We start from the raw sequence: 51,101 nt of genomic DNA, 5'->3' as shown, positions 1-51,101 counted from the left end.
TTATATCAACTACTACAACAAAGACAGGATCAGGCTTAATTTAAATGGAATGAGCCCGGTACAATACCGAGCTCATCACACTAATCGTTAATTCTTAAACTCGTCCAACTTTTGGGGTGCAGTCTATATCAGGGCATTTTTATTTATAAACAGTTTCTTGTAATCTAATTAAAACCTCAGTTTTTTAAACCACCCTAGTGTAACGATGAATCATTTTAACTGCTAACAGCTAACAGCTAACAGCCACTCAAAACGGTTTCTGGTCATCATCGTCTTCATCAAAATCGTAGTCTTCGTCACCCGGTCCCGAAAACATGCTGCTGACCAGATCCTGAAACTTCATTCCCTGATCCAGTGACTGTTTTCCAATTAGCGAAAATTCGGCCATTCCGTGCAGAGCAAATTCCATCATAAACAATTTTTCTTCCTGGCTGGAATAGGCGCTCAGCATGTCTACGAAATCATCCAGTCCGTCGATGGTTTTCAAGCGCGCCATGTATTCACGGTCGGCCATATCTCCCGGCATTTCCATCTCATTACCTGATCCGAACCATTCAATTACCTTGGCATACGGATTGATCTTGCTTTTCTTGCTTTTTTCAGGATCGGGGAAAAAACTCAGGAACTGTGTTCGGATTGCTTTACCGATCAGGTTCTGCGCTACAATGACCGGGCCTTCAACTTCGCCTTCGTACACAAGCTCCACTTTTCCGCAAATGGCAGAAACAACGCCGTAAAGATCAGAAATACGAACATAGGTGGATGTCTCGCCATTGATCAGCGCCCTTCTTTCGGCAGTACTTAAAAGACTTTCATAGGCAGAAATCGTCAGACGTGCAGAAACCCCGCTTTTGCTGTCAACATACTCGCTTTCACGCGCTTCAAAAGCAATTTGCTCGATAAGCGTTTTGGCAAGTTCATTTACAACAACAAGGCCTTTCTGCTCCGTTTTAACCACAGCTTCCTGTTCTGTGATTTTTTTGCCGGTTTCAATGGTTTTCGGATAATGCGTTACAATCTGGCTTTCAATCCGGTCTTTTAAAGGGGTTACAATACTTCCACGGTTGGTATAATCTTCCGGATTGGCTGTAAACACAAACTGAATGTCCAAAGGAAGCCTTAATTTAAAACCACGGATCTGAATATCACCTTCCTGAAGAATGTTGAACAACGCAACCTGAATGCGCGCCTGAAGATCGGGAAGTTCGTTAATGACGAAAATACCGCGGTGGGAGCGGGGTATCAGCCCGAAATGTATAACCCTTTCATCCGAGTATGGCAATTTTAACGTTGCCGCCTTGATCGGGTCCACATCGCCGATAAGATCCGCAACGGAAACGTCCGGCGTTGCCAGTTTTTCTGTATAGCGTTCATCGCGGTGAAGCCAGGAAATCGGCGTATTGTCACCTTGTTCCTCAATCAGGTCTTTTGAATTTCTGGATAAAGGCTCCAAAGGATCGTCATGCAGTTCAGAATCCTGAATGTACGGAATGTATTCATCCAGAAGATTGACCATCATCCTTGCGATACGGGTTTTTGCCTGTCCGCGAAGACCCAGAAAGTTGATGTTGTGCATGGACAAAATCGCACGTTCCACATCAGGGACTACGGTTTCTTCATAACCCCATATTCCCGGGAAAATATTCTCTTTGTTCCTGATCCTGGTAATGAGGTTGTCACGAAGTTCCTGTTTAATGGAACGGGACTGATAACCTGCTCTTTTGAGTTCGCCGAGCGTATGAATGCCCAATCGTTCAGAACTGGTAAGCTGTAAGTAATTCATGTATTTTGGGCTGGATTAACGCGCGTACGCAACTGAACGCATTTCCCGGATTACGGTAATTTTAATTTGTCCGGGATACTGCATCTCTTTTTCAATCTTTTGTGAAATATCAAATGAAAGCATTCCTGCTTTTTCATCCGAAACATTGTCGGCATCAATAATGACGCGCAGCTCTCTTCCGGCCTGGATTGCATAACATTTCTCTACACCTTCAAAAGATAATGCCATGTTTTCAAGATCGCGCAGACGCTGGATATAAGATTCCATCATTTCACGCCGAGCACCCGGGCGTGAGCCTGAAATGGCATCGCAAACCTGAATGATCGGAGAAAGAATGCTGGTCATCTCGATTTCATCATGGTGCGCACCGATAGCATTGCATACTTCCGGATTTTCCTTGTACTTCTTGGCAAGTTCCATTCCCAGGATTGCATGCGGCAGATCGGATTCTTCCGGCCACACTTTGCCGATATCATGTAACAGACCTGCTCTTTTGGCCAATTTAGTGTTCAGGCCCAGTTCGGATGCCATTGTGGCGCAGAGTTTTGCAACTTCCCGCGAGTGTTGTAAAAGATTTTGCCCGTAAGAAGAACGGAAACGCATGCGGCCAATCATTTTGACAAGTTCAGGATGCAATCCGTGTATTCCCATTTCAATTACTGTACGCTCACCGATTTCCACAATTTCATCGTCAATGTTTTTGCGGGTTTTGGCGACCACTTCCTCAATGCGCGCAGGGTGAATCCTGCCGTCCTGCACAAGGCGGTGCAGTGAAAGTCTTGCAATTTCCCTGCGTACCGGATCAAAACCTGAAATGACAATGGCTTCGGGCGTGTCGTCCACAATGATTTCAACACCGGTTGCTGCTTCCAGCGCCCGTATATTTCTTCCTTCCCTTCCGATGATCTTGCCTTTGATATCATCATTTTCAATATTGAATACTGAAACACAGTTTTCGATCGCATGTTCAGCGGCGGTACGCTGAATGGTTTCAATGACAATTTTCTTGGCTTCTTTGGTCGCAGTCAGACGGGCTTCTTCCATGGCACTTTTCACGTAAGAGCCGGCTCTTGTGTCGGCCTCCGCTTTCAGTGCATCGATCAGTTGGTCACGTGCCTGTTCGGCAGTCAGGTTCGCTATTTTTTCAAGTTGTGCAACTTGCTGCTGTAAGGATTTTTCTGCCTCTTCCCGGCGTTTTACGGCCGTTTCCAATTGTTGGTTCAGATTGGTTTTAAGTGCTTCCAGTTCGTTCTCGCGGCGTTTGTTTTGTTCAATCGTCTGGTTAAGGCTTTGCTCGCGCTGTTTCAGCTTTTGTTCGTTCGACTGGAGAATTCCACGTTTTTTATTTGCATCCTCTTCAAATTCCGATTTCAGGCGAAGATATTTTTCCTTTGCTTCCAGAATCCTGTCTTTTTTTATGTTTTCGGCAGCACTTTCAGCATTTCTGATGATTTCGGCGGCGCGTTCCTGGGCTTCTTTTTCTTTCTGGTCAAAAGACTTCTGAAATATGTATTTGCCTGCGAAAATACCCACGCCGATAGCAATTATATCGGACAGGAGAACGATGAAAATTTGAGAATTTGACATTTCAAGTAATGGTTATATAGTTGGTTTTACCGACTAAACCTGCGTTAAAATGCCGAACGTTAAAGGTTGAAGAATATAAGAATCGTTTAAATTAAAGGTTTTCGCTGCTGAGTTTAGCTTTCTATAGCGCTGCTTATTGTTTCATCGAGCTTTTCCACTCTGCTCCTGAATGCCATGATCAAATCATTCAGCTGCTCCTGATTTCTCTGCAATGCCACAAGGCACTCAATGGAAGTCAGAGCAATTGCTTCGATGTCGCCGTATACTTTTCCTTTTAATTTATGTTGTTCCACGCGATGTAAGAATACCTCATAGCCATCCCGGTAATATTTCTCCTGATCTGCCGGAACACTCAGTTTGAAACCTCTGTCCAAGAGTTTTATAAAGACAGAAACGTCGGGATTAAGTATGTTGCTTTTTTTCATAAGGTATCTTCAAGCAGTGCAATGCACTTATCGATCTCTTGTATATATTTATCAACTGAATCTTTCAGTTCAGCAATTCCGCTTGTTGGCGTCAGTTTACTAGTGACAATTTTAGCGAAACTTTTAGACTTATTAAAGTCTTTTTCCAAAGTAGTGTATTTTTTCTTTATTTCTTTTGCTTCTTCCTTTAGTTTGTTATTTGATTCTCTGAGGTCTGCATTTTCACGCTGTAATTCTGATAATGACCAACTTAGTTTTTCTTTTGTGTTGATCAGGATCTCGAGCTTTTTCTCAAGGTCGGCTAATTTATGCTCAATGATACGTGAATCGATTCTTTCCATTTTTCACCTAAAAAAATTCCCACAAACCAACTCAAACCAATTATTTTCTGATTACCGCCTCGAATTCCCTTTCATAAGCTGCAATCAGGCGCTGCATGGATTTATCGATCACCTTATCCGTTAAAGTCTGCGTCTCATCCTGTAAAATAAAGCTGATGGAATAAGATTTTTTGCCTTCCAGATTGGCTCCTTCATAAACATCAAATGCATTTACAGAACGCAGCAACTGCTTTTCCGTTCTGAATGCAATCTGGCGCAGTTCTTCAAACGTTATTTTTTTGTTCACCACAACGGACAAGTCCCTGCGTACTTCCGGGAATTTGGAAACTTCCTTGTACTGTACCGCCGCATCGTACTGCCGCAGCATGTATTCCCAGTCAAAATCTGCAAAGAAAACGCCTGCTTTCACATCCAGTTTTTTGGCAACTGCCGTCTGCAGCAATCCAAATGTTACAACCGGTTTTTTGTTGAAAAGAAGCGTAAGGCCGTATTTGAAAATGCTGGTATCCGCATGCTGCTTTTCAACTTCCCGGATTTTCATAGCTGAAAGAACCTGGTTCACAAATGCCGCCAGATCATGAAAAACGGTTTCACGGGATTTTTCAAACCAGCTTTCCTGCTGGATATTTCCGGTAACAAAAACGGAAAGACGTTCTTTTTCCACATACTTTTCATTCAGCAAATGATAGGTTTTACCGAATTCAAACAATTTCAGGTCACGCTGGCGGCGGTTGCTGTTATAGGCAATGACTTCCAGTCCGGAAAAAAGCAGCGTCTGGCGCATCACCGAAAGGTCCTCGCTCAGATAATTCAGGATTTTCACCGGACTTCCAACAAGTGCATCGCCGAGTGACGCCTGATATTCCGGTTTGGTCAGCGAATTATTGATCATTTCGTTGAACCCGTTTGCGGCAAGCAGTTCGGAAACACGCAGTTTCAGTTTCTCCGGATCATTAACCGGGAAATCTGAAATGTAATCCGAGCTCAGCGATTCGGACAATTCCACTTGCCCGAATCCGTAAATGCGCAAAATTTCCTCAATTACGTCCGCTTCTCTTTGTACGTCAACGCGGTACGGCGGTACAATGGCCGTAAAAGAAGTTTCAGTTTCATTTTCCGTTACAATATCCAGGCTGTTCAGGATATTCTTTATCAGGCTTTTGTCCAGCGATTTTCCAATAAGCCGGTCAATATGCCGATAGCTCATCGGAACGCGGAAATCCTGAACCGGCTCCGGATAAATGTCTGTGATTTCGGAAGAAACCGTTCCACCCGCTATTTCCTGAATCAGCAACGCAGCCCTTTTCAGCGCATATAATGGCATATTCGGATCCGTTCCGCGCTCGAAACGGAATGAAGAATCGGTTTTCAATGAAAAGCGCTGCGCTGTTTTCCGGACCCAGATTGGTGAAAAATAGGCGGATTCCAGAAAAATGGAAGTTGTCTCATTGGAAACGCCGGAAGTAAGGCCGCCGAATACGCCTGCAATGCACATCGGTTCCGGGTTTCCGTTGGTGCCTTCATGGCAGATCATCAAATCCGAATCGGAGATTTTTCTTTCAATTCCGTCCAGCGTTACAAACGGCGTTCCTGCCGGAACTGTCGTTACAATGACTTTTTTGCCTGTTATTTTCTCAGCATCAAACGCATGCATCGGTTGGCCCAGTTCGTGGCATACGTAATTAGTAATGTCCACAATGTTGTTGATCGAACGGATTCCAATCGTTTGCAGCCGTTGTTTCAGCCATTCCGGCGAATCGCCGACTTTTATTCCGGAAATAGTCAGTCCCGTATATCTTGGGCATGCTTCGTGGTTCCGGACTTCTACTTGTACCGGAAGATCTTTATTATTTACCGAAAACCCGTCAACCGAAGGCAAACTGATCGGCTGGTTCAGAACAGCTTTCAGGTCACGCGCTACACCAAAATGCGATGCGGCGTCGGCACGGTTGGGCGTAAGTCCGATTTCAATCAGATAATCTGAAGAAACGCCAAAATATTCGCTGGCCGGCGTGCCGTTCGGCAAAGTGGTGTCCAGTACCAGAATTCCGTCGTGGGAAGTGCCAAGTCCAAGTTCGTCTTCCGCGCAAATCATTCCTTCCGACAATGCACCTCTGATTTTTGATTTTTTCAGAACCAGAGGCTGTTCGCTGCCGGTCGGATACAGCACTGCCCCGACTTTCGCCACAACTACTTTCTGTCCCGCAGCAACATTCGGCGCACCGCATACAATGGAAAGCGGGTTTTCTTCGCCGACGTCCACGGTTGTATTGCTGAGACGGTCTGCTTCCGGGTGTTTTTCGCAAGTCAGGACTTCGCCAATCACAACGCCCTGCAAGCCGCCTTTTATGGATTCAATTTCTTCTATACTTTCAACTTCCAGCCCGGTTCCTGTGAGTAATCTGCCGGTTTCTTCCGGCGTTTCTGTAATATCAATCAGTTCCTTAAGCCACTTGTAAGAGATCTTCATGCGGATACTTTAAAAAAATAAGTTGAAAGGCTGCGACATTCTGCCGGCAGCCTTTATTGCAAAATTAATAATTTAAGTCTGAACAGCACTTTGCAAGACGCAATACTGTATACTTTTCCATCAGCTTCACTCCTTGCAAACAATTACTCATGTGCGGAAGTTTCCGTCACTTCGCCCGCGTATATGGCAGCTGTAAGTGTATTTTCGGCCGGAGGAACCGGGCATGCATAAGTCGGCTGATACACACAGTAAGGATTATATGCTTTGTTGAAATCCAGCACAATTACATTGTTTTTGATTTCAGAAACGGGATAATCGAGGTACCGGCCGCCGCCGTAGGTTTCTTTTCCGGTGGTTTCATCCCTGAAAAGTACGGAAATGACGCTTTCATTTTTAAGCAGCAAAAGCTTTTGCGCACGACCGTCGATCGTGAAATTGGCATAACCGTACTTCTCGTATTTTTCCGTAGTGCCGTCCGTATACTTGATTACCAGTTCCTTGTCTTCCGACGTGTACGGAGAAATATTGGCCTTTATACGGTATTTAAGGTTTGGCTTGAAATAATGTAACCCGTGAAAGCTTTCCTTGTCTGCAATCGGAGAATCGTCCGAAGTTTTAAACTGTTCATCCTTGGCCGTGCGTTCTTCCAGGATTTTGGCATTGTACTGTTCCGGGTTTGCGGCAATCAGGTCGTCATTTCCGGATTTTGTGAAATTTTCAATTATAAAATAGGCAAGAACAGCGAAAAACATCGCGATTGTGCTGTATCGGATCACTTTATTTTTGAACATATCAAAGTCTTATTTGTAAACGGTTTGCAAACTTACACCCGAAAGGCAGCTTTGAAAAAGTATAAGATGTTTATTTACTTTTTTGTGATAATTTTGAAACTTCGCAGCCGGCCTGTTTGCGTTGTTGATCTAAATATACCTAAATTGACCAGGCAAATAAATAAACATAATACTTGACCCATCATATGTCTTACACTAAGCGAGTACTCATTGCCGAAGACAGTTCCGTTATTCAAAATCTGGCAAGGAAGATTCTGGAATTTCAACATTATGAAATTACTTCCGTGAAAAATGGAGAACAAGTTTTGCAACTCCTTGAAAAAGAAGATTTTGATATTGTTTTGCTGGATATCAATATGCCTGTGATGGATGGAATGGAGTGTGCAAGAAGCATCCGCAAGCTGCCTAACGAGAAAAAGGCCAAAACGCCGATCGTAGCAATAACGGGCAATGCAAAAAATTACTCGGAAGAAGATTTCAAAGAAGCAGGATTTGACGATGCGCTTATGAAACCTTTAAACTTTGACCGTCTGGTTGAAGTAGTGGCGCATTTGACAGAATAAATCGGATGAGGATTACATTTTTAGGAACCGGCACATCGCAGGGAATACCCGTTATTGCCTGCGACTGTGTCGTTTGCCGTTCTGCCGATCCGCACGACAAGCGTTTAAGGACTTCCGTTTGGGTACAAACCCAGGGCAAATCGTTTGTCATTGATACCGGCCCTGATTTCCGCCAGCAAATGCTCCGGGCCAATGTACGCGAACTTGATGCAGCTATTTTCACCCATCAGCATAAAGATCACACCGCCGGGCTGGATGATATCCGTGCTTTCAACCACCGCCAGCAAAGTGATATTCCGCTGTACGGAAGGCAGGAAGTCCTGAACCAGATCCGCAGTGAATTTTTTTATGCGTTCTCGGAAACCCGTTATCCCGGCGTTCCGCATTTTGAACTTCATCCGATTATAAACGAGCCTTTTGAAGTAAGCGGCGTAAAGTTCATTCCCATCGAAGTCATGCATTACATGCTGCCTGTATTCGGATTCCGGATCGGTGATTTTACTTACATTACCGACGCCAATTACATTTCGGAAAAAGAGCAGGAAAAGATCAAAGGTTCAAAAGTGCTTGTGCTGGATACTTTGCAGAAAGAACCGCACATTTCGCATTTCACCCTTTCCCAGGCACTCGAACTGATTAAAAAACTGGATATTCCGCAGGCTTATCTCGTCCATATGAGTCACAGACTGGGTTTGCATGCGGTTATCAATACCGAACTTCCGCCCAATGTAAGCCTGGCTTATGACGGACTGGTTCTGGACCTTTAAGCCTGCGGAATCCACACGGTTTTCTTAACTGTAACGGTCATTCCGCCATGGATATGCCGTGTTGGAGTAACCCCGCAATTCCCAGAACCCAAGCTTGTTTGAGGATAAAAATTCAATTCTTTTGATCCATTTACTTCCTTTCCACGCGTAAAGCTGCGGCGTAATCATCCGTACTGGCCCGCCGTGATCTTTTTCCAAAGGTTTATGATCGGCCGTATGAACAAGCAGTACATCTTCTTTCAAAGCTTCTTCAAGCGAAAGGTTTGTTGTATATTGATCATAACCGTGACAAAGTACATGCGTTGCAGTCGGCTTCGGCATTACAAGTGCGGCAATATCGGCAAGTTTTACGCCAACCCACGGAACATCCATTCTTGACCAGGTTGTAACGCAGTGAAAGTCACTTACATCTTCGGTTTGCGGCAGACTCATAAAATCATCCCAGTTCAGCGTAACCGGCGATTCCACTTCACCATCCACAACAAGTTTCCATTGCTGATGTGAAATGTCGGGTTTGAAACCAAGATCAAGCACGGGCCATTTGACGGTTCTGGTTTGCCCTGCCGGCAGCTTGGGCATTCCGTGCCGGTTTATTTCTCCCGATCCCATTGGTCTTGAATCTGAAACAGAAGGTGTACCGGCCATTTTTTCCTGAAAACGTGCTTTCAGTTTCATTCTGGCTTCTATAATCTTGTCCAGTTTGTTGTTTTCTTCCATTGAATCATTCAGTTATAATGTAAACCGGCATCTTTTTGGCCATTTGAAAAGTTGTTGCTGTCTCAGCCTTCACTGATCCATTGCATCATCAATGCCGTAAGATAGCCGCCGTAAGTTCCGATTGCATAGCCTAATATAGCAAGTAAAACGCCTACTGTCGCCAGTGACGGATGAAAAGCTGCCGCCACAACGGACGCCGACGCCGAGCCGCCGACGTTGGCCTGACTGCCGACAGCCAGAAAGAAAAACGGAATTTTAAGCCATCTGCAGACAATGATCAGAATAGCCGCATGAATGCAGATCCAAAGCAAACCGATTGCGAACAAACCCGGATTGCCGGCAACGGCGCCAAGATCCATCTGCATTCCGATCGTTGCAATGAGTACATACAAAAACACCGATCCGAGTTTGGACGCGCCCATATATTCCAGTTTCCGGACCGGCGTAACCGAAAGCACAATCCCGATGAAAGTAGCAATGGTTATGACCCAGAAAAAAGAAGAAGTGAGGCTGTATTTTTCCAGTGAAGGATAATTTTCTTTCAGAAACGGAGTGATTATTTCCGCCAGGGCATGTGCAAGTCCCGTTGCGCCAAAGCCTGCTGCGGCCAGAAATATATAGTCGCGAACCGCCGGATTTTGTTCATTTGCCTTGTTTTGTACGTCAAGATGATTCTTTACGTCTTCAATTTGTCTGCTGTCAGCACCCAGCCACGTGTCTACACGTGCGGCAATTCCGGCTCCGTAGATCAAAAAAGCCATCCATAGTTCAGCGATCAGTACATCCACGGCCACCATTTGTGAAAACAACCGGTCGCTCGGCTTGAAAACTTCCCTCAGCGCAGTCTGATTCGCACCTCCGCCGATCCAGCTCCCGGCAATCGTAGCCAGCCCGCGCCATACGGCATCCGGCCCTTCGCCGGCGACCGTAGCCGGACTTGCCAATCCGACAATCCAGAGCGCCAGTGGCCCGCCGATCATAATTCCTGCCGTTCCGACGAGCATGGCCGTCAGCGCTTTCGGTCCGAGTTTCCCCAATGAACGCCAGTCCATGCCGATGGTGAACAGCACAAGGCATGCAGGCAGAAAATACTTTGAAACCACAGAATAAAGCTGCGAAGTACTGCCGTTGATGATACCAAAAGAATTGAGCAGACCGGGAATAAAGTAACAAAGCAGCAGCGGCGGAACAAGCGTGTAGAATCGTTTCCAGACCTTTCCCGGAAGTGATGCAGTATAAAAAATCAGGGCAAGCACCAGCATCAGCAATCCAAGTACTACGGCATCGTTTGTGATCATTATTCAATTTCGGGATAAGGTTTCGGCAAACGGTAAAAATAGCGTTGTTTTTATTTATATTCGTTTACAAATACGATGTGTTCGCCTGCCGAAAATACAAAATACGCTTTTTTGTTATACTACATATTGTTGATCAGACATTTCTATTCATTCATAAACGCTAACGATGGCAGCATATAATTTATCGGTCAATGGAAAAAAAGTGAAGGTTGATGTGGAGCCCGACATGCCTTTGCTTTGGGTTGTTCGGGATTTTGCAGGACTGAAAGGGACTAAATTCGGTTGTGGAATGGCCTTATGCGGTGCCTGTACGGTTCACGTCAACGGCCAGCCGGCACGCTCTTGCCAGACGCCGGTTTCCAGTATTGGTAAAAATGATAAAATCACAACCATAGAAGGAATCGGTGACGGAAAGCTGAGTATTATCCAGAAAGCATGGATTGAAGAGCAGGTTCCGCAGTGCGGTTATTGCCAGTCGGGACAAATTATGTCGGCAGTTGCGCTGCTTAAATCAAATGCCAGCCCGACCGATGCCGATATTGACTCTGCCATGAGCGGAAACCTTTGCCGTTGCGGCACTTACGACCGCATCCGCAAGGCCATTCACCGGGCCGCAGCCGAAATGAAAGTTTCAGAAGCCGGAATCGGGAAAATGTAATATAAAAGATTTATCGTTGAACCTTAGCGACGCAAGACATTGAAAAATATACAGACATCACGCCGCGATTTTCTCAAAGCTTCCGGTTTAACAACGTTCGGGCTTGCATTGGGAATTTCGGGTTTTACAAAGGATGCTTCTCTCAAAAAGATTACACCGGCAGTTCTGAAGCTGGAAATCAACCCGTTTATCATTATTGATACGGCCGGAAATATTACCCTTGTCAATCCGCGTCCGGATATGGGACAAGGCTCGACGCAGGCCGTTCCTTCCTTGCTGGCAGAGGAACTGGAAGTAAATCTGGAAAAAGTTCTGATTATTCAGAGCGACGGAAAAGAAAAATACGGAAGCCAGGTTTCCGGAGGCAGCAGTTCGGTAAGGGAATTGTGGCTGCCGATCAGGAAAGCAGGAGCCGCAGCCCGCGAAATGCTGACAGTTACCGCAGCCAAAAGATGGAATGTGCCGGTAACAGAATGCCATGCAGAAGACGGAGCCGTATTTCATAAAGCAAGCGGCAAAAGCCTGACTTACGGCGAACTGGCCGATGATGCTTCCAAACTGGAAATTCCTTCCGATCCGAAACTGAAAGATCCGAAAGATTTCAAAATTATCGGCAAATACAACAAACGGCTCGATGTACCCGACCGGGTGACCGGAAAAGCGGTTTATGGAATTGATGTGGATGTGCCCGGAATGGTTTATGCAAGCATTGTGCATTCGCCAGCAATCCATGGTAAAATCGTTTCCATTGATGACTCGGAAGCAAAGAAAATCAAGGACGTTTTACAGGTTATCAAAACCGAAAGGACTATGCCGCACCGTACTTCCGAAGCAGTTGCCGTCATCGCAACAAACTGGTGGGCAGCCGTAAAAGGCAAGAAAGCACTCGTTGTAAAATGGGATAACGGAAATTTCGAAAAAACAGTGGATACGGCTGGCTACTTTGCTGAAACGTACGAAGCCGCGAAGAAGCAGGGTATAAATTACGAAGAAAAAGGAGATTTTACGGCAAAGTATGCTGCTGCAAAGGAAAAGCTGGAAACACAATACGAAACACCGTTTCTGGCGCATGCACCCATTGAACCTGAAAACGCCGTAGCGCATGTAAAAGACGATGGCTCCGTTGAAATCTGGGCGCCCGTTCAGGGGCCAGACTGGACAATCCGGGATGTTTGTGCTTACATGAAAATAAAACCGGAGCAGGTAAAAGTGAACGTTACTTTACTCGGAGGCGCTTTCGGCCGCAAAGCATACCACGATTTTGTGCTGGAAGCCTGCCATATTTCAAAAGAGATCAAAAAACCTGTAAAGGTGATCTGGACGCGTGAAGATGATATTACGCAAGGTCCGTACCGCCCGGGTATGCTGAGCCATATGCAGGGTTTTGTGGAGGACGGTAAAATAACAGGATATCATCATCATGCAATCGGCGAATCCATTCTTGGTCAGGTATTTAAAGGCCTGAAAGAAGATGAAGCGGATTCCTGGATCGGTGAAGAAATCAGTACGGGCAACACCAAATACCATTTTGCTGCGGCTTCCAAAGTAAGCTGGACGCACGTAAAAACGGATATTCCGATTGTTTGGTGGCGCTCGGTTTATGCCTCCAATTTTGGCTGGGGACAGGAATGTTTTATTGATGAACTGGCGCATCTTGCCAAAAAAGACCCGCTGAAAGCCCGCCTAGAAATACTTCCCGACGAGCGCTTCAGGAAAGTACTCGAAACTTTGGCTGAAAAAGCAGGCTGGGATGAAAAACTGGCGAAAGGTACCGGAAAAGGACTGGCTGTATTTAAGTCATTCAACAGTATTTCAGCGTGTTGTATAACGGTATCCAGAAAAGATCAGGGTGTCAAAATAGACAAAGTGGTTTCTGTTATTGATTGTGGCTATTATGTAAATCCGGACAACGTAAAGGCGCAGACCGAGGGCAACATTGTGATGGGGCTTACTGCTGCAATCAAGGACGGGATTACATTCACAAATGGTGCCTGCAACCAAAGCAATTATCATCAGTACAACATCATGCGGCTGAATGAAATGCCAGCCATTGAAATTCATATTGTCGATAGCGGGTCCGCTCCGGGCGGAGTAGGGGAACCGGGACTGCCGCCGGTTGCACCGGCTCTGGGCAATGCAGTATTTGCTGCAACCGGCAAGCGTATGCGTAAACTGCCGTTTGATATTGCCAATCTTGGCTAAACAGATTCTTGTTAAATAAAATTGAAATACACTATAAAAAAAGCCATGCTCCTTAACAAAAGCATGGCTTTTCACATTTCACATTTAACTTTTTACACGTTTACAAAGCACCATCCAACTGCGCACGGTGAATAGCCGTCTGTCCGATTTTGTGGCCGGCCTCCAATCCTGCTTCACAATCGAAACGGTAATGAATAAGTCCGTAAATGCGGGAAACAGATGCTTCCATCGCCATTTGATTGAGCTTTTCTTTTTCTTCCGGAAAAATATAGGATAACAACTCGGCGGCAGCTCCTGAAAATGTAGAATGACCGGAAGTATAAGAAGGAAAGTTCGGCAATCCGACAGAAGTTTTGATCTTCTTGTTCATCTGGTTCGGACGCGGATAATAGTAATAATACTTGGCGTCCCAGCAGCAAATTCCTGCATCCTGCAAGGTGGTTCCCAGCAAGGCAAGCGTCCTTGCGGTTCTTATTTCGCTGTAACTGTTTTTATGACACAAATCGGCTGCACGGCGGTGCCAGTGACCCGGAGGCGTGTAGCTTCCAACGCCATCCGACCAGAAATTTGCAATCCGCGCCTGTTCTCTTGTCTGCTTTTTGGCAATTTGCAGCAGTTCGTCAATGTTTTGCTGATACTCGGCACTTCCTATTGCAGGCGGCGGCGAAGGACGCATTTCTGCCACTGCCGCTTTATCGAAATTCCAGGGCGTTACAAATCCGTAGGTCGGCAGCATAGGCGGACGAGCCGGAACTTCCTGGCTGACCCAAGTTTCAGTTGTACCAATGCTTTTTGCATTGGCGATCATTTCAGCCGTTTTTGACTGATTGTTTGCCGTGCTCATGCCATCCGTTTTGGCTCTTGCCATAACTTTTGCACCTACCGCTTTACCCAGTTCCACACCGGCGGCAATATCGCTTTCAACGTTCATTCCGGCCCATAAACGACTTTTTTTATGCTGCGCCAGTTTTTCTTCCAGAAACGGCACTTCGCCCGGAAACATTGCTTTCAATACCAGAAAGGAAGCTTCGGCCACAACTGCGTCCTCGGAAGGATAAGAAGGCAAATCGGTAAGAGGCAGTAATGTTTTTATGCTTTCATCGGTTTTGGCCGGCGCTTTCCGGTTGAATTTGAACTTGTATTTCCAGGCCGAAATCAATGCATCGTACTGCGCTACGCTCAGATAAGCCAGTGCACGCGCCGTGTAAGGCGGATTGGCAAACGGAAACTTCGGGTCGGCAAGTGGGTTGGCGGGATCCGGAAGTGGATATTTTCCGTCTTTATCGGAGGCAGGAGGCGTATTGTAGCGGGCAGCAAGTTCACGTCCGATTTCATTCCAGCGGAAAACAGCGCCGGCACCCCAGTAGTTTACAAGTTCTCTTTGCTGCGGCGTAATGGCGGCTGTTGTTTCTTTCAGCTTTGAAATTTCGGCTTTGTATTCATCGGAAGTGGCAGCTTTTGGTTCGGCAACCATGATTTCTTCCGAAGATGCAAGAACAAATGGCTTCCAGTTTCCTGCATTTTCATCCAGGCCGGAAGGTGTGTTGATGGATGCAACGGGTTCATTGACATTCTTGCTGCATGACAGGATAAATGCGGTGATCAGTACAAAAAACAGGTATTTACTATTTCCCAGAAAGGATATGATGTTATTTTTCATTGTATGTAGCAATTTTTAATTTTTAGCAGCCTTTATATACCGGAACTGATAAAGTACGCCAACTGAATAGGAGGTACTCTGGCCCACATTGCTGCCACTCAGCACATGCGCAACCCTTGCATTTAACCCAAAATTGTGAGGCTGGTATTTGGCATAAAATCCCAGAGAAGTTGATTTCATGTTGTTGGTTGGAAATGGCATATCATTGCGGCGGATGTTGTCACCGCCATCGCATGCGCCATACTCAACGTAAGTTTCAGCCTGAATTCCGCGTTTCAGATAGCCAAGCCGTGCAGCTGCATCATAGGCGTTCGGTACAGAAACCTGATGCACATTGTAAAGATGTTTGTCAGCCTGATAAGAATCTCTGTCTATATGAATATTGCTCCGAAAAATGTAGCTTCCGGATGCAGTCAGGTAAATGCCGCTTCTGTGCTTGTAACTCGCAAGTAACCGGGCCGTTGCTGTTTTGCACTGCATTCCGATGGACATAGGCATGAATTCGGCAACATAATTTCCGACCGGAATCGAGGCGCCTGCAATGGCATGCATCGAAAATCCTGATTTGTTAATAAATCTGTATTTCAGCCAGCCGGAAGCATCCTGAAAACCGCGCTGCCAACGCAGGTTTCCTGCGCTCGTCTGCGTCCATACATACGGAAGTGCAACAATGGCATTCAGGTTTTTGGTTACGCCTACGGCCAGCATGGCCATGGTACTTTGTGTTGTATGTGTGCCGATATTCAGGTTTTCACGTAAAAGGGAGTTTTCCCAGTATTTATTCCACGAGCTGTTATTGTAGGATACAGCCAGACAAGCTGTGTTTTTTGACATGTAAATCGCGTCGTTAGGCATCTGTGCAAATGCAGATTGCTTGAATGACAGCATAAGCAGGAACAGCAGCAGCGAAAACTGCTTCAGATTCAGTAAATGTTTTTGCATTGAATGATGGAATTGTAAGGCCAGCATATGTCTACCGGATTGATAATCCATTATCAACTGGTTTAAATAGCAGGCAGAATGATATAATAAGCTTAAATGCTGTTTTTTAATTAAAACGGCGAAAAAGGAGAATCAGCAAAATTCGGGAGGCGGTGTCGGCAGGCGTATGTCTATCGAAGCATATACCCTTTTTACCGGTAAATTGTTGAATTCTGATCGCTGATCTGAAAAGCAGGTTTTAGGAATATCAAACTCGAAGGTGCTCGGGACGTAGTTTTTCAGCAGGTTACCAAGCAGCTTTATGGCTTTACTATAAGGATTATTCGGGAAATCGGTCTCAGGATTGCTCAGCATTTCCATGGCATTGGCCAGTTCAAAAAAATGATCGCGGGCGGCCTGATTGGATTTGAGCGTTACATACAGCGTATCATTTTCATGCAGAATGTGCGTCGGGTTATAAAAATTCCCATCCTGCCGTACAAGTCCTTCAATGTTATCGGAAATCTCTACATTATCCGAATAAGGCAAAGACGGAAGATACATTTTCATCACTTTCCAATCTTCTTTTCCATCGGTAAGTGAAGCAACTTTAAAATCCTTTTCAAAGAAAAGCACAGCAAAAGTCAGCCCGAACGTATTGTAGAGCAGCAGAGCCAATAAACCTATCGGTGCTATTTTTTTCAATGGAATGAGGATTTGTTCCAAATTTAATAAAAATAGTTTCAATAATCCAAGTAGCTTTTAAATTACTGTTTATCAACATTTGGTCACATAATATAGTCACCGCCGGTTAATAATTTTACCCGTATAAAGGGATTGAAAAAGCCTCCTTTTGAAAAGTTTAACCAGGCATTTTTTTAATTTGCACGTACAAATTTTATTAACTTACCGGCATAAACGAACTACTTATGAAGCGGTCTGCAATTAATCCGATGCCAGTTTTTTTTGACCGGTATATCAATCGGGTCGAGGACATGGATTTGTTTGAAGCATTTGAAAAATATACACCGGACCAAGTTTATTCCGATAAGCAGAAACTGGCTGCTCTTGGAGACCGGGTATATGCTGAAGATAAATGGACTGTAAAGGATATTTTACAGCACGTAATTGATAATGAAAGAATCATGGCTTACAGGGCATTGCGTTTTTCCAGAAATGACAAGACTGAATTGCCGGGTTACGATGAAGCAGTGCTGGGAGCAAATACAATAGCTGCGCTGCGTTCGATTGATGATCTGATGGAGGAATTTAACGATGTGCGAAAGTCTACAATTACGCTCTTCAGAAATATGAATGATACCATGCTGCTGAATTCAGGGAGAGCCAACAAAACCGAGATTTCACCACTTGCGCTCGGCTTTGTCATCATTGGCCATCCTGTTCATCATATGAATGTTATTTCTGAACGTTACTTTCCTTTGCTTTAAATACTTGTAAGCTGATTGAGTGCATCTTCCACATTTGTTACCGGCAGCTGGCAGGTTTTATCATAGCAAACATAAATAGCCGTCTGGGAATTGATCTCGGTCCTGCTTTGCAATAAGGGCAAGTCGGAAGTTCTGGCAGTGCCCATTACGATTTTATTGGGAATGAAAAATCGGTCAAAGTCCTTGCGAATGGCCTCGACATTTGCCCCGACAATGGCTATTTCAGCTGTTGGCGTAGTCCGCATGCAGTAAAGTGCTGCCCAGTTTGTAACCCATTGCACGTCGGACATCATGATCTTTTCCATTTTGGACAGCATCGTGTCGGAAATTTTCAGGTAGTCATTGTTATCCAGCATTTTTCCAAGTACATAAAGATTATGCGCCATAATGGAATTGGAAGCAGGAACGACATTATCAAACAGCTCCTTTTTTCTTGCGATCAGCGATTCCCCGGAAGCGTCTGTAAAATGAAAGAATCCTTCCTCCTGATCGTAAAAGTTGGTTATGGTATAATCTGCAAGTTGCTGTGCCTGCTCAATCCAGGTTTCATCGAAGGAAATCTGATACAATGCAAGATATCCTTCAATAATAGCGGCATAATCTTCCAGAAAACCGGTTATGGTTGCATGGCCGTTTTTATAACTATGCCGTATTTGACCTTCTTTTGTCATTTTGGTCAGGATAAACTGCCCGGCGGACAATGCCAGATTTCGGATGTGCTCGTCGCCCAAAGCACGGTAACAATCTGACAAGCCTTTGATCAGCAAGCCATTCCATGAAGCAAGAATTTTATCATCCAGGCCGGGCCTGACCCTTTTGGCTCGTTCGGCGAAAAGCTTTTTTAAAGCATTTTTATAACGGTCTTCAAAATCCGGCAAATTAATTCCCAAAGCTTTGGCCTCAATTTCGGCGGGTTGTGTAAGGTGCAGATGATTATGGCCTTCTTCCCAGTTTCCGTTTGCCGAAATATTGTAAATCCTTGAAAACCATTCAAAATCCCCGCCCAGAATTTGGCTCAGTTCATTTTGTGTCCAGATGTAAAATTTTCCTTCAACACCTTCGCTGTCAGCATCGAGCGCGGAATAAAATCCGCCTTCGTCACTGCGCATTTCATTTTCCAGCCACTGGATTGTCTGCGATATTCTGTCGGCATACAACGGGTTTCTGGTGAGTGAATAAGCCTCTGCGTAAATGCTTAACAATTGTCCGTTATCATAAAGCATTTTTTCAAAATGCGGTATAAACCATTTACCGTCAACCGAATAGCGGGCCCAGCCGCCGCCAACATGATCGTAAATACCGCCCAGTGCAATTCTGTTCAGCGACAGTTCTATATGGGCAAGTGCTTCCGGATTCTGGCTGATATCGTAATAACGAAGCAGAAATTTATAAATGGAAGGCATCGGAAATTTGGGCGCACGGTCCATTCCGCCTCTTTGCGTATCAAAATTCCTCTGAAGATGTTCAAACATCGAATCTGCACCGGTCCTGTTGTAATCCTTGTTTCCGGCAGCTAATCCATATTTTTCAGTGTCAGAAACAACCATATTGTGCACAAATCCTTCTGCTGATTCGGCCAGTTCATCATAATGGTTTGTAAAAGCATCATGAATGCTTTTCAGAAGCTGCACCCAGTTTTGAGGCGGCAGATAGGTTACACCATAAAACGGTTTGGTGTCCGGCAGTAAAAAAACATTCAGCGGCCAGCCTCCGCGTACACCCATTGCCTGCACGGCATCCATGTATACGGCATCCACATCGGGCCGCTCTTCACGGTCTACTTTGATGCAGACGAAATAGTCGTTCATTACATTGGCAATCGGTTCTTTTTCAAAGCATTCACGTTCCATGACATGGCACCAGTGACAGGCAGAGTAGCCAATACTGACCAGAATCGGTTTGTTTTCAGTTCTGGCTTTGGTTAAAGCCTCTTCGCCCCACGGAAACCAGTCTACTGGATTATGGGCATGCTGAAGTAAATACGGGCTGGTTTGCTGGCTGAGACGATTCATAAGCTTAACAAGAAAATACTATTGATGAACAATTACCTTTTTGATAATTGTTTTGGTATGACTTGTGAAGCGGGCAAAATATATGCCAGAGGAAAGTTTCGGCAGATTTATAACGTCTTTTGTCTGTCCGTTTACAGCTTTAAGGTTTTTTTGCAAAACAGTTTGTCCGTTTTTATTCAGCAATGAAAAGTAAACGTCGGTAACACCGTTGATTCCGGTAAGCACAACATTCAGCTCATACTGGACCGGATTTGCATAAACATTGACATCAGACAAAAATGGCTCGGTTCCATTTACAGTGTCATTCAGGTCAAATTTGCAGAGAAAAACCTGTTTTCCTTTCAGGCTGATGGTTTTATACCAGTTTTTATAATAAACCGTAATTTCCGTTTGTTCATTGTCGGCGGCATACGGGTTCTGTGCTGCAATCAGAATATTGTTTTCTTTTACAACGCCGCGCCAAACCGGATTCTGCAGTTCCATATGATCACGTGCGGATTGCGGAATGACAAGTTCATAGTCTCCTTCAAACATATCTTTAAACGCCGATAACCTGTAAAGTCCGTAGATAAAGTGTTCATACGGAGCATAATTTTCCTGACGCGTTCCTGGAAAAAACGGGTTTTCCCAAAGCCAAAGCCCTTTCGCGCCGGAAAAAAACGGAAAGATTGCAGTTGCCTCAGCCATGAATGACGAAATAAACGGAGTATCCGGATCATAACTGTCGTGTACCCGCATCCATACAAAAGGAATTACAGGCTTGTCACTCCACGCCCTGTTGGCCTCTATGTTAAACAAAAGATAAGACAAGTAATCTTTGCCGATCGGATGGTCATAACCGTAATAATAATAGGGCGAAGGTGTCAGAAAATCCAGCGCATTGTAAAAACTGCCGCCGATTTTGCCGGCATCATCCTGCGCAAGATAATGCGTTCTTGCAAGATTGGTGGTCCAGTCCTGCCAGCTGTTGGAAGTAATATTCAGCCATGTATTCCGGACAGGCACATCGCTGTAACTGGAAACCTGCACATTCGGAAACTTCATTTTCAGCCGTTTTATGGATTCCGAATACCACCAACGCATGTCTTTTTTGTAGGTAAAAAGAAAATCGGCGTCGGAAAGGCTGCGGTATTGCTGAGGAATCTGGTTATTGGTTTTCAGTGCCAGAATGTCCCGGTCTTCCCGCTGCATGCGCTCAATATCCAGACATACAATATCCGCATCCGGAACAGTTGCGGCATAATGATCCCAGTAATTCCGGTACGCGGCCGTATCATTTCCCCAGGGACTTCGCAGCACATTGTCTGCCCATGGCTGGTTACCGCTGGAAGTAGCCACGCCGTACCAAATCATTGCCCGGTTTGCGGGATTCAAAGATCCGGGTTCATTTCCGCTGTATGTTGCCAGATGACTGAAACCATGTTTTAACGGTTGTGACTGTGTATCGCCAAATCTTGGAGCGTTATAAATGATCTTGAACGGCAGGGAAAACTCCGGGAATTTTGACCACTCAATTTGATTGTTGCTGCTGACCGGCGTTAGTACAAATCCGGTTTCACAATCCTGTGCAAACAACGTGCATGGATATTTCATCAGCATGATAAAAAAAGCTGCAAAAGTGCTGACACGCATCTTCCTAAAATGGATCATAAGAATTGACCGGACAAATTCGTTACTTTGCAACATACGTTACCGGAGTTTTTCTGAAAACTTCAATTTTCGGAGTACATAAATACCGGTAACGGAATAAACATTGCATTGAAACATAAATTAAACTGATATGAGACGATTGCTCCTTTTTACACCACTATTTTTAACAATGTTTTTGCTGGGATGCAGTAAAGATAACGAGAAGAACGAAACGCCTGATCTTACAGAAAAGGATAAAATACTTATCAATTATCCATGGCGAATGAAAACAGTTACAGACCTTTCCGGGAATGACATTTCATTTAACCAACTGAACACGCAGACAAGAGCAATCAAGGAAGTAATGGACATTCAGTTTTTACAAAATAATGTTACAAAAGCCATTGATCAGGGTTCAAAGCAAGTGATCAATGGAGGAACCTGGTATCTGATCAATGATAATAAAACGCTGGATATCAAGATTTCAGGCTTTTCAGGTGCATTCGGAGTCGAGGAATTGACCAGCAGCAAGCTAAGATTAAAAAGTGTAATGCCGGTAAACGGTGTGGATCAGGAAACGATTATGGTTTTTGAGCCGGTAATAAAATAACAGAAACGGTATTTTTGCAAATTGTTTAGCAAGCGGCGGATTAAATCTGCCGCTTTTCTTATTTTGTATGAAATTTGCTCTGATGAAGAAAAACGATCCTCTGATAATAAATGCCTGGTGTATGTATGACTGGGCCAATTCTGTTCATGCACTTGTTATTGTCTCCAGTATTTTTCCTGTTTATTTCAGCGCTACTGCATTAAGCGCATCCGGAACGCCGGACATCAGCTTCTTCGGAAACCAGATCAAAAGTTCAGTGCTTTTTTCCTATACCGTTTCCGCTGCCTTTCTGATCACGGCACTTTTGATTCCTTTATGCACCGGCATTGCGGATTATACCGGTAAGAAGAAGCGGTTTATGCAGTTTTTCTGCTATCTGGGCGCGGTCAGCTGCATGCTTTTGTATTTTTTTACAAAGGAAACACTGATTCCGTCCGTTTTCCTGTTTGGACTGAGTCTGGTCGGATGGAGCGGGAGTATTGTATTTTACGATTCTTACCTTCCGGAAATCGCAACAGAAGATAACTTTGACCGTTACAGTGCCCGCGGATTTTCACTAGGTTATCTTGGAAGTGTTTTGCTGCTGTTATTTAATCTTAGTATGGTTCTTGCGCCTGACTTTTACGGCATAACCCAGAAATCGCTTCCTGCAAGGATTTCCTTTTTCACCGTCGGACTCTGGTGGATACTTTTTGCGCAGATTCCCTTCCGTTATTTACCTTCCGGCAGTTCTGGAAATCGTAATGCTGACAATCCGGTATTCAATGGTTTTAAGGAACTCAGAAAAGTATTTTTTCAGGTAAAGCATCAGCTTTATCTTTCTAAGTTTTTAAGCGCATTTTTTATTTATACAATGGGACTGAGAACCGTTATGTACGTGGCAACCATTTTCGGAGCAACAGAATTGAAACTGCCTTCACAAAGCCTGATCATCACTGTTTTACTCATTCAGATTGTTGGAATTATCGGGTCGTTTGCTTTTGCATGGCTTTCCGGCAAAATCGGGAACATCCATGCATTGATGATCGGCGTTGCCATCTGGATTGGCATTTGCACGGCGGCTTATTACACTACGGAAGCTGTTGAATTCTACTTTGTAGCCTGTGCAGTCGGGATGGTGATGGGCGGTATTCAATCGCTTTCACGTTCTACTTATTCCAAACTGATCCCGGAAAATACGCCGGATACTGCTTCTTATTTCAGTTTTTACGATGTTACCGAAAAGCTGGCCATTGTAATCGGGACATTTATTTACGGAACGGTGGAGCAACTTACCGGAAGCATGCGGAACAGTATTTTGGCTTTGCTGGTCATCTTTATTATCGGGCTGATTTTACTTTATCGCATTCCTTCCCGAAAAGTTTACCGCTTAGAATTGGAGCGTAATAAAAATTGATTTAATATTGAGAAATTAAAAAGGAGGTTAGCTCAGCTGGTTCAGAGCGCCGCCTTGACAGGGCGGAGGTCAGCGGTTCGAACCCGCTACTTCCTACGGATTTATCAGAGCAATTGAATGAAAACAGCCTGCTACCAATTTGGTGCAGGCTGTTTTTGTATTATTTAAAAAGAAGATTCTTCTTCTGTACTATTCTTAAAGCGTTCTTTTTACTTCACGAAGTTCAAAGCTTTCAATAATGTCACCCACTTCGATGTCATTGTAATTCTTGATGCTCAAACCACATTCGTAACCGTTTCTTACTTCCTGAACATCATCTTTGTAACGTTTCAGCGAGTCGATTTCACCGGTAAACAACACGATACCGTCACGAATCACACGGATTTTGTTATTGCGTTTTACATAACCGTCTGTTACATAGCAACCTGCAATGGTACCAATCCGGCTGATTTTGAATACTTCACGAATTTCGATGTTACCCGTAATAATTTCCTCGATTGTCGGAGCAAGCATACCCGTCATGGCATCTTTGATTTCCTCAATGGCGTTGTAAATAACCGAGTAATGGCGTATTTCGATCTGATCCTGTTCTGCCATTTTCTTGGCATTGGACGAAGGACGCACCTGGAAACCAACAATAATCGCATCGGAAGCAATCGCAAGGTTTACATCAGATTCAGAAATCTGACCAACTGCCTTGTGAATGATGTTAACCTGAACTTCCGAAGTTGAAAGCTGCAGCAAGGAATCCGAAAGTGCTTCAACCGATCCGTCCACGTCACCTTTGACAATCAGGTTCAACTCGCGGAAACTTCCGATTGCTTTACGACGGCCAATTTCTTCCAGCGTAATATGCTTGCGGGTACGAATTGACTGCTCTCTTTGAATCTGTTCACGTTTTGTTGCAATGTCTCTTGCATCGCGTTCATTTTCGAAGACGTTGAAGCGATCACCGGCTTGCGGAGCTCCGCTAAGCCCAAGCAACTGAACCGGCATGGATGGACCGGCCGTTTTCAGCCTTCTTCCAAGATAATCCGTCATTGCTTTTACTTTACCGAAATGCGCGCCGGCCAGAACTACATCTCCTACTTTCAATGTTCCGGTCTGAACAAGAATCGTAGTAACATATCCGCGACCTTTATCGAGAGAAGCTTCAACAACCGTTCCGATCGCACGGCGGTTCGGATTGGCTTTCAGTTCAAGCAATTCGGCTTCTAACAATACTTTTTCCAGAAGTTCATCAATACCCATTCCGGATTTGGAAGAAATTTCCTGAGTCTGGTATTTACCGCCCCATTCTTCCACCAGAAGGTTCATATTGGCAAGTTCTTCACGGATCTTTTCGGTATTTGCGCCCGGCTTGTCTACTTTACTGAATGCAAAAACGATAGGAACGCCTGCAACCTGCGCGTGATTGATGGCTTCACGTGTTTGCGGCATCACGCTGTCGTCTGCTGCAATCACGATAATAACAACGTCGGTAACTTTGGCACCACGCGCCCTCATGGCCGTAAATGCTTCGTGACCGGGCGTATCCAGGAATGTTACCTGTTTTCCGGTTTTGGTTTTAACGCTATATGCACCGATGTGCTGCGTAATTCCACCGGCTTCACCGCTGGCAACGTTTTCCTGACGGATATAATCCAGAAGGGATGTTTTACCATGATCGACGTGACCCATGATGGTAACAATCGGTGCACGTTCCTGCAAGCTCTCTTCATCATCTACTTCCTCCTGAACATCATTCTGGACTTCTTCCTCAGCAGAAATAAATGCAACTTCAAAGCCGAATTCATCTGCAATAAAGGTAATTGCTTCTGCATCGAGACGCTGGTTGATGGAAACAAACATGCCCATGCTCATACAAACTGAAATTACTTCCTGAACGGTAACGTCCATTAACGAAGCAAGGTCATTTGCAGAAACGAATTCAGTTACGCGCAATACTTTTGTTTCTTCCGAGCCCAGTCCGTTCGGATCATTCTGGTCGCCACGGTCACGGCGGCGGGGGCCTTTTCCACGAGCTGTACTTTTGGTATTTCCACCACCCATACGGGCCATTGTAGCCTTGATGTTATCAGAAACTTCTTTGTCGGAAACCTCGTCTCTTTTTCCGCCCCGGCGATTGTTGTTACTGTTATTATTGCCGTTACCACCAGCAGGACGGTTTGTCCCGGTTTTTGGTGCAGCATTTCCTGCATTACCGGCAGCAGGAGTCGTAGTTGCGGTTCCGGTATTTGTATTGTTGTTATTTGTTCTGTTACCTGTTCCTGTTCTGTTGGAAGCAGGCGGAACATTGGCTTCTTTGGGTCTGCCGGCAGTATTTGCATTGGCTTCCGGCGTAGCTGCTGCTGCAGTTGCTGCCGGGCGATTTTGACTTTCACTGCCTACTGTTGCTCCGTCGCGGATTCTTTTTCTTTTTCGGCGGCGTTTTTTATCTGCGGCTGTATCGCTGCTGGACGCAACAGGGTCTTTTTTCTTTGCTTTATCGGCTGGAAGCTCGATTTTACCGACAACCCTTAATCCGCGTAACTGTTCGCCCCGGGCTTCAATCAGTTCCCCTTCCGCAGGAACTTCGTTCACAACAGGAGTTTCAGTTACGGCAGCTACTTTCGGCTCTTCCTTAATTGCGGCTGGTGCTTCTGCAACCGGCGCTGGTTCCGCAGCAATAACCTGTTCTGCAACCGGCGCAGTCGGCAATACAGGGACAACTTCTTCCACAACAGCGGGTTCTATTCCTGGCAATGCTATCTTAGGTTGTTCTATAACTGGTTCCGGCGCTTTTTCAGCAACAGGCTCAACTTTCGGCTCAGGCAGTTTTTGTTCAGCAGGCGCTGCAACTTCTGCTTTTACCTCTTCTTTTGGTTCAACCGGAGCCGGAGCCGCTTCTTTATTTTCTGTAACAGGTTCCGGAGCGGCTGCTTTTACAACTTCCGGTATGATTTCTTCTGCTTTTTTCGGCTCTTCCGCTGCAACAGGCTTTGGTGCTGGTTCCGGTTGTGGTGCTGGTGCTGGTCTTTTGGCATTCAAATCGATTTTCCCAACAACCTTGATTCCGGGCAGACGATTTTCAAATGCAGGCTGTGCCGGTGCCTTTTCTTCAACAAGCGGTTTCTCTTCGGCTTCTTTCAACGTAGTGTTCCTGAAATACAGGATTTCGTCCACGTCACTTTTGACCTTGTTCTCTTTAACTTCTGCCGGAGCTTCCACCGGAGCAGGTTTAAAGGAAAGAGATGATTTCAGATCATCAGATTTAAAATCTTTTGCAAGAAATTCAATCTGATCGGAGTTTATTTTTGTATTTGGATTACTTTCCACCTTATACCCTTTGGCAGACAGATGATCCACGATCGTAGTAATTCCTACGTTCAGGATCCGTGCCACTTGGCTAAGGCGCATCATTTTATCTTCTGCCATATTAGCAATTAGTAGAAAAAGTTTTGCATTGTGGCAAAATCAGCTGCAAGCATAATTTTGCCGGTTGTTACTATTCAAATTCTTTTCGAAGAATATCCAGAATTTCTTCCACGGTTGCTTCCTCGAGGTCGGTTCTTCTGACAAGTTCTTCTTTATTAAGGGCAAGAACACTTTTGGCGGTATCAAGGCCTATTTTGTGCAGTTCACTGATAATCCATTCGTCAATTTCATCCGAGAATTCAGTCAGATCGACGTCTTCATCATTATGCTCTTCAATATCCCGGAAAACATCAATTTCCATTCCGACCAGTTTGCCTGCAAGTTTGATGTTCTGTCCGCCTTTACCGATTGCAAGGGAAACCTGATCCGGTTTAAGGAATACCGAAACACGCTTTGCATCACGGTCAATCTGCATGGAACTTACTTTTGCCGGGCTCAATGCTCTGCTGATCAGCAATTCAAGGTTGTCGGTATAATTAATGACATCAATGTTTTCGTTGCCAAGCTCACGTACAATCGAGTGAATCCTTGAACCTTTCATTCCTACACAAGCTCCCACCGGATCAATGCGGTCGTCATAGGATTCTACGGCAACTTTGGCACGTTCCCCTGGTTCACGAACAACACGTCGTACCGAAATAATTCCATCGTATATTTCAGGAATCTCAATTTCAAACAATCTTTCAAGAAAAACCGGTGAAGTTCTTGACAAAGTTATCTTCGGAGATCCGTTGTTCATCTCCACTTTATGGATTACAGATTTGACTGACTCGCCCTTGCGGAAACGGTCTTTGGAAATCTGCTCGGTACGAGGAAGCGAAAGTTCATTGCCTTCGGAATCCACAATAATGACTTCATGCCTCAGCGTCTGATAAACTTCGCCGGTAATCATTTCTCCGACCTGATCCTTGTATTTCTCGAACATGATTTCTTTTTCCATGTCCTTTATTTTCTGGATCAGCGTCTGACGTGCGGTCTGAACAAGCCTGCGGCCGAATTCAACCAGTTTAACTTCTTCTGCAACTTCTTCGCCTACTTCAAAATCACTTTGTATCCTTCTTGCTTCGGAAAGAGGAATTTTGTTGTAATCCCAGATGTCTTCTGAATTGTCGTCCACAATTTCGCGTGTACGCCACATTTCCAGATCACCGCTTTCAGGGTTTATAATAACATCAAAGTTATCGTCTGTTCCGTATTTTTTACGAATCATGGTACGAAATACTTCTTCCAAAACGCTGATCATGGTAGGACGATCAATGTTTTTTGAGGTGGCGAACTCCGCAAATGACTCAATTAATATTCCGCTATCCATTGTTATGTTATAGAATATTTGCTGATACTAAGTTATACATATTATATAATTCATTACAAATCAGATGTGATCTGAGGTGTACTTATTTGAAAGAAATCTCAATTAACGCTTTTGAAATATCTTCCAGCGAAATTCTGCGTATCAATTCACTTTCATCTGCAGGAACCTTCGACTTCTTTTTCGGCTGGGGCAACTGCAGCAAAATGCTTGCATCATCGGATTCCAGCAACGTTCCCGATATGGTTTCACCCTGTTTCAGCGCAACCTTCAGGTTTCTTCCAATATTCTTTTTATACTGGCGTGGTAAAACAAGAGGCTGGTCCAATCCCGGCGAAGAAACTTCAAGTGTATAGGCTTCTGCAAAAAAATCCTGTTCTTCCAGTTGCTTTGCCAGTCTTCTGCTGATGGAGGTACACTGCTGAATGGTAATACCTTCGTCACTGTCAGCAAGAATCGTTATTTTTTGACTTACCTTGGAAGGTTTGATAATTATATCAACAAGAAAACAATTGCCTTCATCCAAAAGGGGCGCAAGCATTGCTTCTAACTGCTCTTTTATTGTCATGTATGGCTTACTGCAAATAAAAAAGGGGATTTAAGACCCCCTCAATCAATTGATCAAAATAGAATTATTTGCAAAGATAAAAATATTTTATCATTTGTACAAGTTAAGATACTTACCCCAAATCCATATCCTTCACCTATTTTTGTGAAAAAATCAATTTGGATTTAATGAAAGGGATAATAAGATTCTTGTGGTTTTTGTATAAATGTTTTGCCTTTTATACGCTTGTTATTTACATTCTGATTTTATGGATTCCTTTTGGCGGCTGGCTCGCCGGATTTATGATGATGTCTTTTCCGGTTGTGATTATTGTTCACATGGTCAGTCTTCCGGTATGGCTCATTGCCGATGCCAGAAAAGCATTTTTACCGCTGACCATGCTGCTTGCAGGCGGTATTTTTCTTCCGCGGACCTATGCATTCGGCAGCAAAAACAGCGATTCTGCTGAAAATGAAAAGACTTTTAAAGTAATGAACTACAATACACACGTTTTTCAGCGTGACTCGGATATCAAATTACCTTATGTAAAAAGACACATCCGGGAAATGAAGGCGTGGGTAAGCAACAGTCAGGCGGATATTCTGTGCATGCCTGAATATTACGACAACAGCTCGAATCTGTTCAGTGTCAACGATGCGCTGCGCAAGAAAGGCTATCAGTATTATGTGTTTTACAATAAAACACGCAAGCAGCAGAACAAAGCGTATTCAGGCCTTGCCGTTTTTTCCAAATTCCCGATTATTGCCAGCCGGGATACCATTTTTGAATCGCAGAACGGTATGATCCAGGCAGATATTAAAATAAAATCGGATACGGTCAGGATCATTGCCTTACATCTTTATTCAATGACGCTTCAGCTTGGCAATCTGGTTAGCCAAAAGGAAATGGAAGGAGTGAAGAAAGAAAGCAAAACTACTTTGCGGCAAATGAAGCGTGGTTTTACGCGACGCTCCATGGAAGTCAGGGTGCTAGAATCCTGGGTAAAAGCTTCACCTTATCCCATTATTGTCTGCGGTGATTTTAATGAAGTTCCGTATGGATATGTTTACGGACGTATGCGCAAGCTGCTGAACAACAGTTTTGAAGAAAAAGGAAACGGATTCGGTTTTACATACAATCATCTTCCTTATTTCATCCGGATTGATCATCAGTTTTACAGTTCCGGCAATTTGCGGCTGACAGATTTTATCACTTATAATAAAATCAAGCACTCTGACCATTATCCGGTTATGGGTGAATATGCCATTGTCAAGAAATAAAAAAGAACAGTTGAGCTTATTGTTTGATGCCCATGCTGTCCAGTTCCTGCATGGTGACGGTAGGAGGGAAGATGCCGTTTTCAAGTTTTTGCTCCACAAGTCGTGCGGTTTTCAAAGCATGTTCTTCTGTGGAAAAGCTAATGTTTCCGGCCATTCCCGGAATGTACGGTTGCTCAATAATTGTTGTAGTATCCTGATAAATCCGGTAGCCCCAGCCCGTTCCATTCTTGAATGATTTGACACTAAAATGCTGAAAGCCTTCGCACTCAGCACTTTTATCTTTTTTCCCGTTACAGGATGTAAAAATAAAAGTGATGAATGCGAAGGCTAACAAACCTGCAATCAGAACGTTTCTAAATTTTCTGATCACTGATTATCATCGTCGTTTACGGCAGCAGTCGGATCAAATGCCCAGAAGTCGTCCAGTCCGTTTGAACCTGTTGCACTTCCTGTTCCGAAATAACCAATGTTGCCAATAGAGAACCCGGCGGCAAATCCTCTTTGTCCGCCTTCAAAAGATGCAACTTCTGTCCATAAATTAGAACCTGGTGTATATTCCCATACATCCTGTTTACCGTTTCCGCCAATTATATAAGCTTTCTCGTTAATAACTAGTGCAAGGCCATGCGATCTTGTCGGGAAGTTATCATCATTATGTTCCGTTCTTGACCATGCTCCGCTTCCAGAATTACCGGCCGGATCAAATACGTAAAGATCTTTTGTTTCTGTTCCTGCATTGCTGGTTCCGAAACCTACGTATGCCTTGCCGCCAACTGTAAATGAAATGGCTCCTCTGCGTTTGCCGCCCGTGAAAGTAGCGATTTCAGACCATTTGTCTGTGGTTGGATTGTATTCGTAGAAATCCTGGTAATAGTTGCTTCCATTGTATCCCAAACCAACATAAGCTCTATCGTTAACAACGAATGAAGTTGCATACTGACGTGTTCCGCCCAGAAAATCCGCAACTGCTTTCCATTTGTTTGTAGCCGGATCGTACTGGTAAAAATCTTTTTTGTAACCGTTGTCAATCGTTGTAACATTGTCGTAACCTGTTCCAACGTAAGCTTTTCCACCCACTACAAATGCAACTGCATCCGTTCTGCCGGTTCCGGCAAAAGCAGCAACCTGCGTCCATATTTTAGTGCCGGCATCATACGACCAGAAATCTTTTACTCTCGGATTGGTTTCATTGACCAGACCGGTTCCGATATAACCTTTATTATTAATAACAAAACTTACTGCACGTGTTCTTGCAAAGCCGCCGAAATTTGGAATGCCGGCTCTGTACCAGTTTCCTGATTTATCCGCTTCAGGATCGTCTTTATCACAGCCAAACTGAACTAACGAAGTTGAAGCAACGAGAAGGGCTAAAGAAGCTTTTTTTAAGGTATTAAACATGTAAATATGGTTTGACTAATGGATACAAAAGAATTAATAATAAATTATTTGATTGATTAAAAATTTGTATGAACGCTTCCGTTCTGAAACAGGCATCTTACCTTAAATTTTTGCAAACATAACATCTTGATATTGCTAAGTAAAATTATATGTTACTTTTTGTATAAAGTTTGCAGATCCGCTAACCATTAACGCACGTTATTTGTGCAATGTTGTTTTGGCAGCCGCAAGACCATTATAATTGAAATAATGACCTGCTTTTTTTCGTTTTTTCTTTGTGTATTGCCACTTTATTGCTTTCTGAAACGTATTGTTACTGACACCAGAAACTACTTGGTTGAAAACAGGATATTAAAAGTTAAAGCATTATGCTGTTTGTAAACTCAATCAGGCAGTTAATTAAACATTACGTTTGCAATGCGGCATTTGTTGCAATGTTGCCGGCAGCGATGCACAAATTTGTTCCATTTATCCGAATCATATTGTAATTACGTTTACATATGATAATTTCGCACTTTTTACTGTTCTTGCATTAAATGAAATTCAATCCCTTTTTTCATAAAAGATCTTCCGCGATTTTTAAACTTCTGGTTTTGTTCGGTTTGTCCGCCTATATGACAGGCTGTGAATCCGGCCCGCAAATAGAAGCGCTTGTTCAGCCAAACCCGGATGATTTTTCGGTTTTGTTTTCGGATACCTCAACTGTCGCCCTTTCTTCCGTAGTAACCGATTCCATGATGACTGGCGCTTCGGAGCGGATGCTTATCGGGCGTTATGTTGATCCTTACTTTGGTAAAATCCAGGCTGCCAGCTATTTTCAAACAACTACAAGCGGGGCTGTAACTGTTCCTGAACTCGCAGTTTACGATTCACTGGTGCTATCGCTTAAATACGATGGATATACTTACGGCGATACGACCGTAGCCATGAACCTGAGTGTGCATAAGTTGCAAACCGATATACTGGATAAAAACTCGTATTACAATACCAATACAATGCCATTTGATGTTGTACCGGTTGGTCAGACAAAGGTTGTTCCCAGACCAAAAACAAACAATCAATTGAGAATAAAACTTTCTGATGTATTGGGAAAGGAGATATTTGGTAAAGCACAGAACAATCAGATTACTTCCAACAATGACTGGATCAATCTGGTGAAAGGTTTGGTAATAAAACCCGCTGTAACGGATAACGGGCCTTTGGCTGGATTTACGAGAGGCAATACAAGCGTGCAGATCCATTATCATGTTTCAAATGCAGACGGGATTAAAAAAGATTCCAGTACTGTCTCGCTCACCGCCAATTACAATCAGATACTTGCCGACAGGGCCGGTACGCAACTCGCAAAACTGCCGGCTACACACAGGATTGCTTTACCTTCTTCACAGACCGGAAATATGTCCTTTATTCAGGCTGGTCTTGGGACAATGACACGAGTTGATTTTCCTTTTGTGAACCAATTGAGATACAACAAATTCACAGTTGTAAACCGTGCAGTTCTGAGGGTAACACCTTTGCGTTCGTCTGTTTCGGACTTTACTGCTCCGCCTGCGACACTTTACGTTTATCTGTGTGATAAAAATAATGAGCTGCTCATCGGCAGTTCCGACGGACTTCCGATTCCCTTGTCTGAACTGAATGGAAGAATAGCTGTCTCCGGAGCTTACTTCACTGATCTGATCAATAACAAGCAGTTTTATCTTCTGGATGTAAGTTCTTTTGTTTCATCACTTGTGAGCAGTGACTTTGCGCAAACCGGAGGCTTGTTGATCAGAACGTCGCCATACGGCAAGTCTACACAATATTATGATGCGGGCACTGAGTTTTCTCAAAGTGTAAACAGGCTTGTAATCGGAGACCAGCGCAACAGTGATCCCGGTGCCAAACTGGAGCTGTACTATACGCATGTGAAAGCAGAGTAACGTGTGAAATAAAATAAGTGAAGCGGCTTGGTACGGATCTTGTACAAAGCCGCTTTTTGTTACATCACAACGCCGTTTTTAGGCAGGATTTTTTCCGGTATTTTATCCGCATTGATCATTTGCAGCAAATTGATCTCAATCGTTCTTGACAGTGAAGTCATCGGAATGTCATTCGGTCCGTTTTCAAACGGGTTCTGCATGACATACGCGATCCATTCGACATAGAAGAAAAGAAAGGAAATTGTAAATGTGATCGGAATGGCTATTCTGCCGATGCTTTCAACAAGGCCCATCGGAAGTACAAGCGTGAAAATAAAAATGACAAGTACTACAAAAAAGCTGTACTGGGTCGGAAAAACCGTATTCTTGATCCGTTCACATTTTCCCATTGCATCGCAGAGCCGCTGTAAAGTCTGATCGAGATTCTGGTAAAGCAGCGTCTTGATTTTTCCTTCTTCATGCAGCTCGGAAAATTTGAACTGCAGCAGGTTTAAGATGGCATTCGGGATATTGTCCTGGCTGGCGACATACTCGTGCTCCGCTTGCTCCAGATGTAAATCCGCATATACGAGAACCTGCCCTTTTCTGAGCGAATTAGCAAGTGCATAACACCACGCAATCTGTAAATGCGCGATGTTGGAAATAATTTTATCTTTTTCTTCTTTGGAGGTTTCAATAAACGAAATCGATTGTCGGACCAGCGTCCGGCTGTCGTTTACAATGGCGCCCCATACTTTCCGTGCTTCCCACCAGCGGTCATACGCAGAGTTGGTCCGGAAACCAAGCAGCAGTGAAAGTGCCGTTCCCAGAATGGTGATAATGGAAATCGGGAAAGAAAGAAAATGCCAGTTTTTTGCATTGTAGAGGTGGAAAACCAGTGTTGCATAGGCCGTTACGACCAAAAGTCCCGGCCAGATTCCTCTCAGAAGCCGCCAGATTGAAAAAACCTGCTTTACGTACATGTACAGTTGATTTATAAGCTTGTTTTTATTCCTGTAAAATATGATGCCTGCCGGCTTATAATTTTATTTTCCCGTTAAACAAAAAAGCGGAGCACAGAAACTGATTCTGTACTCCGCTTTTACAATATGCTGAAAACTGTTTTACACAACTACTTCCTGCTCTTTGCCCGGATTTACCGTGCTTTTCTGTTTGAGCTTTTTACCGTTTGCCAGCTTTTCAATGGCCACAAAAAGTACCGGCACCACAAATATCGCCAGTGAAGTCGCTGCAAGCATACCGCCGAATACAGTCCAGCCAATGGTTTTGCGGGATTCGGCTGCTGCGCCGCTTGCAAATGCAAGCGGAAGTACGCCAAGAATAAATGCCAGCGACGTCATGATAATCGGACGGAGACGAAGCTGTACCGCTTCCAGCGTTGCTTTCACAACCTCCATTCCGGCATCAACCCGTTCCTTGGCAAATTCCACGATCAGAATGGCATTTTTGGCAGCCAGACCAATCAGTGTGATCAGACCGATCTGCGCATAAATGTTATTGGAAAGGTTCGGCAGGAACGTAAGTGTCAGAATCGAGCCGAATGCACCGATCGGTACGGCAAAAAGGACCGAGAACGGAATAGACCAGCTTTCATACAGTGCCGCAAGGAAGAGAAATACAAACACAATGGAAATCGCAAAAATGGTGGTTGTACTGTCGCCAGCCTTAATTTCCTCACTGCTCATACCTGAAAATTCGTAGCTGTAACCAGCAGGAAGTGTTTTGGCAACCTCACGAAGCGCATTGATAGCCTGTCCGCTACTGAAACCCGGCTTCGGAGTTCCGTTGATTTCCACCGAACGATAAATGTTATAGTGGGAAATCAGAGCCGGATTTTCAACAACTTTGGAAGTGATCAGCGAACTTAGCGGAATCATATTTCCCTCACGGTTACGGACATAAAACTTGGATATATTGTCGAGTGAAGAACGGAAACTGCTGTCTGCCTGAACCATTACCCGGAAATTACGTCCGTAAAGGTTAAAATCATTGACATAACTGCTACCCAGCAACGTAGAAAGCGAACTGAACACGTCCGAAACCTGAACACCCAGTTTCTTGGTTTTGTCTCTGTCTACATCAATCTGGTAACTTGGCGTTCTTGCATTAAAGAAAGTATACGCCATGGCAATTTCGGGACGCTTGTTAACAGCAGCTATAAAATTACGCGTTACTGCTTCAAACTGCTGGATATTGTCCGTACTGGTCGATTGCTGAAGCTGGAACGTAAATCCGGAAGTAGCGCCAAGGCCGGGAATCGCCGGCGGCGAAATAGCCAGTACGCGTGCTTCTTTAATGTCGCCTGTACGTTTCTGGATCTCTTTGATCACGGCCTGTACGTGATGCTCGGCACCTTTACGTTCAGCCCAGGGTTTGAGATTGACAAACATGGTACCAACGTTCGACTTGTTGGAAAAACTGATAATATTCAGTCCGGCCAAACCACCGACCACCTTCACTTCGGGAATGGCAGAAACCCGCTGCATGATTTCCTTGATCATTTCGATGTTACGCGTGGTGGAAGTCGCTTCCTGCATTTCGTAGGTTACAAAAAGACGACCTTCATCCTCAACAGGAATAAACCCGGATGGCTTGTTTTTGAACAGGAAGAAAAGACCTACAAAAAGACAAACCATCATAACCAGTACCAAAGGCGTTGCCTTGATCCATTTGGACACACCGCGTGTATAGGAATGGGAAACTTTTTCAAACCAGCGGTTAAAACGGTCAAAGAACTTTTCGAGCCAGTTTTTTCTTTCACCTTCCCCTTTGGACGGTTTCAGCATGATTGTACAAAGTGCCGGCGTCAGAGAAAGCGCAACAAATGCAGAAAGAAGAACAGAAACGGCAATGGTAATGGCAAACTGCTGATAAAGGCGCCCGACAATTCCGGGTACAAAACTTACCGGCACAAACACAGCCGCAAGAATCAGGGCAATGGCAATTACAGGGCCTGAGATATCTTTCATCGCCTGTACCGTAGCATCGCGTGGCGACATTTTCTTTTCATCAATATAATGCTGAACGGCCTCGACCACCACAATGGCATCATCCACCACAATCCCGATGGCCAGTACAAAGGCAAAAAGCGTAAGCGTGTTGATCGTAAAACCAAACGGAATGAAAAAGATAAACGTACCGATCAGTGAAACCGGAATAGCCAGAATCGGGATCAGTGTCGCTCTCCAGTTCTGCAAGAAAAGGAACACAACGATCACCACCAGAATCATGGCTTCGGCAAATGTATGAAGCACTTCCTCAATGGATACCTGTACAACCGTTGCCGTTTCCGTTGGAATTACATAATCGATATCCTTCGGAAAAGTCTTTTTCATTTCCGACAATGCTTTGATCACGCCTTCGTAGGTATCCAGTGCATTTGCGCCCGGCGCCTGATAAATCAGTACAAAAGCTGCCGGTTTTCCGCTTACAAAAGCATTGCTGCCGTAATCGAATTTTCCAAGTTCAACGCGTGCAACATCTTTGAGGTATACAACACTTCCTTCTGCCGGTGAAGATCTTACAACGATGTCCTCAAACTGTTCTTTTGTATTCAGACGGCTGTTCGTCAGAACGCTGTATTCAAAACTTTGTGTATTGGGCTGAGGATTTCCGCCGACTGTTCCGGCTGCAACCTGAAGGTTTTGTTCTGCCAGTGCTGCTGAAATATCGGCCGGCGTCATACGAAGATTGGCCAGTTTTTCCGGGTTAAGCCAGATACGCATACCAAAGTCGTCGGCACGCGAAATAATGTCTCCGACACCTTTTACACGCTGTAATGCATCCTTTAAATAAATGTTGGCAAAGTTTCCTATGAACTGTGCATCATGCGTTCCGTTTGGTGAATAAAGCGCAATCGCAAGCATAATGCTCGGCTGGCGTTTACGCACTGTTAATCCAAGTCGTTTTACGGCATCGGGCAATGTAGGCTCGGCCACACTCACACGGTTCTGAACATCAAGTGCGGCAATGTTTACATCCGTTCCCACATCAAAAGTGATGTTGATGCTGCTCTGTCCGCTGCTCGTGGAGTTACTGGACATGTAGGTCATGCCCGGCACACCGTTGATCTGGGTTTCGATCGGCGTCGTCGTAGTCTGTTCAACCGTTTGTGCATCCGCACCGGTGAAGTTACCGCTCACTGTTACAGTCGGCGGAGTTACATCCGGATATTGTGCAACGGGCAGGGTTGATAATGCTATCAAACCTACAAGGACCAGCACAACGGATGAAACAATTGCTGTGACCGGCCTTTTAATAAAAATATCTGCAATCATCTTTACTGTATTTTATATGTAATAGGAGAGAAATTATTTACCTTCTGCAACTGTTACTCCTTCTCTTAAATTCTGAACTCCTTCTACCGCGATCTTTTCACCCTCTTTCAGTCCTTCCTTGACAATGATTTCTGAACCGAGCGCATTACCGAGCACCACTCTGCGCTGACTTACTTTACTGCTGTCGCCGGCTACATAAACAAAGAATTCGCCAAGCTGCTCGGTAACTGCTTTGTAAGGGATGACAATGGAATTTCCTGCTGCATTGTTAAGCACTCTTACGGTTCCGCTCATCCCGGCTCTCAACCGGTTTTCCTTGTTAGGAAAAACAAGACGTGCCTTAATTGTTCCGGTCTGAGGATCAACGGCGCGGTCGAGTAAAGCGATTTTGCCGGTTTCCGGATAAATGTCGGTTCCGAATTTCAGCGTAAATGTCGAGTCAGAAGATTTGGCATTTTTCATCAACGTACTGAACCGGTAAATTTCTTTCTGATCCACATTAAAGTCCACTGCAAGCTGATTATCCGTAGAAACGGTATTCAGAACAGTTTGTCCGGCAGTAATGGCAGCGCCTACTTTTACTGCAGAAATACCGATTACGCCGTCAAAGGGTGCAACTACTTTCGTGTACCGAACACTGGTTTGTACGCCTTTGATGTTGGCTTTTGCAGCTTCTGCCTGCCTTTTGGCTACTTCCAGCGCGGCATCTGCATTGTCAACAAGCTGTTTGGCAACTGCATCGTTTTTTTCCAGTTCATGGTAACGGTCCGCATCTTTCTGTGCTCTGGCCAGATTGGCTTCCTGTACATTCAGATTAGCTACCGCCTGATCATAATTTGCATTGTAAAGCTGCGCATCAATGGAATAAAGCAACTGTCCTTTACGAACACGAGCGCCGTCCTTGAAATGAATGCCGGTAATAAATCCGGATACCTGAGGACGCAGTTCTATTTCGTTCAATGCAACTACGGTTCCGGGATATTCTTCATAGTAAGCTGCCTTAGTACTTTTTACCTCAGTAAGCGTTACAGGTACAGCCTGCGGCTGGGTTGGCTGTTGCTGCTGGTTTTTATCACCGCAGGAAGTCAGCAGCGCAAATAATACAGCTGCCGGGTAATATTTCATTTTATTTAAAAACATATCATTCATGGAATTTTCTATTAATGTATCAAGAGCGTTTATCCGGAGCGGCAGACCTTACTGCGATCCGGCTTTTTAATAATTCATTTGTCCGAGTGCCTTCTGAACGTCTATTTTACTGGCCAGAACCTGATAAAGCGCGTTATAATAATTGATTCTTGCCAGTCTCAGATCGGTTTCCGAGGTTACAACTTCCAGATAAGTCTTGATGCCCGATTTGTACTGAAGCTGAAGCACGTCATATACTTCGCGGGCAAGGTCCATGTTTTCCTTTTGTGCAAGCAACAGGCCCAGATTTCCTTTATAGTTGGCCAGTGCCGCCGAATACTCTGCATTGACATTCTGCTGCAGACCTTTGATATCCCAGTCCACGCGTTTGATCTGCCATTCCGCCACTTTGGTATTGGCCCTTCTTCTTCCGCCCTGATAAATCGGGAGCGATAACGTAAGCAGGCCAAAAGAGTTCGGATAATTTCTGTTGTAAAGTTCCGTAAACTGATTGTTCTGGAAATTAAGGTTGTATGCGCCGTTAATGGAAAGATTCGGCAGATAGCTCCATTTGTTGTACTGAAGATTGGCTTCCAGCAATTTTTTCTGCGTACTCAGCAGCTGGTATTCGATACGCGTTGTAAAATCCACGTTCTGCAAGGTGTCCAGCGTAACTTCACGTTCCATCTGGAGTGTGTCGTAACTTACTTCCAGTTCCTGTTCCACCGGGTAACCCATCAGTGCTTTCAGGTTCTGAAGTTTGGATTTTAAAACTTCTTCGTAACTTTTCTTGCTTGCTCTCGTATTGTTAAGCGAAATAGTCGCCCGCTTGAAGTCGATTTTATCGGTGATGCCTGCGTTATACTGGTTTCTGGCGTCGTTCAGGCTTCTTTCCAGCCGCACAATATCTTCCTCAGCTACATCGATCTGCTGTGAAGTAGCCAGTACGTCGTAAAATGCTTTGGACACATTCACCGCCAGGTCCGTTTTGTTAAAAGAAGTGTTCTGACTGGCCTGAAGCAGAACATCATTCTTGGTCTGGTTTGCCAGCAATACGTCACGGTTGAAAATCTGCTGTGAAAGTGTAAACTGCGCGGCAGAAAGGTTCTTTACACCCAGCTTGACCGGATTACCGTTGATAATGCTTGTCTGCACAATAAAATTGTGCTGAAGGTTGTAATTGAAATTAATCTGCGGGTACCAGTCTGCAAGCCTGCTTCTGATCTGGTTTTCCGTAATCCGTTCATCAATGAGTGACTGCTGGATAACAGGCTGGTTTTTGATGGCATAATTTACAACGTCCTGCAATGTCGCTTTCTGCAGTAACGGCGTTTCTTTGGAGCTTTCCTGAATGGCCTGAGAAAAAATAGGGCAAAAAGAAGTAAGGAAAAGGAATGCCGAGCTAAGCGCCAAACGCATTGTTTTTTGTGGCTTAGAGCAATGATTCATGTAGCTGTAATATTTAAGATAGAGAAATAACAAAAAACTGTTTACTGAGAGGATAAATTTCAATATTGAAAGGCTGATGTCAGCTATCTTTTGGAATGTACCTGAAAGCAGGCCGTGCCAATTTTATATCAGATAGCAACTTCATAAACCGGGTAAATGACAAGAATGTAACGATCGGTGACATAGGTAATCCAGCAATTACATCAACTTTGCTCGAATGTATTGGTTAAGGATTTAAATAGCGGAATAGTTTCATACCATGCGCTAAAAAATTGCAGGAACACTACACTTTCTTTAAAAAGTATAATTATTAAATAGAATTATACTGAATAGCAGAAATAGTGTAATGTTTGAATTTTGTAGGAACCGCTTATTCAGCAAACTGAATGCTTCAGGATTTATAAAGATGGCTTCCGGGATGCAGGTTGTGGCCAGGTATATTCAATAATCCAGGCGAAAATGATAACAAGCAAACAACCGATCAGATTGAGCCACAAGAAAGCGGTGAGATTGAACAGGTAACTGATGATAACGAAAACTTCACCAAGGATACTTCCGTAAAAAACGGCTCTGCTGCCAATGTTCTTAAAGTAAAATGCCACCAGAAAAATGCCCAGAATCACACCGTAAAACAAAGAACCCAGTATATTAACGGCCTCGATCATACTGCCCAGCCTGGATGCATACTGCGCAATGGCAATACAGAAAATACCCCAGAAAAACGTTGCCCAGCGGGAAGCCGCCACGTAGTCTTTGGAATCATCATCTTTACGGATCATGCGTTTGTAAATGTCCACAATCGTGCAGGAAGCCAGCGAATTGTAAGCCGCCGCAACCGAACCCATAGAAGCAAGCAGGATAACAGCAATCAGTAATCCGACCATTCCTGCCGGAAGATAATCGATCACAAACCGGAGAAAAATATAGTTGACATCATTGGTATCACCGCCATTGGCTTCGGAAAGCAGGTTTTCGGCTTCCTTGCGGACTTCTTTTACTTTCGTTTCAAAACCGGCCAGTACAACGCGTGACTGCTGAATGGCAGTTTGATCCTCTTTTTTGAGCGCCTCCGTAAGTGCCATGATGTGCGGGTGCTTGTCTTTCTGGATCAGCTCATGCTTCTTTTCCAAGGCTTCGTACTGTGCCGCGTACTGCGTTTTCCTGACTTTATCAACAGCGGTTTTATTGAAAAACAACGGCGGGTTTGTAAACTGGTAAAAAGCGAAAACAAGAACGCCTACAAGAAGGATCAGAAACTGCATCGGAATTTTAAGAAGTCCGTTCATGGCCAGCCCGAGCTTGCTTTGTCCCTGCGAACTGCCGGTCAGGAAGCGCCCGACCTGCGACTGGTCCGTACCGAAATAAGACAACTGGAGAAAAAATCCACCGATCAGGCCCGACCAAACATTGTAACGACTGTTGAGATCAAATGTAAAATCAATCAGGTTTATTTTTCCCATTTTACCGGCAACATGCAATGCATCGGTAAAAGAAACATCGTTCGGCAGATACTTTACAACCATAATGCCCGCTACAACCATTCCGATTGTAATAATGGCCATTTGCTGAAGATGCGTGTGGGAAACGGCCCTGCTGCCGCCGGCAATGGTGTAAAGCATTACAACTCCGCCTGAAATGATGTTGGTCCAGGTAATATCCCAGCCAAGAATAGCAGATAAGATAAGCGAAGGCGCATATATGGAAAGTCCGGTTGAAAGTCCGCGCTGCAGCAGAAACAGAAAGGAAGTCAGGCCGCGTGTACGCAGGTCGAAACGACTTTCCAGGAATTCATAGGCGGTAAATATTTTCAATTGGCCGAACTTGGGAACAAACGTGACGCAAAGCACAACCATGGCAAGCGGAAGTCCGAAATAGAACTGCACGAAACGCATTCCATCGGTATAAGCCTGACCCGGCGCAGACAGAAAAGTAATGGCACTGGCCTGCGTTGCCATCAGCGATAAAGTTACATGGTACCAGGGCAGGGATTGTCCGGCCAGCAGAAAGGAATCCATGGTATGCGTTTCACGGCTGCGGTATATTCCATAAGAAACAACAAATATTAATGTAAGCGAAAGTACTATCCAGTCCAGTGAGCTCATTGAAAGTGATTCATAAATAAGTAGAAGAGGGCAATCAGCAGGAACAGCGTGCCGGTCAGTATGATATACATCTGTTTCCAGGTTTTAACAAATGGCGGCAGCCCGTCACGGTTCAGCGGGCTATTTTCTTTCATGGCACGAGCATGGTTAATATGATGCTGTAAGTTAACAGTGAATTATACCAAATTTCAAAATTAGAACGGTTTTTAGTTAATTTTAGCATATACGGAAAAAAGCAGCGGAAAGATGCCGGACCTGAATGGCCGGAGTTTCAAAGATCGTTACAACTGAAAACAGGCAATGACCGGTCATTGAAAAACAGGACACGGCAGGTTGGAAGAGCAAATTATAATCATTTATTTTCCAGAAATATTTCAATGAAGCTAAATTGCACTTCCGTGAAACAATATCTTTACTTTATCGGATTTCTTATTTTTACGTGCAGCGGGTCGGTCATTGCTCAGAAACTTCCTCCAGTATTCGATCAGAATACGCAGTTCCAGAAGGATTCCCGCGTAAGGCAGTATCTGACGCCGAAACGCATTGTCTGGACTTCTGATAAAAGCGGCAAAAGTATTGTCAATGTTCAAAGCCTTTTAATCCCCGGAAACGGACAGGCTGACCTTGTCCATAAAAATTTCTGTACGCTGATCAGTAAAGACGGCGACATACCGGGCATACTCCTTGATTTCGGAATGGAAATCCAGGGCGGCATCCAGCTGGTTACCGATCAGCCGGCTAATCAGAAACCGATCAGGGTCCGGATCCGTTTCGGTGAGTCAGTCAGTGAGGCCATGTCGGATATAGATACCATACAAGGTGCGACGAACGATCACGCCATGCGCGATTTTACAACGCAAGTTCCATGGCTCGGAACCATGCAGGTGGGAAATTCGGGATTCAGGTTTGCAAGGATTGATCTTGTAGATACCGATCGTGAACTGCAGCTAAAAGAAGTGCGTGCCATTTTTGAATACCGCGATATTCCGTATCTGGGTTCTTTTAAAAGCAATGACGAACGTCTGAACCGGATTTGGAACACCGGAGCTTATACCGTTCATCTGAATATGCAGGAATATCTGTGGGACGGAATCAAGCGCGACAGGCTGGTTTGGGTAGGAGATATGCATCCGGAAGTCATGACGATCAACAGTGTTTTTGGTAAAAACGAGGTAGTTGCAAAAAGTCTGGATCAGGCGCGGGACATTACGCCGCTGCCTGCATGGATGAACGGAATCAGTGCTTATTCCATGTGGTGGATTTTGATTCACCGAGATTTATATAAAAATCAGGGCGACCTTGCATATCTCCGTAAACAGCAGAAATATCTTGTCGGCTTACTGGATCTTTTGATTCAGAAAACAAGGGACAACAAAGAAAACCTCGACGGAACCCGTTTTCTGGACTGGCCTTCCAGTGAAAATCCCAAGGGAATTCATGCCGGGCTTCATGCCATGATGGTGATGACGTTGGAAGCAGGTGCCGAACTTTGCACCATTCTGGATGAGCCGGCGCAGGCGGCCAAATGCAGAGCTACGGCAACACAACTCAAACTTTACGTGCCGGATGCAAACGGATCCAAACAAGCTGCGGCTTTGCTCGCACTATCCGGTCTTGTGCCCGCAGAAAAGGCAAACGCAGAGGTGATTTCACAAGGAGAATGTGAGCGCTTTTCTACTTTTTACGGTTATTACATGTTACAGGCAAAAGCAAAGGCAAAGGATTATGACGGCGCACTGAACTGTATCCGTAATTACTGGGGTGCCATGCTGGACATGGGCGCCACGACTTTCTGGGAAGATTTTGATCTTGCATGGACAAAAAATGCGGCGCCTATTGATGAACTGGTACCGGAAGGAAAAGACGATATTCACGGTGATTTCGGAGCCTATTGTTACAAAAACCTGCGCCATAGTTTATGTCACGGCTGGGCTTCCGGCCCCACAGCTTGGCTTACCGAACACGTACTTGGCGTCAGTATAATGGAGCCCGGCTGTAAAACCATTCAGGTGAAACCCAATCTTGCTGATCTGAAATGGGTGGAAGGTACTTATCCGACACCAATGGGCATTGTGAAAATCAGGCATGAAAGACAGGCCGACGGAAGTATCAAATCAACAATTGATGCACCGAAAGGCGTAAAGGTTTTGCGGTAAAATCCCGATGCCTTTCAGACTTTGATAAATAATGAGGGAAAACAGGCTGAATCAGGCTGTAACTGCCAGTTGTTCCATGCATTTTGCAAGACTGTCACGCCAGTATGGAATCTTTATTCCGAAAGTACTTTTGATCTTTGACTTATCCATCACGGAATATGCAGGCCGAACAGCTTTGGTGACATACTCAGCAGTTTTCAAGGGATTTAATCGCAAGGGCATGTTACTGATGTCAAAAACAGCTTTTGCAAGATCGTACCATGATGCAACGCCTTCATTGCTGTAATGATAAATGCCGTAAGACTTGCTTTCCGATTCCGTAATGTCCAGAATGGCGCCTGCAAGATCAATGGCATACGTTGGCGAGCCGATCTGGTCCGCAATAATGCCCAGTTCACTTCTGTCTTTTCCAAGGCGCAGCATCGTTTTTACAAAATTGTTTCCGAATTCGGAATAGAGCCAGCTCGTACGAATGATAAAGTGCTCCGGCAGCAATCCGGCAATGGCCGTTTCTCCTTCCAGTTTTGTAATTCCGTATATGTTCTCAGGCAGCGTCGGATCTGTTTCATTAAGCGGATAAGCAACATTTCCCTTGAAAACGAAATCGGTTGAAATATGAACAAGCGATGCATTGTGCTGCTTGCATGCCTTTGCAACATTTGATGCGCCGTCCCGATTTATCCTTCGGCAAAGTTCCTGTTCATCTTCAGCCTTGTCAACTGCAGTATAAGCCGCACAATTTATCACGTATTCCGGCTTTTCACGATCAAGAAGTTTGTTCAGCAACGCTTCATCCAGAATGTTTCCGTTTTCCTGCGTGGCAAATAACAGATCATGTATGTTTCTTTCAGCTGCAACCTTTTTAATGCAGCTGCCCAACTGACCCGCAGCTCCGAGAACGATAATTTTCATTTGATGATGTTAAAGTATGTTTGCCAAATATAACCAACGGCTCAGCTGCAAAGAACTTTATTTAACCAACGGCTAACCAGAATTCTTTTCCTGCTGAACAATTTTGGTCCGTAATTACATGCAAGTTGCTGCTGTGCACTTACTTATAGCAAATATACTTATAATGTAGTATTTATTCTTAAATTAATGTAGGAATAAATTTTATCCATGCAAAATGTACTTCAACGCAGTGCGCTGAATGCAAGCATGCAGCATTGAAAGCAGTATAGCCTGAAAAAGCTGTGTCTGCGTTGCCAGCACATGTTGAAATCAGTTATGCAAGTAAAAAAAGTAGTGGGTTATTCATTTATGATGTGCTGCACAAGATTATAAATGCAACAGAAAATCAATGGCGTAACGAAAAAAATCGGGAGTTACTTTGATGCGTTCTTATTGTAAAAGAATATCCCTGCGAATGCAAGAAGGAATAAAACCAACACGGCGTACACCGGAAGTTTGTACGATAAATTGATTGCTTTCAATGTGAAATCGAAAACAAAATTCAGCTTGGAATAAGCTTTTGATTCTTTTAGAATATTATAAATCAAAGTTCCGATTGTACCACCAATCATACCAATTATAAGTCCTGAAATTAAAGGATATTTGGATGTAGTGGATTTTTTCTCCATTATAGCTGCCGGGGTATCAGGATATTTTACGTAATGATTGGTATTATTTGAAGTCATCATAATTATTGTGGTTTTCAGATCTTAAATTATCAATATCTTAAAGAAGAACCCAATAAAATGTCAAATCCTTTTAAATAAATTTCGTTTCAGGTAAAATAATAAACTATTACTACAAATATAGCGTAATTCTCTTTATCTAAATAATTCCTATGATAGTTAATATACTTTTGTGCAGAGATTCCAATGCCGGATTTTAATTAATATGAAAGTTTACGTGTGATTTTCAAATTTGTAATTGTAATGTTTTCATTTATTTCCTGCCTGCAATCCATATGGAATTCCTGATTATAAGCCCGTTATTCTGCATTATGATTATCTGTAATTCCGAGCTTTAATGGAGCTTCATTAAAGATACTTCATATTACTGTTTAACCGGATTATTCTTCACGTAATTGTTATTTATCTGCAACCTGAATTATTGTGAAAATAGAAATAATCAAATCTGGAAAGGTTTTTTTCAGAAGTATATCTGCTCATTTAAGCCGTGTACAAGCTTTCTGCTTTACATTTTGATGCATTGATACAAATCGATATAAGTTTATTTACTATTACTTTGAGATTCAAAAGTTTACAATATTCTTGAATAGAGTTTATTAATAAAAAAGAAATTCAGGACTGCTTTAAACATTCATGATTTAAATTAATTAACAGATATTCCGGACAAATTGGGTATAAATCTCAACAGTCCGGATACAACATTTGCGCCAGTCAGAAAGTTGAATTATTAAGAACATCATTGTTCTGTTTTGTCTCGTGAATAAAAATTGATATCATTTATAGATAAATCCTCTTCTATTATGACTGAAATACTAATCATTGAAAATGAACTTGAAACTGCTCAGGAATTAAAGGACATGATTGAGCTAACAAACATTGATTTCAAGGTTTGCGGCATAATTCAATCCGTTTTGGAGGCCAAGATCTGGTTAATTAACAACAAAACTCCTCAGCTTATTTTTTGCAGTATCCAATTACCGGACGGATTGGGATTTGAGATTTTTCAGGATTTATCCATTGCTGCGCCAGTAATCTTTTGTACAAACTATAATGAATATGCGCTGGAAGCTTTTGAAAATAATGGGATTGATTATCTAATAAAACCAGTAGACAATTTCAAACTGCAAAAAAGCCTGAAAAAATTTACCCAGCTGAAAGAGCTTTTTGGTGAAGAGAACTCTTCAGTTAACAGAAAGATCAATAATGCAGCTTTGTATATGAACAGCTATAAAAGCTCACTTCTGGTTTATTATCAGGATAAGATTATTCCTGTAAGTCTGGACAAGGTTGATTTTATATATTACAATAATTATCAGGTTAATGTGTACATGCAAAATGCACATTATGAGACGAGAGATACACTTAATAACATCATAACCTCATTAAATCCCAGAGACTTTTTCCGTGCAAACAGGCAGTTTATTATTCATCGGAAAGCCGTTGTGAATATTCAGCAGTATTTTGGAAGAAAACTTCTTGTCGGAACATCTTCTCCCACGCCGGAACCTGTGGTTGTAAGCAAAGCAAATTCATCGGAGTTTTTGAAATGGGTTGAAGGTCTGAATAGTGAAGAGAACGCATACTCTGTCCTGTTTGATAGTATGCGTCTGATGAGTTAGTATTTTTTCAATTGATGCTATTTGCAGAGCAACATGTTGTTAAAACTGCTTTTAATTGGTTGAATCTTTGCTTTTATCAGGCTGCTCCTCCGGAGCAAACATTCACAATGTAACTAACCGGATTATGCTAGAAACAGAAAGCTCCGCAGGAGCTTATAACTGCGGAGCAGTAACTCGTTTGTAGAAAGTTTGATGAGTTCTTTATTTATGTGAATCCCGGATGGGTTTTCTTTTACCACCGCCAAGCTGCTTATTAGCAAACATTCACAATTTAACTAACCGGATTATGCTAGAAACAGAAAGCTCCGCAGGAGCTTATAACTGCGGAGCAGTAACCCGTTTGTAGAAAGTTTGATGAGTTCTTTATATATGTGAACCCCGGAGGGGTTTCCTTTTACCACCGCAAGCTACTTATTAGCAAACATTCACAATGTAATTAACCGGATTATGCTAGAAACAGAAAGTTCCACAGGAGCTTGCGTTTATATTTTCTTCAAAATAGTTTGTTAAAAAACGCAATACATGTAAAACTATGTACATATATTCAGTTCCGTTATTCTGATAAAATCGGATCTAGAGATGTGGTGATTCCTGGTTGAAATTCATATACAACTTCATCAATCAGATTACATCCTTATAATATCTTAATTGTATTAAAAAAGAAAAACCTGACGAGATTGAATCTGACAGGTTTTCTTATATGTGACAAACGTTGAGTAACGCAGGGAAAATATTTTGGGTTGAACTTATTGTCCTCTTCCCAGAACCATAACCTGAACTGTACGGAATATTAAAAGAACATCATCAAAAACACTGTAAGTTTTAAGATACTGAAGATCGTATTTCAAACGCTCTACATTTTTTGCAACTGTATCTGCATAACCAACATTAATTTGTCCGATAGATGTAATTCCCGGCTTTACAGTTAACAAGCGTTGAAAATCGTGCGGTGCGGCTTCCATCAACATATCTACATCATATTTGTACAATGGACGAGGACCAACTACGGACATTTCACCTTTCAGTACATTGATAAACTGAGGCAGTTCATCCAGACGTGATTTTCTTAGAATCCGGCCGATAGAAGTAATCCTTGGATCGTTATCACCTTGAGAATGCTGAAGCCCCATTTTGTCGGCATCCACATGCATACTTCTGAATTTGTAAATGTCAAACATTTCACCCCAGCGTCCGCAGCGTCTTTGTTTGAAGAAAACAGGTCCCGGAGATGTAATTTTGATTGCTGCCCATACTGCGAAGAAAACAGGAGCGCCAAGTATCATTACAATGATAGAAAATACAAGGTCAAATGTACGTTTCAGGGTTTGTTCGTTGAAACTTGAAAAAGGCTTGGTATTAACCTGAATGATAGGATACATGTCATGGTATTCAATGGTGGCCATGTTGGTCATGAACCCGCGGAAATCCGGAACAAGTCTGATCTGTGTTCTTTGACGTTCGCCCATTCTGATTACTTCCTGAACCTGTTCATCGTTCATTTCTGAAAGGCAGCAATAAATGTAATCAAGCTTCTTTTCTTTCACCATCAGTTCCAAGGCTGCAACGCTGTTTTCTCTTTCGTCCAGTTCCATAATTCCGTAAAACCTGTAACCAAGTTCCTTGCGGTTGCTGTAAAATTCACGAATCAAAGAAGCAAGGTCACCTTTTCCGACAATGGCATAACGGTTGTAATTGTAACCCGCCTGACGGTAAAGTTTAAGAAACAAAATGGCTGCGGCTCTCGAAGCAGTGGACGTCGCAATGAACAAGCCGTATGTCATTAAAAACTGGTATCTTGAATATTCCTCACCCTGTTTTGTCAGATAAAGGAAAGCCATCATAACGGCGCAATGCACGGTAACCGCTTTCAGGAACTGACCAAGTTGTGTGTTGAAATGGTAAGAAAGCCGGGTAAAGATGTAAGTTTTAAAAATATGGATCGTAAAAATCCAGACAAGGTTTGCAACAAGTAAAAGATTGATGTACTGATCCGTTATCAATCCGGTGAAATTGTCGAACTTGAAAAGATAAGCAACAAAAAAACTGAAGTTCAATATTAAGACATCTGTCCACAAATGTACCTTCGGGAGTATGCCGGAGTAGTGATTTTTCATAGTAAAATACGCTGAGTATATATTATAACAAGTTTAAGTCTTTTCTTTTATTAATCAAAATCTTCAATAGTGTAAACCATCATAATTCTTGGATAATCAATAACATATGTTCCTTAATTATCAATAAAATTATTTTCTTCTTCTTTTTATACAAATTCGGATCTAAACTGCTTCAAACTTGTAAATGTAACTTTTACAATATTCTAAAATTTCAAACCAAAGGATTTTATTAATTCAGCACGTACTATTTACATGCCAGTAATTGAACTTGCTTTCATTCACATTATGAAAAGAAATTTTCTTTCCCAGTTGCCGGCAAATCTTTCACCATGGTTTTAAAAGCATCATTGTATTGTACTTCTACACGGCCAAGGGTTTGTTTTACAGTTTGACGGGCACTTTCATAATTATCGTAAACTTTCATTAACTGGTCCGAAATTTGTTGTCCGTTGCTTTCCATGATCTCGAAAGTCCAGTCCTTCAATCCAAGGTCATAATACATCTGTCCTTTGATGGTATCTTCCGGCTGACGAAGGTAAAAAGCAGGTGTATTGTTCGCTATGGCAATAATCGGCGAATGACATTCCAGGCTGAGAACGGTGTGCGCTTCCCTGTAAAGTGAAGCAGCTTCATCCGGCAGCCAGTAACCATGCTTCACAATAAACGGCTTGACGTCATCAGGCAAAGGATTGACAAGTAGTTCGTCTATGATATCCACCTGATACGTCATTTCGGGACACACAACTATTTTATTGCCTGTCTTACGCACCCACGTGATCATCGCTTCGCGCACTTTTGAATGATCTTCTTCTTTGTATTTATCGTTCAGCGCAATCGTTTCCTGAATTTTTTCCTGCGACCATCCTGCATTTTTAGGCCTCATTTTATAATAGGGCGTAAGGCGCAAACGCGGAATAACACAGATGAATTTACGGGCTTCAAGTTTATTGTCTTTAATAAAACTGGCGGCCTTGTTGTCATCATGAATTTCCAGTGCAAAGGTGGCATCGGGAGCAAATCGTATGAATTCTCCGGAAATGCCGTTTTCTTTCAAAACCTTGATGGAAGCAGTTTCACGCGTAAAAATAAAAGATGCTTTCTGCAGCAAGGATTTCAGGTCCGGCTTGATTTCCTGGATCGTTACCCCAAAAATTCCGAATGGTTTGTCGGTATGTGCGGCCCATGCCTGAAGGTAATTGGCAGCAACAACATACGGACCCGAACCGTGAATAAAGAAATCGGCTTCCTGAAATGCCTCGCGAACGGATTCGCTTTGCGGAATAAGTTTATCGTTGATTTCGCCGTGAATTACCTTTACATCAGGATAATGCTTTTCAAGCATGGCTTCAACCATTTCGCTCCGGTTTCTTTTCCAGAGAATAATATTTACGTGCGGAAGCCTTTTACGAATAAGACCAATCAATCCCGGGGTATGGGCAATATCTCCGATATTTACATCCTGCCATCC

40 protein-coding genes and 1 tRNA gene (1 of these 41 only partly in view) are annotated in these 51,101 nt (G+C 43.6%); 13 read left to right on the top strand and 28 right to left on the bottom strand.

Annotated features, from left to right (window positions below):
• Positions 1-4 precede the first annotated feature (4 nt).
• Positions 5-91: an IS3 family transposase gene (locus tag FEM33_RS26955; RefSeq protein ID WP_374756416.1), complete on the top strand. Its 87-nt coding sequence runs from the start codon at positions 5-7 to the stop codon at positions 89-91.
• Positions 92-247: 156 nt separating this feature from the next.
• On the opposite strand, the gene FEM33_RS03635 is transcribed toward FEM33_RS26955, so the two are convergent.
• The 6 genes from FEM33_RS03635 to FEM33_RS03610 all read right to left on the bottom strand — a co-directional run bounded on the left by FEM33_RS03635 (position 248) and on the right by FEM33_RS03610 (position 7,397).
• Positions 248-1,783, bottom strand: a complete 1,536-nt coding sequence (locus FEM33_RS03635) for a magnesium chelatase ATPase subunit I (protein ID WP_139010745.1) — start codon at positions 1,781-1,783, stop codon at positions 248-250.
• Between the two features lie 15 nt (positions 1,784-1,798).
• Entirely contained in the window at positions 1,799-3,370 is a 1,572-nt protein-coding gene (gene rny / locus FEM33_RS03630) for a ribonuclease Y (RefSeq protein ID WP_138281375.1), read from the bottom strand.
• Positions 3,371-3,483: 113 nt separating this feature from the next.
• Positions 3,484-3,795 carry a cell division protein ZapA gene (locus FEM33_RS03625; RefSeq protein WP_138281376.1) on the bottom strand — a complete coding sequence of 104 codons (312 nt, stop codon included), beginning with the start codon at positions 3,793-3,795 and terminating at the stop codon, positions 3,484-3,486.
• Positions 3,792-4,136: a hypothetical protein gene (locus tag FEM33_RS03620; protein WP_138281377.1), complete on the bottom strand. Its 345-nt coding sequence runs from the start codon at positions 4,134-4,136 to the stop codon at positions 3,792-3,794. The genes FEM33_RS03625 and FEM33_RS03620 overlap by 4 nt, the downstream gene beginning before the upstream one ends.
• A 40-nt stretch (positions 4,137-4,176) precedes the next feature.
• Positions 4,177-6,606, bottom strand: a complete 2,430-nt coding sequence (pheT, locus tag FEM33_RS03615) for a phenylalanine--tRNA ligase subunit beta (protein ID WP_139010744.1) — start codon at positions 6,604-6,606, stop codon at positions 4,177-4,179.
• A gap of 143 nt (positions 6,607-6,749) precedes the next feature.
• A complete protein-coding gene (locus FEM33_RS03610) occupies positions 6,750-7,397 on the bottom strand; it encodes a DUF1684 domain-containing protein (RefSeq protein WP_139010743.1) in 648 nt (215 codons plus the stop codon).
• Positions 7,398-7,582: 185 nt separating this feature from the next.
• On the opposite strand from FEM33_RS03610, the gene FEM33_RS03605 reads away from it, so the two are divergent.
• Positions 7,583-7,960, top strand: a complete 378-nt coding sequence (locus tag FEM33_RS03605) for a response regulator (protein ID WP_139010742.1) — start codon at positions 7,583-7,585, stop codon at positions 7,958-7,960.
• A 5-nt stretch (positions 7,961-7,965) separates the two neighbouring features.
• The gene (locus FEM33_RS03600) at positions 7,966-8,727 is read left to right on the top strand and encodes an MBL fold metallo-hydrolase (RefSeq protein WP_139010741.1); all 762 of its coding nucleotides are present in this window, start codon (positions 7,966-7,968) and stop codon (positions 8,725-8,727) included.
• A gap of 24 nt (positions 8,728-8,751) precedes the next feature.
• Here FEM33_RS03600 and FEM33_RS03595 read toward each other — a convergent pair whose 3' ends face one another.
• Complete coding sequence (locus FEM33_RS03595) at positions 8,752-9,444, bottom strand: molybdopterin-dependent oxidoreductase (RefSeq protein WP_139010740.1); 693 nt, start codon at positions 9,442-9,444, stop codon at positions 8,752-8,754.
• A gap of 62 nt (positions 9,445-9,506) precedes the next feature.
• Positions 9,507-10,742: a DUF819 family protein gene (locus FEM33_RS03590; protein ID WP_139010739.1), complete on the bottom strand. Its 1,236-nt coding sequence runs from the start codon at positions 10,740-10,742 to the stop codon at positions 9,507-9,509.
• A 166-nt stretch (positions 10,743-10,908) separates the two neighbouring features.
• Between FEM33_RS03590 and FEM33_RS03585 the strand changes: the two genes are divergently transcribed.
• Both FEM33_RS03585 and FEM33_RS03580 read left to right on the top strand, forming a co-directional pair.
• Entirely contained in the window at positions 10,909-11,400 is a 492-nt protein-coding gene (locus FEM33_RS03585; protein WP_139010738.1) for a (2Fe-2S)-binding protein, read from the top strand.
• Positions 11,401-11,439: 39 nt separating this feature from the next.
• The gene (locus tag FEM33_RS03580; RefSeq protein ID WP_139010737.1) at positions 11,440-13,602 is read left to right on the top strand and encodes a molybdopterin cofactor-binding domain-containing protein; all 2,163 of its coding nucleotides are present in this window, start codon (positions 11,440-11,442) and stop codon (positions 13,600-13,602) included.
• A 100-nt stretch (positions 13,603-13,702) separates the two neighbouring features.
• Here the strand turns inward: FEM33_RS03580 and FEM33_RS03575 are convergent, their stop codons facing one another.
• The 3 genes from FEM33_RS03575 to FEM33_RS03565 all read right to left on the bottom strand — a co-directional run bounded on the left by FEM33_RS03575 (position 13,703) and on the right by FEM33_RS03565 (position 16,888).
• Positions 13,703-15,262, bottom strand: coding sequence for a phosphatase PAP2 family protein (locus tag FEM33_RS03575; protein ID WP_139010736.1), 1,560 nt, complete (start codon positions 15,260-15,262; stop codon positions 13,703-13,705).
• A 15-nt stretch (positions 15,263-15,277) separates the two neighbouring features.
• Positions 15,278-16,204, bottom strand: a complete 927-nt coding sequence (locus FEM33_RS03570; protein ID WP_374756418.1) for a hypothetical protein — start codon at positions 16,202-16,204, stop codon at positions 15,278-15,280.
• Between the two features lie 132 nt (positions 16,205-16,336).
• Complete coding sequence (locus FEM33_RS03565; protein ID WP_139010735.1) at positions 16,337-16,888, bottom strand: hypothetical protein; 552 nt, start codon at positions 16,886-16,888, stop codon at positions 16,337-16,339.
• Positions 16,889-17,112: 224 nt separating this feature from the next.
• Here FEM33_RS03565 and FEM33_RS03560 point away from each other — a divergent pair, with 224 nt between their 5' ends.
• Positions 17,113-17,631, top strand: a complete 519-nt coding sequence (locus tag FEM33_RS03560) for a DinB family protein (protein WP_139010734.1) — start codon at positions 17,113-17,115, stop codon at positions 17,629-17,631.
• Here the strand turns inward: FEM33_RS03560 and FEM33_RS03555 are convergent.
• The gene (locus tag FEM33_RS03555; RefSeq protein WP_139010733.1) at positions 17,628-19,643 is read right to left on the bottom strand and encodes a thioredoxin domain-containing protein; all 2,016 of its coding nucleotides are present in this window, start codon (positions 19,641-19,643) and stop codon (positions 17,628-17,630) included. The two genes, FEM33_RS03560 and FEM33_RS03555, sit on opposite strands and share 4 nt — an antisense overlap.
• Positions 19,644-19,661: 18 nt before the next feature.
• On the bottom strand, positions 19,662-21,275 hold the full coding sequence (locus FEM33_RS03550) for a T9SS type A sorting domain-containing protein (protein WP_229214072.1): 1,614 nt from the start codon (positions 21,273-21,275) through the stop codon (positions 19,662-19,664).
• Between the two features lie 148 nt (positions 21,276-21,423).
• Here FEM33_RS03550 and FEM33_RS03545 point away from each other — a divergent pair, with 148 nt between their 5' ends.
• The 3 genes from FEM33_RS03545 (at position 21,424) to FEM33_RS03535 (ending at position 23,374) form a co-directional block, all read left to right on the top strand.
• On the top strand, positions 21,424-21,882 hold the full coding sequence (locus FEM33_RS03545; RefSeq protein WP_139010731.1) for a hypothetical protein: 459 nt from the start codon (positions 21,424-21,426) through the stop codon (positions 21,880-21,882).
• An 82-nt stretch (positions 21,883-21,964) separates the two neighbouring features.
• A complete protein-coding gene (locus tag FEM33_RS03540; RefSeq protein ID WP_139010752.1) occupies positions 21,965-23,278 on the top strand; it encodes an MFS transporter in 1,314 nt (437 codons plus the stop codon).
• A 21-nt stretch (positions 23,279-23,299) separates the two neighbouring features.
• A tRNA-Val gene (locus FEM33_RS03535) sits at positions 23,300-23,374 on the top strand.
• Positions 23,375-23,473: 99 nt separating this feature from the next.
• Here the strand turns inward: FEM33_RS03535 and infB are convergent.
• The 3 genes from infB to rimP all read right to left on the bottom strand — a co-directional run bounded on the left by infB (position 23,474) and on the right by rimP (position 28,545).
• Positions 23,474-26,695, bottom strand: coding sequence for a translation initiation factor IF-2 (gene infB, locus FEM33_RS03530; protein ID WP_139010730.1), 3,222 nt, complete (start codon positions 26,693-26,695; stop codon positions 23,474-23,476).
• A gap of 70 nt (positions 26,696-26,765) precedes the next feature.
• Positions 26,766-28,007, bottom strand: coding sequence for a transcription termination factor NusA (gene nusA / locus FEM33_RS03525; RefSeq protein WP_139010729.1), 1,242 nt, complete (start codon positions 28,005-28,007; stop codon positions 26,766-26,768).
• Between the two features lie 82 nt (positions 28,008-28,089).
• Positions 28,090-28,545 carry a ribosome maturation factor RimP gene (gene rimP / locus FEM33_RS03520; protein WP_229214071.1) on the bottom strand — a complete coding sequence of 152 codons (456 nt, stop codon included), beginning with the start codon at positions 28,543-28,545 and terminating at the stop codon, positions 28,090-28,092.
• Between the two features lie 194 nt (positions 28,546-28,739).
• On the opposite strand from rimP, the gene FEM33_RS03515 reads away from it, so the two are divergent.
• Positions 28,740-29,831: an endonuclease/exonuclease/phosphatase family protein gene (locus FEM33_RS03515; protein ID WP_139010727.1), complete on the top strand. Its 1,092-nt coding sequence runs from the start codon at positions 28,740-28,742 to the stop codon at positions 29,829-29,831.
• A gap of 16 nt (positions 29,832-29,847) precedes the next feature.
• On the opposite strand, the gene FEM33_RS03510 is transcribed toward FEM33_RS03515, so the two are convergent.
• Together FEM33_RS03510 and FEM33_RS03505 are read right to left on the bottom strand one after the other, a co-directional pair.
• Positions 29,848-30,201, bottom strand: coding sequence for a DUF4907 domain-containing protein (locus tag FEM33_RS03510; protein ID WP_139010726.1), 354 nt, complete (start codon positions 30,199-30,201; stop codon positions 29,848-29,850).
• Positions 30,198-31,229, bottom strand: a complete 1,032-nt coding sequence (locus FEM33_RS03505; RefSeq protein WP_139010725.1) for a Kelch repeat-containing protein — start codon at positions 31,227-31,229, stop codon at positions 30,198-30,200. The genes FEM33_RS03510 and FEM33_RS03505 overlap by 4 nt, the downstream gene beginning before the upstream one ends.
• Positions 31,230-31,765: 536 nt before the next feature.
• Between FEM33_RS03505 and FEM33_RS03500 the strand changes: the two genes are divergently transcribed.
• A complete protein-coding gene (locus tag FEM33_RS03500; RefSeq protein ID WP_139010724.1) occupies positions 31,766-33,151 on the top strand; it encodes a DUF4270 family protein in 1,386 nt (461 codons plus the stop codon).
• A gap of 59 nt (positions 33,152-33,210) precedes the next feature.
• Here the strand turns inward: FEM33_RS03500 and FEM33_RS03495 are convergent, their stop codons facing one another.
• The 6 genes from FEM33_RS03495 to FEM33_RS26510 form a co-directional block, all read right to left on the bottom strand.
• The gene (locus tag FEM33_RS03495) at positions 33,211-34,113 is read right to left on the bottom strand and encodes a bestrophin family protein (protein ID WP_139010723.1); all 903 of its coding nucleotides are present in this window, start codon (positions 34,111-34,113) and stop codon (positions 33,211-33,213) included.
• 141 nt (positions 34,114-34,254) lie between these two features.
• Entirely contained in the window at positions 34,255-37,428 is a 3,174-nt protein-coding gene (locus FEM33_RS03490) for an efflux RND transporter permease subunit (RefSeq protein WP_139010722.1), read from the bottom strand.
• A gap of 33 nt (positions 37,429-37,461) precedes the next feature.
• Complete coding sequence (locus tag FEM33_RS03485) at positions 37,462-38,553, bottom strand: efflux RND transporter periplasmic adaptor subunit (RefSeq protein WP_310588804.1); 1,092 nt, start codon at positions 38,551-38,553, stop codon at positions 37,462-37,464.
• Positions 38,554-38,643: 90 nt separating this feature from the next.
• Positions 38,644-39,975 (bottom strand): TolC family protein, encoded by a 1,332-nt coding sequence (locus tag FEM33_RS03480; protein ID WP_229214070.1) that lies wholly within the window; start codon positions 39,973-39,975, stop codon positions 38,644-38,646.
• 428 nt (positions 39,976-40,403) lie between these two features.
• Complete coding sequence (locus FEM33_RS03475; protein WP_139010719.1) at positions 40,404-42,107, bottom strand: sodium:solute symporter family protein; 1,704 nt, start codon at positions 42,105-42,107, stop codon at positions 40,404-40,406.
• Positions 42,104-42,241 (bottom strand): hypothetical protein, encoded by a 138-nt coding sequence (locus FEM33_RS26510; protein ID WP_201747691.1) that lies wholly within the window; start codon positions 42,239-42,241, stop codon positions 42,104-42,106. The genes FEM33_RS03475 and FEM33_RS26510 overlap by 4 nt, the downstream gene beginning before the upstream one ends.
• A 264-nt stretch (positions 42,242-42,505) precedes the next feature.
• Here FEM33_RS26510 and FEM33_RS03470 point away from each other — a divergent pair, with 264 nt between their 5' ends.
• Entirely contained in the window at positions 42,506-44,263 is a 1,758-nt protein-coding gene (locus tag FEM33_RS03470; RefSeq protein WP_229214069.1) for an alpha-L-rhamnosidase-related protein, read from the top strand.
• Between the two features lie 51 nt (positions 44,264-44,314).
• On the opposite strand, the gene rfbD is transcribed toward FEM33_RS03470, so the two are convergent.
• Both rfbD and FEM33_RS03460 read right to left on the bottom strand, forming a co-directional pair.
• A complete protein-coding gene (gene rfbD, locus FEM33_RS03465; RefSeq protein ID WP_139010717.1) occupies positions 44,315-45,175 on the bottom strand; it encodes a dTDP-4-dehydrorhamnose reductase in 861 nt (286 codons plus the stop codon).
• A 413-nt stretch (positions 45,176-45,588) separates the two neighbouring features.
• A complete protein-coding gene (locus tag FEM33_RS03460; protein WP_139010716.1) occupies positions 45,589-45,903 on the bottom strand; it encodes a hypothetical protein in 315 nt (104 codons plus the stop codon).
• Positions 45,904-46,700: 797 nt separating this feature from the next.
• Here FEM33_RS03460 and FEM33_RS03455 point away from each other — a divergent pair.
• A complete protein-coding gene (locus FEM33_RS03455; protein WP_139010715.1) occupies positions 46,701-47,519 on the top strand; it encodes a LytR/AlgR family response regulator transcription factor in 819 nt (272 codons plus the stop codon).
• Positions 47,520-48,265: 746 nt separating this feature from the next.
• On the opposite strand, the gene FEM33_RS03450 is transcribed toward FEM33_RS03455, so the two are convergent.
• On the bottom strand, positions 48,266-49,633 hold the full coding sequence (locus FEM33_RS03450; RefSeq protein ID WP_139010714.1) for a sugar transferase: 1,368 nt from the start codon (positions 49,631-49,633) through the stop codon (positions 48,266-48,268).
• Positions 49,634-49,916: 283 nt separating this feature from the next.
• On the bottom strand, positions 49,917-51,101 hold the 3' portion of the coding sequence (locus tag FEM33_RS03445) for a polysaccharide pyruvyl transferase family protein (RefSeq protein ID WP_229214068.1). 138 nt of this gene lie beyond the right edge of the window; the window shows 1,185 of its 1,323 coding nt (coding positions 139-1,323); its start codon lies off the right edge, out of view; the stop codon is at positions 49,917-49,919.

Origin of the sequence: Dyadobacter flavalbus, assembly GCF_006149045.1 — a bacterium.
Taxonomy (GTDB): Bacteria; Bacteroidota; Bacteroidia; order Cytophagales; family Spirosomataceae; genus Dyadobacter; species Dyadobacter flavalbus.
This window is presented reverse-complemented; position numbering and strand designations above follow the sequence as displayed.

Excerpts from the sequence above, each read along its gene's own strand:
- FEM33_RS03635 (WP_139010745.1), bottom strand. The coding sequence starts at position 1,783 with ATGAATTACTTACAGCTTACCAGTTCTGAACGATTGGGCATTCATACG.
- rny (WP_138281375.1), bottom strand. The coding sequence starts at position 3,370 with ATGTCAAATTCTCAAATTTTCATCGTTCTCCTGTCCGATATAATTGCT.
- FEM33_RS03625 (WP_138281376.1), bottom strand. The coding sequence starts at position 3,795 with ATGAAAAAAAGCAACATACTTAATCCCGACGTTTCTGTCTTTATAAAA.
- FEM33_RS03620 (WP_138281377.1), bottom strand. The coding sequence starts at position 4,136 with ATGGAAAGAATCGATTCACGTATCATTGAGCATAAATTAGCCGACCTT.
- pheT (WP_139010744.1), bottom strand. The coding sequence starts at position 6,606 with ATGAAGATCTCTTACAAGTGGCTTAAGGAACTGATTGATATTACAGAA.
- FEM33_RS03610 (WP_139010743.1), bottom strand. The coding sequence starts at position 7,397 with ATGTTCAAAAATAAAGTGATCCGATACAGCACAATCGCGATGTTTTTC.
- FEM33_RS03605 (WP_139010742.1), top strand. The coding sequence starts at position 7,583 with ATGTCTTACACTAAGCGAGTACTCATTGCCGAAGACAGTTCCGTTATT.
- FEM33_RS03600 (WP_139010741.1), top strand. The coding sequence starts at position 7,966 with ATGAGGATTACATTTTTAGGAACCGGCACATCGCAGGGAATACCCGTT.
- FEM33_RS03595 (WP_139010740.1), bottom strand. The coding sequence starts at position 9,444 with ATGGAAGAAAACAACAAACTGGACAAGATTATAGAAGCCAGAATGAAA.
- FEM33_RS03590 (WP_139010739.1), bottom strand. The coding sequence starts at position 10,742 with ATGATCACAAACGATGCCGTAGTACTTGGATTGCTGATGCTGGTGCTT.
- FEM33_RS03585 (WP_139010738.1), top strand. The coding sequence starts at position 10,909 with ATGGCAGCATATAATTTATCGGTCAATGGAAAAAAAGTGAAGGTTGAT.
- FEM33_RS03575 (WP_139010736.1), bottom strand. The coding sequence starts at position 15,262 with ATGAAAAATAACATCATATCCTTTCTGGGAAATAGTAAATACCTGTTT.
- FEM33_RS03570 (WP_374756418.1), bottom strand. The coding sequence starts at position 16,204 with ATGCAAAAACATTTACTGAATCTGAAGCAGTTTTCGCTGCTGCTGTTC.
- FEM33_RS03560 (WP_139010734.1), top strand. The coding sequence starts at position 17,113 with ATGAAGCGGTCTGCAATTAATCCGATGCCAGTTTTTTTTGACCGGTAT.
- FEM33_RS03555 (WP_139010733.1), bottom strand. The coding sequence starts at position 19,643 with ATGAATCGTCTCAGCCAGCAAACCAGCCCGTATTTACTTCAGCATGCC.
- FEM33_RS03550 (WP_229214072.1), bottom strand. The coding sequence starts at position 21,275 with ATGCGTGTCAGCACTTTTGCAGCTTTTTTTATCATGCTGATGAAATAT.
- FEM33_RS03545 (WP_139010731.1), top strand. The coding sequence starts at position 21,424 with ATGAGACGATTGCTCCTTTTTACACCACTATTTTTAACAATGTTTTTG.
- FEM33_RS03540 (WP_139010752.1), top strand. The coding sequence starts at position 21,965 with ATGAAGAAAAACGATCCTCTGATAATAAATGCCTGGTGTATGTATGAC.
- infB (WP_139010730.1), bottom strand. The coding sequence starts at position 26,695 with ATGGCAGAAGATAAAATGATGCGCCTTAGCCAAGTGGCACGGATCCTG.
- nusA (WP_139010729.1), bottom strand. The coding sequence starts at position 28,007 with ATGGATAGCGGAATATTAATTGAGTCATTTGCGGAGTTCGCCACCTCA.
- rimP (WP_229214071.1), bottom strand. The coding sequence starts at position 28,545 with ATGCTTGCGCCCCTTTTGGATGAAGGCAATTGTTTTCTTGTTGATATA.
- FEM33_RS03515 (WP_139010727.1), top strand. The coding sequence starts at position 28,740 with ATGAAAGGGATAATAAGATTCTTGTGGTTTTTGTATAAATGTTTTGCC.
- FEM33_RS03505 (WP_139010725.1), bottom strand. The coding sequence starts at position 31,229 with ATGTTTAATACCTTAAAAAAAGCTTCTTTAGCCCTTCTCGTTGCTTCA.
- FEM33_RS03500 (WP_139010724.1), top strand. The coding sequence starts at position 31,766 with ATGAAATTCAATCCCTTTTTTCATAAAAGATCTTCCGCGATTTTTAAA.
- FEM33_RS03495 (WP_139010723.1), bottom strand. The coding sequence starts at position 34,113 with ATGTACGTAAAGCAGGTTTTTTCAATCTGGCGGCTTCTGAGAGGAATC.
- FEM33_RS03490 (WP_139010722.1), bottom strand. The coding sequence starts at position 37,428 with ATGATTGCAGATATTTTTATTAAAAGGCCGGTCACAGCAATTGTTTCA.
- FEM33_RS03485 (WP_310588804.1), bottom strand. The coding sequence starts at position 38,553 with ATGAAATATTACCCGGCAGCTGTATTATTTGCGCTGCTGACTTCCTGC.
- FEM33_RS03480 (WP_229214070.1), bottom strand. The coding sequence starts at position 39,975 with ATGCGTTTGGCGCTTAGCTCGGCATTCCTTTTCCTTACTTCTTTTTGC.
- FEM33_RS03475 (WP_139010719.1), bottom strand. The coding sequence starts at position 42,107 with ATGAGCTCACTGGACTGGATAGTACTTTCGCTTACATTAATATTTGTT.
- FEM33_RS26510 (WP_201747691.1), bottom strand. The coding sequence starts at position 42,241 with ATGAAAGAAAATAGCCCGCTGAACCGTGACGGGCTGCCGCCATTTGTT.
- rfbD (WP_139010717.1), bottom strand. The coding sequence starts at position 45,175 with ATGAAAATTATCGTTCTCGGAGCTGCGGGTCAGTTGGGCAGCTGCATT.
- FEM33_RS03460 (WP_139010716.1), bottom strand. The coding sequence starts at position 45,903 with ATGATGACTTCAAATAATACCAATCATTACGTAAAATATCCTGATACC.
- FEM33_RS03455 (WP_139010715.1), top strand. The coding sequence starts at position 46,701 with ATGACTGAAATACTAATCATTGAAAATGAACTTGAAACTGCTCAGGAA.
- FEM33_RS03450 (WP_139010714.1), bottom strand. The coding sequence starts at position 49,633 with ATGAAAAATCACTACTCCGGCATACTCCCGAAGGTACATTTGTGGACA.